Source organism: Nannocystis exedens, from assembly GCF_002343915.1.
Taxonomy (GTDB): Bacteria; Myxococcota_A; Polyangia; order Nannocystales; family Nannocystaceae; genus Nannocystis; species Nannocystis exedens.
The window spans coordinates 7,689,707-7,747,377 of record NZ_NETK01000001.1 but is presented as its reverse complement, the minus strand read 5'-3'; the positions used below and the strand labels follow the sequence as shown (position 1 = coordinate 7,747,377).

The window sequence follows — 57,671 nt, the reverse complement described above, 5'->3', positions numbered from 1 at the left end:
CTCGACGCGGACCCCGTCGACCGCCGCGCCGGTCGACGCCGCCGGCGCCCCGACCGGCGGCCCGGACCCGACCCGCGGCCCCGCGCCCAAGAAGGCCGGCTCCAAGTAGCCGCGCTCGCCGACGCGGCGCGGCCGCGTGGCATTCTTTATGAAAAGGGCAGGTTCGAAAGAACATGCCCTTTCGCGCATGTGCTGGCGGGCATGTCCAAAGGCACATGCTTTATCGGGCAGCCGTCCTCGAGCCGCGAGCGCTCGTCGAGCGCCGGCCTCGAAGGCCGCCGCCTCGCCGCGCGCAGGCTCCTGCCCCGAAGGACAGCCTCTTCCGCGCGCCGCGACGTCCGCGGTCAGGCCGCGATCTCGCCGCTGCGCACGCCGCTGACGTAGTGCGCGAGCGCGTGCAGCTCCGGGCGCATCACCTCCGTGACCGGCGACGTCGTCACGTCGGTCGCGTACCCCCAGAACTGCAGGCGGCGCCCGATCCACTCCGCGTCGGCGCCGATCGGCGGCAGCTGGACCGCGCGCAGGCGCAGGGCCGCGTGGCGCCGCAGCCACGCGCCTGTGGTCCGATCGCGGACGCCCACGCACTCGTCGGCCCGCAGGTGATACTCCGTGTGCTTGGTCGCAAACACGCGATGACGGCGGCGGTTCTTCGGGTCCATGCGCCGGAGCGTGCCAAACCCGCCCGGCGCACCGCAAAAAACCGGCGTACAGCAGCGGGCGCGGCCGACGCACCTGCTACACTCCCCGGACCGTGTCGACCTCGCCGTTCGCCAACTTGCCGCGCTTCCGGCCCGGCAGCTTCTGGCTGCTGGTGGCTGCCACGGCCGCCAGCGCGTTCGTCTCGGACCTGCCCGTCGCCCGCCTGCTCCTGCTCGGCGCTTCGTTCGTCAGCGAGCCGGCGCCCTGGCAGCCGCTCACCGCGCCGTTCTTGTTCCCGAACGGTCAGCTCGCCGGCCTCATCGGTACGGGCCTGCTGCAGTGGTTCGTCGGCAGTCGGGTCGAGGCGCGGTTCGGCACCGCGCGCTACCTCGGCCTCGTCCTCGGCGCCGCCGTCCTCGGCTACCTCGTGCTCGGCCTCGTCGGCCTGGCCGTCCCTGTCGCCCTGGCGACGCCCCACGGCGGCACCACCCCGGTCGACATCGCCGCCGTGGTCGCCTTCGGCGTGTTGTTCGCGCGCGACCCCCTGGCGTTGTTCGGCGTCCTGCCGATCACCGCGCGCAGCTTCGCCGGCGTCGCGGTCGCGCTCCTGCTCCTGGGCCCGCTGCTGCGCGAGGGCTGGCCTGCCGTCGTCCCCGGGCTCGTCGCTGCCGGCTTCGCCCTCGTCGTCGTCCGTCGCTGGCAAAAGCGGCCCGCCTCCGGCAAAGTCGGCCCGCGCAAGCGCGGCGGGGGCAAGCGCCCGCGCCACCTGCGGATCGTCGACGGCCGCGAGCAATACCTGAACTGAAGGACATGTCCTCTTCGCCCTGTCCGCGCCGCCTCCGCCCGCCCCGCCTCTCGCACCTCGCCCTCCGCGTCTGCGCGCCGCTCCTCGCCCTATCTCGCGCCTCGCTCTCCGCGACCGCGCCCCGCTCCTCCGCCCCCTCCTCCCTTTGCGCCTCGCCTCTCCGCGACCGCCCCCGCTCTTGCGCTCCCTCACCCCTTTGCGCCTCGCCTCTCCGCGACCGCGCTCCGCTCCTCCGCCCCCTTGCGCCTCGCCTCTCCGCGACCGCGCCCCGCTCCTCCGCCCACCTCCCCCCTTTGCGCCGCGCCTCTCCGCGACCGCGCCCCGCTCCTCCGCCACCGCACGCCTCGCGCCCGTCCTCCCTCGCGCTCGTCTGCGCGCCGCTCCCCTCCCTCGCCCTCCGCGACCGCGCCCCGCTCCCCTGCCTCTCGCGCAACCTCTTGCTCGACGCCTGTCCGTTCCGCCCTGTCCCGAGTGACCTGTCCCGAGTGACCGGTCCTTGCTTTCCTCCCGCGATGACGAGCCTGCCGTGACCTTTCGAAGCGACGAGCCGCGCGAAGCGGCGATGACGACCAGCGTGGCCCGACCAGCGCCGTCGCGGCCGCTGCGTCGCGTGATGCTGCGGGTCACCGACGGCCCCGACCGCGACGCCCAGGTGCAGACCGCGCGGCCGCGGCTGACGATCGGCCGCAGCGCGGTCAACGACCTCGTGCTGACCGACAGCTCGATCAGCGGCCTGCACGCCGAGCTGCAGCTCGGGACCGGCGGCCCGCACGGCGCGGTGCTGCTGCGCGACCTCGGCAGCACCAACGGCACGCACGTCGGGGGGGTGCGGATCCGCGAGGCATGGATCGAGCCGGGCGCGACGATCCAGCTCGGCAAGACGGCGATCGCCTTCCTCGCCGAGGACGAGGTCCAGGTCCCGATCTCGCGCCAGACCCACTTCGGCGCGCTGCTCGGCCAGAGCCCCGGCATGCGCGAGCTGTTCGCCGTGCTCGAGCGGATCGCCGACACCGACATGAGCGTGCTCGTCGGCGGCGAGACCGGCTCGGGCAAGGAGCTGGTCGCGCGCGCGCTGCACGACGAGTCGCCGCGGCACAAGGGCCCGTTCGTGGTCCTCGACTGCAGCGCCCTGCCGCGCGAGCTGGCCGAGGCGGCGATCCTCGGCCATCGCAAGGGCGCCTTCACCAGCGCGCTCGAGAGCCGCGCCGGGGCGTTCGAGGAGGCCCACGGCGGCACCCTCTTCCTCGACGAGATCGGCGAGCTCCCGCTCGAGCTGCAGCCCAAGCTGCTGCGCGTGCTCGACCGCCGCGAGGTCCAGCGGATCGGCGAGACCCAGGTCCGCAAGGTCGACGTCCGCGTGGTCGCGGCCACCCACCGCGACCTCAAGACGATGGTCGGCCAGGGCCTGTTCCGCGAGGACCTCTACTTCCGCCTGTCGGTCATGACCGTCGAGCTACCGCCGCTGCGCGACCGCGGCGACGACGTCCTGCTGCTCGCCGAGAAGTTCGTCAGCGACTTCACCCGCCCGCGCAGCGGCAGCGTCGTCCTCAGCCCCGCCGCCCGCCGGGCCCTCGCCGCCCACACCTGGCCCGGCAACGTCCGCGAGCTCAAGAACACCATCGAGCGCGCGGTCCACTTCGCCAGCGCCGGCGTCATCGAGCCCGGCGACCTGTTCCTCGGCCGCCCCGGCCGCCCGGTCCCCACCCCGGCGCCCGCCGCCGACCCGCCCGTCGACCCCGGCGAGGAGGCCCTGTTCGCCCAGCCGTTCAAGGAGGCCAAGCAGGCGATGCTCGACGCCTTCGAGCGCCGCTACTTCGCCCGCCTCCTCGAACAGCACGACGGCAACCTCAGCCGCGCCGCCGCGGCCGCCGGCATCACCCGCTACTACCTGCGCGAGCTGCTCAAGCGCCTCGGCCTCCACCGCGTGAAGGACGACGAGCCGTGACCCGAGAGACCTGTCTCGAAGGCCATCCCGGCCCGACCGGCGCGGCGGCGACCTGTCCTCAGGGACACATCGCCGCGCGCTCCGCCGAGCCGCGCCCCACGTCCGCCTCCGATTTGCTCGCCACGCCCGGCCCGGCGACGACCTGCCCGAAAGGACAGGCGCCAGCCGAGCCCAGCCGAGCCCAGCCGCACGCCTCCGCCCCCTCCGATCTGCTCGCCAGGCCTTCCCCGGCGACGTCCCACCCGGAAGGACAGGCGCCCGTCCAGCCGAGCGCCGCCGCCCCCTCCGACCTGCTCGCCAGGCCTTCCCCGGCGACGACCTGCCCGGAAGGACAGGCGCCCGTCCAGCCGAACACCGCCGCCCCCTCCGACCTGCTCGCCAGGCCTTCCCCGGCGACGACCTGCCCTGAAGGACAGGCGCCCGTCGAGCCCAGCCGAGCCGAGCCGAGCGCCGCCGCCCCCTCGGACCTGCTCGCCAGGCCCGTCGCGCCGTCCACCCCCGACCTGCTCGCCAGGCCCGGCCCGGCGCGCGCCGGAGCCGCCCTCGCCCATGTCTTTCGCGCCATGTCCCAACAGACCTGTCCCAGCGGGCACCCGCGCTCGCCGATCCCGGCGGTCCTGCGCACCGCGGCCCTGATCTGCTGGGCCGCGCTGTCCGGCGCCTGCGGCGACCGCAGCCGCGACCCCGTGCGGGCGGCCCAGGCGTTCACCGCCGCGGTCCAACGCGGCGACATGAACGCCGTCTACCCGCTGCTCGAGCGCGCCGCCACCGAGCGCCTCACCGCGGCCGCGGCCCAGGCCTCCGACCAGGTCGGCGGTCGCCGCCGGATCGAGCCGGCCGAGATGCTGCAGATCGTCGACGTCGACCCCAACTTCGAGCTCGCCAGCGCGGAGCTGGTCGGCGACGCCGACCCGTCCGAGGCCGAGGACGGCGAGCTCGCCCAGGTGCGCCTGCTCGGCAGCCAGCAAGAGAGCCACACGCTCACGCTCGTGCGCGAGGACGGCGCGTGGCGCGTGCGGATCCCGCTGCCCCCGCTTACCCCTACGACCACTACGCCATGAACTCGCTCGAACCACGTCCCACCGGGCGGTCGGCCCTCGTCGGCTGGCTGCTGCCGTTCCTCTGTGTCAGCGCGGCGCTGATCGCCCACTGGGCGCTCAGCGTCCCGCCCGGCCCGCTGCCGCCGCCGGTCGTCAAGGAGGCGCCGCCGAAGCCGAGCCCGACGCCCGCCGCCGGCGGCGACGAGGACGACGACAAGGACAAGGACGGCTTCGAGCCGTTCACCGCCCCGCGCGCCGCCGGCCTGCTCGTGCAGCTGCACGCGGCCTACGACGGCGTCGCGTTCAAGGCCGAGCCGACCTTCGACGCGTGGAGCGTGGCCCACCGCCCGCTCATCACCCAGATCATCACCGCCACCCGCCTGCAGGCCTTCAAGGGCATGGTGCCGTCGCCGTCGGTCTCGACGTCGAACGTCGAGTGCCACACCATCCGCTGCCGCTTCACCCTGTCGAGCAGCAAGCAGGAGGACCTGCAGCTGCTCCTCGACGCCCTCGCCGGGCTGCAGCTCGACGGCGCCCCGCTGTGGCACACGTGGAAGCCCGACGACATCGCCGAGGAGCCGGCCAAGCGCGCCAACGCCAAGCCCCGCATGCGCACGCAGGTGCTGGTGTCGTTCGCCCGCGATCTGCCCAAGGTCGACCAGATCGCTCTGAAGTCCGGCGCGCCGCTCAAGCCCGCGACGATCACCCCGGTCAAGGTCCCGGGCCCGAGCGCGAGCGCGCCGACCCCCTCGCCGTCGACGTCGTCGACCGCGAACCCGCTCGGCCCCGGCGGCGCGACCACGGGCCCGCGCCCCTCCACCGCCCACCCGACCCCCGCGCAACCGAGCAGCACCGCCCAGCCGAGCAGCTCCGTCCCCGGCAGCACGCCCGGCGCCAAGCCGCCCTCGCACTCGCCCTGAGGGGCTGCAGCGCGTCACGGCCGCGCGCGGGGCTTCGCGGACACGGCCCGGCCCGGCAGCCGCCCTGCGCGGCTGCTACGCTGCCCGTGTGCGACGCTCCTCGCTCGGCCTCCTCCTGTTCCTGGGCAGCCTGTCGGCGTGCGGCGGCGCGGGCGACGACCTCGGCGGCATGCTGGCGGTCGACAGCGACGAATATGGCGCCTGGACCATGTCCCCGACGACATGTGTCTCGGGCGAGCACCGCCAGTTCTTCGGCGTCGACCTGACCGAGCGCGGCGACGTCGGCAGCGGCGTGCGGCTCGTCGACGACCCGGTCGACGGCTACTCGCTGGCGATGAACATCCCCGACCACGACCTCGCGCTCGTCGTCACCGCCGCCAGCGAGTGCGAGGTGTTCGACGTGTTCCTCGAGCGCGGCAACGTCCGCGTCAACAACATCTGGGCCGTCCAGGGCCACGCCGTCGTCGAGTGCCGCGCCCCCGGGCTCGAGATCGTCGCCGACCTCCAGTTCTCCGGCTGCACTTGAACCCCGCGCGTCGCGGGCGCGACCGACATGGCGTTTCGATCTCGTCCGTGAGCCCTCCTCCGCAGCGCGCGCACGCCCCTGCCCCGGCGTGTCCGCGTATGGCGGCGCTGTGGCGATCGGCGGCGCCCCGTCGAGCCCCCCGCCCACTTGCCGTGCTTCCGCCCGCCGGTCGGTCCCGGGGCGACGCGCGCCCCGCGGCACGATGCTGCAGGACATGCTCTCACGGACATGCCTCTGGGAGCATGCTCCTCGGAGCATGCTCTCACGGACATGCCCCTCGAGCCCCCCTCGCCGGTCATCAGCCGCCGCTCGCGACGCGGCCGGAGGCGACGCCCGTCGCGCTCCGGCCGGTTGCTCTCGAGCACGCGGGGCTCAGCCGCTGAGCTTCTTCTTCAGCTCTTCGAGCTGGGCGTCGATCTCGGCGGCCTTGAGGTCGTCGGCGCTGAGCTCTTCCGGGGGCGGGGCCGACTTGGCGTCCGCGCGGCCGGAGCCGAGCTGGCGCGGGTCTTCGGTCTTGCCGGCGGTGAGGGCCATCTTGCGCTTGAGGGCCTCGAGCTGGTCGTCGACGTTGCCGGCCTCGAGGGCCTTGAACTGCGACTCGAGGCTGCCTTCCTCGAGCACGCCGCCGATCTCCGACGTCGCCTCGGCCTCGGCCTCGAGCTGCGTGACGCGCTCGGACATGCGGCCGAAGGTGTCGAAGGCCGACGTCGAGTTGATGCTCGACAGCGTCTCGTTGATGGTGCGCTGGGCCTCGGCCCGCTTCTGGCGCGAGACCAGCAGGTTGCGCTTGCGCTTGGCCTCCTCGATCTTGGCGTCGAGGCCGCGGAGGGCGACCTTGAGCTGCTCGACCGAGTTCTTCTGGGCCTCCCACTGGTCCTTGAGCTGGGACGCGACCTCGTCGTGGTCGCCCTTGCGCTGCAGGGCGGCGCGGGCGAGGTTCTCGTCGCCGGCCTTGAGGGCCAGCATCGCCTTCTTCTCCCACTCGGCCGCCTTGGCGGCCTCCTGCTCCCACTGCTTCTTGATCCGCTTCTCATCGGCGATGGCGATCGCCACCTGCTTCTTGGCCTCGATGAGCTGCTGCTTCATGTCGACCAACACCTGATTGAGCATCTTCTCCGGGTCTTCGGCCCGGTTGATGAGCTCGTTGATGTTGGAGCGGATGAGGGTGCCGAGGCGTGAAAAAAGTCCCATCTCAGTTGCCCTCCTGGATCTCGCTGTGGATCGGCGCCGGGCGCCACGGGCTGAGCTGTTCCAAGTGTCCGTCGAGCGCCATGGCCATGTCCTCGATCATGGCCTGGAACTCGCTGAAATCGAGGTCGGCGAGCTGATGCGCGCCCGTCAGCAAGATCTGGTCGCCGTCGAGGGCGTAGGCGCAGTGCAGCGTGGTGTCGTTGAATTCGAGCAGGCGGCGGAACAGGCCCAGGTGGTCGGGCGTGGCCGCCGTGACCGCGAAGATCGGCGACGAGTAGAGCACGATCGGCTCGTCGATGCGGACCACGATGCGGATGCCCGAGTGGCTCTCCGGCCCGACCACCCATGTGTCGTCGGAGACCTTCTCGTGGGGCAGCTCCATCCGGAGCATGTACGATTCCAGCGTTTCTGCGTGACTCATGGAGGGTTCGGTGGGCGGGTGCCGGGGCGGCGGCAGCGGCCGAGGCGGACGCATCGGGCCAGTGAGACAAGTCTGTGGCACGTCTGCGGCGCCTGAGCCCGGCAGCACGCCCGAGGTCAGCCACTATACGCGACGGTCCGTGGGGGCGGCAACCCAAACTCCGTCAGGCGCGCCGCTTTGGCCGCTTTGCCCCCTTTTGCCACCTTTGCAGCCGCGTAAGGCCGTGGTATCCGGGGACGGCCCGCACAACCGACGAACACCCCTGTCGGGGCCGCGCCAGTTTTACGGTCGCGGGGGCCTGAAACACCCCGGGCCGGGCCCCACGGAGCGCCTCCTACTCATGACAAAACCCGCTCGGCGTCCTCACCGGCCTCGCTCTTTCGCTCCCTGCTGCCGCCGAGGGCCCGGCCGATGACCGCGCGCGGAGCGGGCCCGGGCGAGGGCCGCCTGCCGCGGCACGTCGGCATCATCATGGACGGCAACGGCCGCTGGGCGCAGCAGAAGGGCCTGCCGCGCGAGGTCGGCCACGAGCACGGCGCCGACGCCGTCCGCCGGGTCGTCCGCGCCGCGCGCGAGCTCGGCGTCGAGGCGCTGACGCTGTTCGCGTTCTCGAGCCAGAACTGGGACCGGCCGCCGCAGGAGGTGTTTCACCTCATGCAGCTGCTCAACCGCTACCTGCTCGAGGAGCGGGCCGAGATCCTCGACAACCAGATCCGGCTCATCACCGTCGGCGACACCGAGCGCCTGCCGAGCTACGTCCGCGACCCGATGCGCGAGCTCATCGCCGCCTCGGCGAACAACGAGAAGATGACGCTGTGCCTCGCGCTCAGCTACGGCGGGCGCGAGATGATCACCGAGGCCGCCCGGCGCATCGCCCGCGCGGTCCAGGCCGGCGGCCTGCGCCCCGACGAGATCGACCCCAAGACGTTCGCCTCGTACCTCGACTCGAGCCGCTTCCTGCCGCCGCTCGACCTCCTGATCCGCACCAGCGGCGAGCACCGGATCTCCAACTTCTTCCTGTGGGAGGTCGCCTACGCCGAGCTGTTCTTCACCGAGGTGCTGTGGCCCGACTTCGCGCGCGAGCACCTGATGGAGGCCCTCGACGACTTCAGTCGCCGCGAGCGCCGCTTCGGGCAGCTCCCCGGCGAGGCCGACGCCGACGCGCTCGACGAGCCGCCGGCGGTCGGGATCTTCCCCTCGCAACGAGGCAAGGGCTGACGTGGCCGATCTGATCAAGCGCTTGTGGACGGCGATCGTCCTCGTCCCGATCCTCGTGATCGCCCTGTTCGTCGACCGCTCGCCGTGGAGCATCCTCGCCCTGTCGGTGCTGTTCGGCGGGCTCGCGCTCGACGAGTACCTGCGCATGGCCCTGCCGCAGCGCTCGCTGTCCGGCCCGGCCGCGACCTCGGGGCCCGAGTACGGCCTGCGCGCCTTCATGGCCGTCCTCGGCGCCGCCGTGGTGGCGCTGCCGATGGTGTTCGGCGCCGGCCGGGTGCTGCCGCCGCTGCTGATGTTCTCGGTGATCGCCGTCGCGCTGGCGCTGCTGGGGCGCAAGCACGCGCTCGAGCAGGCCGGCCGGCACATGTCGGTGTGCCTGGCGGCGCTGCTCTACGTGCCGCTGCTCGCCTCGGTGTGGCCGCAGATCAAGCACCACTTCGGCCCCGGGTGGCTGTTCGTCACCCTGGCGATCGCGTTCCTGTCCGACACCGGCGCGTACGCGTTCGGCCGCCTGTGGGGCAAGCACAAGCTCTACCCCGCGGTCAGCCCCGGCAAGACCTGGGAGGGCTCGCTCGGCGGGCTGGTCGGCGCCAACGTGGCGACGCTCGGCTTCGGCTCGGCGTTCCTGCTGCCCGAGCTCGCGGTCGGCCACGCGATCGTCCTCGGCGTCCTCGGCTCGCTGGCCGGCCAGGTCGGCGACCTGTTCGAGTCGATGCTGAAGCGCAGCCACGGCGTCAAGGACTCCGGCAACCTGCTTCCCGGCCACGGCGGCATGCTCGACCGCGTCGACGCCCTGCTGTTCGTCGGCCCGGTCGTCTACTACTTCGCCGCCAACGTGGTGTTCGCCGACGGCCTGCCCGGATGAACGAAAGGGCATGTCCTCACGGGCATGCCCTTCGGTACCTGCGCGGAGGGCCATGTCCATGCGGACATGGCCCTTCGTATTACTGGCAGCGCGGCGCGGTGAACTTGCCCTCGAGGTTGGGGTTGGTGTCGAAGAACGGGAAGTCGACGTGGCACAGGCGGCCGACGACCTCCTTGTCGTCGATCGAGATCAGCTCGAAGGTGGCGCTGAAGCTGCCGCCGCCGAACGAGCAGGCGTCGGGGTCCTCGTCGTTGCCGGTCTCCATCGCGTGGCCGGTGACGTCGGGCCCGAGCAGGTGGTAGAGGCCGGGCGTCTGGAAGGCCGGCGGGATCCGGATCGACACCTCCCAGTTGCCGCCGCACTCGAGGCCGGCGTTCGGGTCGGCGCAGGTCGCCACCTGGTTCGACAGGCGGACGTGCAGGGTGTTCGGATCGGGCGGCTCGCCGCCGCTGGTCCCGGACGACTCGCCGGTCGGATCGGGATCGGGGGGCACCTGCGCGTCGGTGTAGGCCAGCGCGGCGGCGTCGATCTCGATCGCCTCGCCCTCGCACGGGGTCGGCTCGAGCGGCGGGCCGTCGGTCGTGACGTCCGAGGCCGAGGTGACTTCGCTCGAGGTCCCGGTCGCGGTCGCGGTCGGGTCGTAGCCGCTCGTGCCCGGCTCGGTGGCGGTCTCCGTCCCGGCGCTGGTCGATCCGGACGCGCTCGTGACGGTGGCCGTGGCCGTGCCGGCGGTGGTGGTCGCCGGGTCGCCCCCGCTGGTCCCGCCGGTCGAGCTGACGCCGTCGGTGCCGTCGGAAGAGGTGCCGTCGGTGCCGGTGCTGCTGTCGATGTTGGCGGTGTCGGAGTCGTTGGGCTTCGAGTCGCACGCGAGCGCGAGCGCGACGACGAGGCTGAGGCAGGGGAAGCTGTAAGAACGCATGCCGGGGGGGTAGCACGCGCCGGCGCGGCGCGCACTGGGGAGACCACGCCTCCTCGATGTGCGCGCAGCCTCTGACAGCGACGTCGCGGAGGATCGCGGGCGCGCGTGTCCGCGGAAATTCATGGTTCGAGGCCGCTGCGCGCCGCTCCTCGCGAGCGCGCGCCCCCTCGGGTTCGGCGCGACATGACCGCGATGTCAGGGTCCGAGATCGATCCGCAGCGTGCCGCCCTGCGCGATGTCGCCGTGCAGCAGACGCGGCCGCGCCAGCGGCTCGCCCTGCCAGCTCGCTGCAGCGGCGTGGACGGCCTCGTCGGCCGTCACCGGCGCGACGATCCGCAGGTCGCCGCCGGCGAGGTGCAGCACCGTCTCGCTGAAGATCGGGCTGCCGAGCAGGTACACGTCGGTGCCGGCGATCGGGAACACGCCGATCGCCGCGAACGCGAGCCACGCGCTCATCGTCCCGCCGTCGTCGTTGCCGGGCAGGCCCGACGGAGTGTCGCCGTAGCGGTTGCGCAGCACCCATCGCGACCAGCGCGCGCTGCCGGCGTGGTCGTCGAGCGCGCTGAACACGAACGGCGCGTGGATGTCGGGCTCGTTGCCCTGCCAGTAGTACTCCTGCGGCATGAGGTCGAGGACCTCCTGCTCCGAGTCCTCGAAGAACTTCTGCAGCCGCGAGAGCGCCGCGTCGCGGCCGCCCATCGCGTCGGCCAGGCCCTCGAGGTCGTGCGGGGCGTACCACGCGTACTGCAGCGCGTTGCCCTCGGCGTAGAAGTCCTGCCACGTGAACGGGTCGTCGACCGGGACGAATTCACCGGTTTCGGAGCGCGCGACCAAAAACTGCTGCGCCGGGTCCCACACGTTGCGCCAGTAGCCGGCCCGCTCGGCGAACATCGCCGCGTCTTCGTCCTCGCCGAGAACCTCGGCCACCTTGGCCAGGGCGAAGTCGTTGTAGGCCGACTCGAGCGTCCACGACGACGAGCTGCCGCCGGCCTCGACGGGGACGTAGCCGAGCTCGATGTACTGGTCGACCGCCATGCGCCCGCCGTACGGCGAGCCCGGGGGCACCGGCGCCATCGCCGTCGCGCGCATCGCCGCGTAGGCCGAGGCGAGCCCGACCTCGTCCGGATCGAAGCCCTTGAGGATGCTGTCGGCGTACACGACCGTCGCGCTCTCGCCGTCCATGCCGTTGGTGTAGCCGGTGCCCAGCGGCCAGCGCGGCATCCACCCGCCGTCCTCGGCCATCCGCGTCAGCGAGCGCAGCATGTCGCCCTGGTACTCGGGGTAGAGCAGCGTGAGCAGCGGGTGCAGCGTGCGGAACGTGTCCCACAGCGAGAAGTCGGTGTAGTACGGCCCGTCGCTGGTGTGGACCGCGTCGTCGAGCCCGCGGTAGCTGCCGTCGACGTCGCTCGCCAGGGTCGGCATCAGCAGCGCGTGGTAGATCGCGGTGTAGAACTGCTCGAAGTCGCGGGCGCTCTCGCCTCGCACCTGCACCCGCGCGAGCTCCTGCTCCCACGCGGCCTCGGCGGCCGTCCACGCGGCCTCGAAGTCGAGCTCGGGCGCCTCGGCGGCGAGGTTCATCGCCGCGTGCGCGGCGTCGACGAACGACAGGCCGATGGCGATGACGACCGGCTCGCCCGGGTCGAAGCGCATGTAGGCGCCGACCGCCTCGCCCTCCTGCGCCGCGGCGCCGGCCATCGGCGCGCCGTCGTTCCAGCTGCCGAACTCGGCGAACGGCCGCGACGCCCGCAGCGCGTAGTAGACCTTGACCCCGCCGAAGCGCGAGGAGTACCCGCCCGAGACCTGGTGGTGGCCGCGGATCTCCGCCGCCTCGGCGTCGACCTCGACCTGGCCGCTGACGGTCTCGACGTCGGGCAGGCCGTGCGCGAGGTCGAGGATGACCACAGGGTCCTGTCCTTCGGGGAAGGTGAAGCGCTGCAGGCCGACCCGCGCCGTCGCCGTCAGCTCGGCCTGGACCCCGCTCGCGAGCGTGACCGCGTAGTAGCCGGGGCTGGCCGTCTCGGTCGCCTTGTCGAGCGCGACCCGGTAGCCGCCCGGCTCGGTCTTGTCGGGGCTCATGCCGAGCGTCGGCATCACCCGCACCGCGCCGTAGTCGACGATGCCGGTGCCGTGCATGCGCGTCTGCGAGAAGCCCTGGACCTCGGTGTCGTCGTAGTGATAGCCGGCGCAGTGCGAGAAGCCGAGCGCGAAGCCGCCGGCGAGCGTGGTGTCGGGCCCCGGCCGGGCCAGGCCGAACGGCACCTGCGGCCCCGGGAACGCGCTGCCCACCCCGTAGCCGGCCCCGCCGGTGCCGATGAACGGGTTGACGTGCTGGACCAGCGGCTCCGGCGCGAACATGCCCGGAAGTTCAGGTTCTTCGGGACCTGTCGTCGGGGACATGCTCGTCCCCTCGCCGGTGCTGCCGGTGGTCGGCTCGGTGGCGCCGCCGGTGGTCGTCCCGGCGCTGCTGCCGTCGCTGTCGGTCTCCCCCGCGGGCGGCGGTTCGGTGCAGGCTGCGAGCAGGAGCGCGGCAGGGAGCAGGCGCAGACGCGGGAGCATGATCGCATCATAGCCCCGACCGCGGGCCCCGCGCCGGCCACGAGAGATGAGTTATGCGGGCATGCCAGGGCTCGCAGCTCCCGGGCATGCCGGCGAGGATCGGGGAAGCCCGGGACCTCGCCGGCGCCCGTGACGTTCGGGGGTGCCAGCCCACCGCCGACCGCTCGCGCGCCTCACCGAGGCGGAGGCGTCACAGCTTCTCGTCGTAGCTGTGCGGGTCGTGATCGAAGGTCGACCGGCAACGGACGATCTGCGTCACCGGGATGCGCTCGCGGTCGGGGAACAGCACGAAGTCCTCGCCCGACTCGGTGACGACGTCGAGCACCTGGGCCTGAAAACTCTCGCCGCTGCGCAGCTCGACCTGTACGGGCCGCTTGAAGTGGGCCGACTCTTCGAGCACGTCGAGGAAGTCGCAACGTCCGGTCGGTTCTGTCTGCTCCATGGAATCCTCCGAGGTGCCCCAAACATGGTCGCGGCCGGCGCTCGAGGCAAGCTCGACCGCTTCCCGACAGGGCGCGCCGACCGAGGTCGCCGACGCTCGACCTGCGCGGCGACCTCGGCCGGCCAGCGGCTCACGCGTACGCGGCCATGATGAAGATCCTTTGTCGACAACCTCGGCCGCCCGGGCGGCCCACGCGTGCGCGTCGGACCGCCCGCGCTCGACCTGTCGCCCCCTCGGCCGCGCGAGCGCCTCCCGCGTACGCGTCGACACCTGTCCCGCGGGGCAGCTTGGGAGAGCGGTCCCGCGTGTCCCCCCGCCACCGCCCTGGCGAGCCCGACCGCGATCCGGCCCCGGGAGACGCTCGCTGCCGCCGGCGATCGCCTGTCCCGAGAGGCAGTCCACCCCGGCCGTCCCGCGTGTCATACTCGCCTTCCCCATGACCGAGCCCGACCGCGACCTCGCCCCGGAGACGCCCGCCGCGGCCGCGCGGCTGGTCGCCAACCACCGGCGGTTCCTCGCGTTCCTGCAGGCGCGGGTGGGCAGCAGGGCGCTGGCCGAGGACATTTTGCAGGACGCGTTCGTGCGCGGCCTCGGCAAGCTCGACGGGCTGCGCGACGAGGAGTCTGCGATCGCGTGGTTTTACCGGGTGCTGCGCAACGCGGTCATCGACCACCAGCGGCGCGACGCGGCCGCCTCTCGCCGCCTCGACGCGCTGGCGGCCGAGCTGGACCCGATCGCGCCCGCCAGCGAGACGCACGGCGCGGTGTGCCAGTGCGTCGGGCAGCTGGCCGACAACCTCAAGCCGGAGTACGCCGAGGCGCTGCGGCGCATCGAGCTCGACGGCGTGGCCGTCAAGGACTACGCCGCCGAGGCCGGGATCACGGCCGGCAACGCGGCCGTGCGGGTGTTCCGCGCCCGCGAGGCGCTGCGCAGACAAGTGATGCGCTCCTGTGGCACCTGCGCCGAGCACGGCTGCCTCGACTGCACCTGCGCCGGCCCGTGCGGCGACGCCCCGAAGCGAGCGTGAAGGCCGGCGCCGCGGGCCCGCGTTCGACCTCGAATTCCTCGTCGATCGACGCGAGCGCCGACTTCTGCCGCCAGGAGGCGTCGCCGCTTCGCCCGGTCACGGCGCGAGCTTCACGTCGGCCTCCGCCGCGAACGCTCGGCCCCAGTCGTAGAGCGACTGCAGCACCGCGCGCAGCGACTCGCCGCGCTCCGTCAGCGCGTAGTGCTCGTGGCCGCCGACCGCCGCGCGCCGGACCAGCCCGATCTCCTCGAGCTCGTGAAGCCGCTGCGTCAGCACCTTGTCGCTCAGCCCCGGGACCTGGCGCCGCAGATCGCCGTAGCGCTACGGGCCCTGCTTGAGGCGCGCCAGCAGCACCGTCTTCCACTTGCCGCCGAGCACCTCGAGGGCCAGCTCGACCGGACAACCGAAGGTTCGCGTCAAGTCCGTCACGACGCGCATCATGCCCGTCGCGGCCCGCGCACGCACCATCCGGTGCGTTGCACCGCGGCGGCGCCGGGCCGATCCTCGCGGCGCATGATCGTCGAGTACATCCGCTACCGCGTGCCCACCGACCCCGCCGCCTTCGAGGCCGCCTACGAGCGCGCCTGCGCCTCGCTGCGCGCCGCCCCCCAGTGCCTGGCCTACGAGCTGACGCGCTGCGAGGAGGCGCCCGAGCACTACGTCCTGCGCATCGAGTGGACGTCGACCGAGGCGCACCTGCAGGGCTTCCGCCGCGGCCCCGAGTTCGGCCCGTTCTTCCAGGCGATCCGCCCGTACGTCGCGCAGATCGAGGAGATGCGCCACTACGCCCCGACCGCGCTGGTCTGGCGCCGCTGAGGGCGACGGGGATGTCTTCCTGGACATGCTCCTTGGAGCATGTCCTTTTTGCCATTCCAGGGTACCTCCCCGACGGCTCGACCGCGTCGAACGCGTCGCCGCGACGGGGGACGTGCTCGTCGGACCGCCGTCGCCCCGCCCGGGCGCGGTCGCGGGGGTCGAAGGACGACAGACCGCGGCCGTGCCGGGCCGGCGGCGGCTCGAACGGACGCCAGGAACCGGCGCCCGCGGACGAGCGCAAGATCGTCCAAGTCCGCCGCGCCGTGGCCTTGCAAGCTGCCCGCGGAGCGACACGAACGAATGGCGACAATTCATCGAGAGTTTCAGGTCGACGCCGACGTCGACGCCTGCTGGTCCGCGCTGTGCGACGTCGGGGCGATCCACGAGCGGCTGGCCCGCGGCTTCGTGGTCCACACCGCGCTGGAGGGCGACCACCGCACCGTCACCTTCGCCGGCGGCACCGTCGTGCGCGAGCTGCTGATCGCCCGCGACGACGCTCGCCGCCGCCTGGCCTACGCCGTGGTCGACAGGCCCGACGTCCGCCACCACGCCTCGTTCCAGGTGTGCCCTGGCGACCTGGGCGGCAGCCGGATCGTGTGGATCACCGACGTGAGCCCCGACGCGGCCGCGCCGGCGTTCGCGGGCATGATCGACACCGGCGTGGCGGCGATCCGCCGCACCCTCGGCGCCCCGCGCGAGGCATGAGCACGCCGGGCGGCGCGTCGAGCATCGACGACCTGTCCGGCGCGCCCCGGCCCTTCACCGCGTTCTTCGGAACACCTCCTGTTCGGAGCCCTCCGGCTCCCCACGTTCCGACTGGCCGAACGACCATGTTCGTAAAAGCATGGCCTAAAGTTCAAAAAATTTCGAGCATGCCCGATCGGGCATGTCCGAAAATGCCACCGCTCAACGCGCCCGCGCCTGCTCGCGGCGGGTCGTCAGGCGCCAGCGCAGGGCCGACTCGATCAGCAGGATCAGCGCCACCAGCAGCACCAGCGGGCGCCAGCGCGGGTAGCGGGCAGCGGCCAGGACCTCGTCGCCCTCGATCCGCGGGCCGGCGACCGCGTGCGGCGTCGTGTCGCTCTCGGCCGGGTCGACCTGCACCGCGAAGCGGAGCGGCGGCTCGTCGTCGCCGCGCTCGACCGTGTAGTGGCCCGGCACCCACGTGTCCTTGAAGACAGCCTCGCCGTGGCCGTCGGGCACCGCGGCCAGGCGCTCGCCGCCCGGCGTGATCACGGTCGCCGGCCGGTCGCCGGGCAAGATCCGCGGCTCGCCGACCCGCAGCACCGCGCCGGCCGCACCTTGCTGGCTGACGTCGAGGTAGGCGACCAGGCGCTCGACGAGCGGGACGAAGCCTGGCCGAAGGGGCAGGTCGGACCAGTCGCGGTCGACCGAGGTGGTGAGCAGGGCGACGCGACCGCGGCCGTGGGTGCGGGTGATCAGGGCCGGGGCGCCGCTGGTGAAGCTGAGGGCGACGTCGACCGCGCGGGCGGCGTCGGGCTCGAGCAGGAACAGCCGGCGGGTGCGGGCGCCGAGCAGGCCGAGGTCGTCGCCGAGGCCGCGCAGGGCCGGGTGGGCCAGGTTGGCCGGCGCGAGCCCCTCGGTGCGGTTCTCGGTGCGGCCCGGCGCGGTGCCGACGACCAGGGCCTCGCGCAGGCGCAGCGGCAGCAGCTCGCCGAGGCGGTCGTTGTAGGCGGCCGCCTCGACGCGCTCGCCGACGGTCACGAGCAGGCCGAGGCCCTCCTCCACGCGGCGGGTCAGCGCCGCCGCGGCGTCGGGGGCGGGGGCGCGGACGTTGGCGAGCACCACCACGTCGACCCCGGCGAGCGGCCGAGGCTCGCGCAGACGGGCCTCGAGCTGGTCGGGCGCGAGCCCGTGGACGCGCAGGCGCCGGCCGGGCGCGGCGGCCAGCGCGGTGGCGAGGAAGAACACCTCGTCGTGGGCCCGCATCTCGCTCGGGTCGCCGTTGACGAGGACGATGTCGAGCTCGTCCTCGCCGGCCAGCCAGAAGTGGCGCACCTCGTCGCCGGGCAGCGGGTCGTCGGCGAGCTCGACCAGCGCGAGCGCGGCCGGGCTCGGCCCGTCGCCGATCAGCGTGTGCGTGAACTCGACCCGCGCCTCACCGCCGCGCGGCACCATGACGTCGGCCCGCGCGACCTCCTCGCCGCCGAGCTGCATGGCCACGGCGACGCGGCGCAGGTTGTCGGCCTCGACGGGTCCCGGCGCGTGCCGGCGGACCACGCCCCACACCCGCACCGCCCGCGGGTCGAGGTCGCGCGCCGGCTCCCAGCCGACGGAATCGAGGGACATGTGCTCGGGGACAGGCGGCAGCGCGTCGAAACTGCCGAGCGCAGGCACCGGCAGGACCGGCACGTCGGGCCCCGCCGTCTCGGGCAGGCTGCCGAGGCCGCGCGCGGTCGGATCGCCGATCGCGTAGACCGCCCGCCGCCGGCCGCCGCCGTCGGCGCGCAGCAGCGCCGCCGCGACCGGCAGCCCGCTGTCGAGCGGCCACGCCCCGGCCCGCGGCACGCCGCCGGCCAGCCACTCGCCGATCGCCTCGCGCGCCAGCCCGAGGTCGGCCGACAGCTCGAGCCGCGGCCCCGACGGATCGCTGGTGACGAGCCCGACCCGGCTGCCCGGCGGCAAGGCGTCGACCACCGCCGCGGCGGCGTCGGCGGCCCCGTCGAGGGCGCGGACGCGGTCTGTCTTCAAGGACATGCTCAAAGAGCCATCCACGAGCAGGATCGCGTCGTGCGGCTCGCCGAGGACCGCCACCCGCGCGCGCCCCGAGCTGACCGGGCGCGCCAGCGCCAGCGCCAGCAGGGCCAGCGCGGCCAGGCGCAGCCCGAGCAGCAGGCGGTCGCGCAGGTGCCGACGCATGGTCACGACCTCGTCGCCCGGGCGGACGAAGCGGAGCGCGGCGAAGGCGATCTTGCGCGGCTCCTCGCGCCCGCGCAGGTGGGCGACCAGCGGCGCGGCCAGGCCGAGCAGGCCGAGCAGCAGGAGCGGCGCCAGCAGGCTCATGGCCGGGCCTCCTCCGGCGCGGGCTCGCCCTGCAGCGCGCGCAGCAGCCCGAGGAAGGCGGCGGTCACGGGGGTGTCGGTGACGACGCGGTGGCTGACCAGCCCGCGCGCCAGGCAGCCGCCCTCGAACCCCGCCAGGTAGGCGCGGACCCGCTGCAGGTAGGCCGCGCGCAGGCTGGCGCCGAGGCCCTCGACCTCCGGGCGGACGCCGCGGACGTCCTCGAGCCGCAGCAGGTCGCGCCCGGACCACGGGAACTCGAGCTCGTCGCGGTGCAGCACCTGCAGCAGCACGACCGCGTGGCCGCGCCCGGCCAGGGCCGCCAGCTCGTCGAGCAGGCCGGCCTCGGCCGCCGGCAAGCCTGCCTCTTCGGGCATGTCCCCGGCGACCTGTCCTTCGGCGCAGGGATCGAGGAAGTCGGACACCAGCACGACCAGGCTGCGCCGCGGCAGCTGCGGCCCGACGGCGGCGACCAGGCGCGGCCACGGGCAGATCCCCGCGGGCGGGCGCGCCAGCGCCTCGGCCAGCGCCAGCAGCCGCCGCGCCCCGCCCTGCGGCCGCGCCTGCTGCAGCTCGATCCCCCCGGCCCCGCCGCTCGCCAGCCCGAGCCGGTCGCCCTGGCGCGCGGCCAGGCTGGCCAGACCGGCCACCAGCGCCGCCGCGTAGGTCGACTTGCGCTCCATGCCTGTCCCGTAGGACATGCCCCCGGAGCCATCCAGCAAGAACACCGCCGACAGCACGTCCTCGGCGTCGTGCTGGCGCAGCACGTAGCGGTCGTCGCGGGCCGCGGCGCGCCAGTCGAGCCGGCGCAGGTCGTCGCCGGGGACGTAGGGGCGGTGCCCGCGGAACACGTCGCCCGCGCCCGCCCGGGCCGCCAGGTGCCGCCCCGGCCGCCCGCCCCACACCGCCTGGCCGACCCGCAGCACCCGCCCGCGCAGCAGCTCGCGCAGCTCGGGCGGCAGCACGGCGGCGAGGGCGGTGTCCGGGTCGGCGGAGGACATGGCGAGACCGTCAGGCGGGCTGGAGCGCGGCGCGGTGAAGAGCTGCCCCGAAGGACAGGTCGAGGCGGCGGCGCCGGCCGGCGGTCGCAGCGACGAAGCGGCGCCGAGCGCCGCCCGGATCGCGGGCCGCGTCCGAGCCTGGCCTCGAGGACATGGCGTTTGGAACATGTGCCCGTGTTCGCCCACCTGCTCGCAACGCCCGCTCGCCCCGGGCCGGGCCCCGCGAGCGGGCAAGATTTGTCTCTGGCCGCGAGGACATGGCGAAACGTTCAGGCGCGCACCGCGGCCAGCACCTGGGCGACGAGCTCGTCCGCCCCCACCCCGCGGCTCTCGGCGATGAAGCTGCGGACCAGCCGGTGGGCCAGCACCGGCGCGGCCAGGGCCCGCACGTCGTCGGTGGTCACGGCGGGGCGGCCGTCGAGGGCGGCCCGCGCCTGCGCGGCGGCGACCAGCTGCTGGCCGGCGCGCGGCCCGGCGCCCCACTGGATCAGCTCGCGCAGCCCCTTGGGGCAGGTGGACTCGCTCGGCCGGGTCGCGCGCAGCAGGGCGACCGCGTGGGCGACGACCGAGGCGGGCACGGGGATCCGCCGCACCAGCGCCTGATGAGCGGTGAGCTCGGCGGGCGTCAGCAGCGGCTGCAGCTCGCGCGCCTGTTCGGCCCCCAGCGCGACGATGTGCCGCTCGTCCTCCTCGCTCGGGTAGCCGACCACGATCTGCAGCATGAAGCGGTCGAGCTGGGCCTCGGGCAGCGGGTACGTGCCCTCCTGCTCGATCGGGTTCTGGGTGGCGAACACGTGGAACGGCAGCGGCAGCGGGTGCGTGCGCCCGCCCGCGCTGACCCGCGCCTCCTGCATCGCCTGCAGCAGCGCCGCCTGGGTCTTCGGCGGGGTGCGGTTGATCTCGTCGGCCAGCAAGAGGTTGCAGAACACCGGCCCGGGCACGAACCGGAAGTTGCGGCGCCCGCTGACCGGGTCCTCCTCGAGCACGTCGCTGCCGGTGATGTCGGCCGGCATCAGGTCGGGCGTGAACTGCACGCGCGAGAACTGCAGCTCGAGCGCCTGCGCCAGGCTGCTGACGAGCAGCGTCTTGGCCAGGCCGGGCACGCCGACGAACAGCCCGTGCCCGCCGGCGAACAGGCACACCAGCAGGTGATCGATCACCCCTTGCTGACCGACGATCCGCCGGTGAAGCTGCTCGACCAGGCGCTCCCGGCTGCGGGCGAGCGTCTGCAACGCTTCGCGGTCGTCGGGAACGGCGGTCGGTGAGGCGGTCGCGGGCACGGGGCGCGGAGTATAGCGCGTCAACGCGGGGCCACCGGCCGCTTCGTCGCGCGCCGGGCCGCGAACAGCTCGCGCGCGCTGTCGACGGTGGCCGCCCGCTGCACCCACCGCAACAGCTGGGCCCGCTGCCTGCAGTCGGTGATCGTGCGCCGCTGCGTCGCGGTCAGGCGATCGATCGCGCGTCGAGGATGGCGAGCAGCGCCTCGTGCAGCCCGGCCAGTTCGCCGTCGGTCTTCGCCTGTCGCGCCTCGCGGCGGGCCCGATGCAGCGGGGCCATGAGCTGGCCGAAGATCGAGCGCCGGTAGAGGTACAAGTAAGGACGGAGCATTTCTGCGTCGCTCAAGGGCTGCATGGCGTCGACTCCGAGTTCGGCGCGCGCGGCGGCGCCGAGAAAAAAGCGGACGAGATCAGTGTAAAGAGGGGGATGCGCGCTGTCGAGCATCGTCACGCCAGCGAGCGCGGCGCGGCCGATGGCGGCGGCTCGCGGGCCGCGGCCGTGAGCCAGCACCGACAGGACCGCGAGCTCCGGCCGGCGCCGGGCCTCATGGACGCGGGTGATTTGCGGGATCTGTTCCGGCCCGAGGACGTCGGGCACCAGCACCAGCAGCCGTCGCCCATGTCGATCGGTCGACTGCACCAGCGGGCCACCGCCGGCCGGGTCGTCAGCACCAGGAGACGCACCGGGCACTGCAGCCGCCGGCGCAGCGACGCCAGGTAGACCGGCCAGACCCAGCGCTTGGCGGGATCGCGTCGCAGCTGGGCCTCGACCACGATCGCCAGCGCGGGTCGACCGCCCTCGCCGGTCAGCGCCAGCACCAGGTCGGCGCGCACCTCGGCCGGATCGATCTCGGCGAACTCGCCCTCGACGACCTGCGCCGCGGTGAATCGCGGCAACGGCGCCGCACAACCCTCACGCAGCAGCGTGGCGACGAGAGGCGGCGCGCGACGCAGCAGCTCGAGCAGGACGGTGTGCGGGAGCGAGGGCATCTCGACCCTGACAGGTCGGTCGGCGCGACGTCGGCTTTGCACGCGGCAGCGGTGAGTCAGCGCACTTTCCTCACCTGCGCCAGCGGACATGGCCCCAAAGACAGCCGTGAGCCTGTCGGCTCGGCGACGACTTCGGCTAAAACCCGTGGACGGGGCGACCGCGAACTTCCCGCCCCGACGAGGAGTGGCGATGGCGAGCTTCAACGAGATCTTGAGCCAGGTGAAGCGCCAGGTCCGCGAGGTGTCGGTCGAGGACACCCGGGCCCGGGTGCACGGGGCGGGCGGCGAGCCGCCGCCGGTGCTCGTCGACATCCGCGAGCGCGACGAGTACGAGCAGGGCTTCATCGGCAAGGCCGAGTGGATCCCGCGCGGCTTCCTCGAGCTGAAGATCGAGGACCTGGTGCCCGAGCGCAACCGCGAGGTCATCCTCTACTGCGCCGGCGGCACGCGCTCGGCGCTGGCGGCTCGCTCGCTGCAGGAGCTCGGCTACGAGCGGGTCTCGTCGATGGCCGGGGGCTTCCGCGCGTGGAAGCAGGCCGGCTACGCGTTCGAGCGCCCGCGCAACCTCTCGGCCGAGCAGATCAAGCGCTACAGCCGGCACATCATGCTGCCGGAGGTGGGCGAGCTCGGGCAGGGCAAGCTGCTCGACGCCAAGGTGCTGTGCCTCGGCGCCGGCGGGCTCGGCTCGCCGTCCAGCCTCTACCTCGCCGCCGCCGGCGTCGGCACCATCGGCATGGTCGACGACGACCTCGTCGACGAGAGCAACCTGCAGCGGCAGATCCTCCACAACATGGAGCGCCTCGGCTTGCCCAAGGTCGAGAGCGCCCGCAAGACGCTGCAGGCCCTGAACCCCGACGTCAAGGTCGTCGCCCACCAGACCCGCCTCACCTCCGAGAACGTGCTCGACATCATCGGCGGCTACGACGTCATCGTCGACGGCGCCGACAACTTCCCCACCCGCTACCTGCTGAACGACGCCGCGCTCAAGCTCGGCAAGCCGGTCGTGCACGCCTCGATCTTCCGCTTCGAGGGCCAGCTCACGACCTTCCTGCCGCACGAGGGCCCGTGCTACCGCTGCCTCTACCCCGACCCGCCCCCGCCCGGCATGGCCCCGTCGTGCCAGGAGGCCGGCGTGCTCGGCGTGCTGCCCGGCATCATCGGCACCCTGCAGGCCAACGAGGCGCTCAAGATCATCCTCGGCGTCGGCCAGACCCTGTCCGGCCGCCTGCTGGTGTTCGACGCCCTCGGCACCAAGTGGCGCACCCTCAAGCTGCGCAAGGATCCGGAGTGCCGGGTCTGCTCGAAGAAGCCCGAGGAGATCGAGCTGATCGACTACGAGGCGTTCTGCTCGATCGCCGGCTGAGCTCGCGCTCGCTCCTGGGGGCATGTCTGCTCGGACATGCCCCTTCGTACATGTACACTTGCACATGCTCTTTCGGGCATGTCTTCACGGGCGCCGCACGGCCCGCACTTGCCCTCGGTCCCGGCGTCGTTGCTCGGCACGCCGCGGTCGCGTGAGGGGCCGTCGGCGGCAGCTTCGCGGTCGAGCCGTCGAGGCCGCGCGACGGCAGCTTCCAGCGCAGCGAGCCGCAGCTGCCCATGTTCCTACATTTTGCTGCCGGCCGTCTGCCGGCGACCCTCTCGACGCGCCTGGAACGGGCACGCATCGACCGGCCAGCGCAGCTCGAGCGAGCCGAGCACCGGACGACACATCGCCTGCATGTCCGGGTCGGACATGCGCTCCTTCGACATCGCGCGCCTGGAGTTGACGACGACCTGACCGGGAACCAGCGTCTTCATCTTCTCCGACGCCCAGACCGGGTCGGGGCCGAGCAACTCGTCCATGATGACCTGCTCGGCGAACGTCTGGCAGGCGCACACTTCCCCCGGATCGTGCCCGGCCGGCAGCCGGGCCCGTGACATGTCCAGCGTCCACGTCCCCACCGTCGGCCGCGGCGCCTCGAGCAGCAGCCGGGCTTTCGGGTGATCCTGGTAGAGCAGGCGGTTGCGCACGTCGTCGGCGGAGCCGACGTAGACGTGGATCGGGTCCTCGCAGGGCGTGTTGAGCCAGTAGACCCCGTACGTCTGCGGCAGGGTGTTCTGCAGCGCCGAGCGCATCGGGTCCTCGATCCGCGGGCGCACCCGGAGGTGCGCCGGCGCGGGCTGCCGCGGCTGAAACGGCGGCAGCGGCGTCTGCTCCTTCGCGGTCGGCTGGCCCTGCGGCGGATAGGCCAGCGTCGGCCCGACCAGCTTCATCTTCTCGCACACCGCCGCCAGCGCGTTCATCTGCGCGTCCGGCAGCGCCCGCGCCTTGTTGTGCGACTGCTTCGCCTTCGGCGGCGTGCCGTCCGGCCGCAGCGGGCCGTCGATGTGCTCGTAGACCCGCTGCTCCCAGTACGTCACGCAGTCGCACACGCGGTGGACCGGCTGGCCGTCGGGGTCGAGCCGCCAGTACACCACGTGCACGTCGTCGTAGCCGAGCAGCTTCGCCGCGGTCTTGTGATGGCTGTCGAGCACCCGGTTGCGGATGTCGACGGCCGAGCCGGTGTAGTGCTCGCCCGCGTGGGGGTTCTTGCGCTCGCCGGAGCCCGGGCCGACGCGGATGTGATAGACGCCGACGCCCGCCGGCAGACTCGCCTGCAGCGCCGCCCGCACCTCCGCCGGCGTCGGCGTCAACGCCCGCGGCGCCGCCCGGACCGCGCCCTCGCCGACGATCGACGCCGCCACCACCGCCGCCAGCACCCACCCGCCGCGCGCTCGCCCCATGCCGTCCCTCCCGAGACGAAGCTAGCAAGCTCTGCAGCTCTCGCGCGCCGCCTCGCGGCGGTCCTCGGCCCGCTCGCGTCGCCCGACGATCGCGCGCGAAGGCCCCGAGCCCTGTGTGCCCCCGGCGCCGGCCCGCATCCGCGCACGCGCCCGCCCGCGCCCGCACGCGCGCGTTCCCGAGAGATGTCCCGAAGGACATGCTCCCGGGCCGACTGTCCTGAAGGACACGTCGCTCGCGCGGCGCGCTCGCCGAGCACCGAGATGTCCCGAAGGACACGCGAGGATCGGACTCCCGCGGGCGCGAACGCCCGCGAGCGCCGCGCGAGGCCTCACGCCAAGGGCGCACGCCATGGGCCCGAGCCCGTGAGCGCCGGCGCCAGGGGACCTTCGCCATGATGTCCCGAGAGACATCCACGCCCTCGCCGCCGCGCCGGGCCCCGACTCAGGATGTCCCGAGAGACATCCACCCCCTCGCCGCCGCGCCGGCCCCGACTCAGGGTGTCCCGAGCGACATCCACGCCCTCGCCGCCGCGCCGGCCCCGACTCAGGATGTCCCGAGCGACACCCGAGCTCTCGGCTCCTAGCGCTCCTCTTTGATCCGCCGCGCCAGCTCCTCGTGCTCCGCGTACGGCGGCCCGACCACCTCGGGCTCGGGCGCGCGCAGGGCCTCGGGCGCGGCGAACAGGTCGGCGACCAGGCCGGGCGCCTCTTTCGGCTTCGGCGGGCCGAGCACCCGGTCGCGGTGGCGCGGCGCGTACTGCTGCTTGAGCGCGACCACCCGCCGCAGGGCCGTCTCGACCAGGGCGTCGGGCAGGTGCTCGAGCAGGCGCAGCGACTCGTCGCGGAGATCGGCCTTGCTGCACACCAGCAGCGCGTCGAGCCCGGCCTCGAGGCTCCAGCGGACCCGCTGCTCGGGCGTGAAGTGGTCGACGACCGCCTTCATCTCGAGGTCGTCGCTGAAGACCACCCCGTCGTAGGCCAGCTCGCCGCGCAGCAGCTGCATCACCGGCGGCGACAGGGTGGCCGGGCGCTTGCGGTCGAGCGCCTCGAACAGCACGTGGGCCGACATCACGCTGGCGACCCCGGCCCGCGCCGCGGCGGCGAACGGCACCAGCTCGACCTCCCGCAGGCGGTCGAGATCGTGCGGCAGGCGGGGCAGCTCGAAGTGGCTGTCGGAGCGGGTGTCGCCGTGCCCCGGGAAGTGCTTGGCGCACGCGGCCACCCCGGCGGCCTGCATCGCCTCGATGAAGGCGGCGGCGTGGCGGGCGACCCGGCCCGGCTCGGCCGCGAAGCTGCGGTCGCCGATCACCGGGTTGGCCGGGTTGGTGTCGACGTCGACCACCGGCGCGAAGTCGAGGCCGATCCCCAGGTCGGACAGCTCACGCGCCAGCGCCTCGGCCACCGCGGCGGTGGTCGTCGGTTCGTCGCGGCGGCCGAGCGCCCGCATCGGCGGCCAGACCGTCCAGGGCGCCTTGAGGCGCTGAACGCGCCCTCCCTCCTGATCGATCGCCACCAGCAGCGGCACGTCCGGCGGCGCCGATTCGTGGAGCGCATGCACCAGCCGGCGCAGCTGCGCCGGCCCTTCGATGTTGCGAGCGAAGAGGATCACGCCGCCGATCCGGCCTTGACCGAGCAGGCGGGCGAGGTCCGGGGGGACCGTGGTCCCCTCGAAGCCGACGAACAAGAGCTGACCGGGCTGCCACCACGACGCCATCGCCGCGAGGGTACGAGGCCGGGGCGCGCGCCGCAAATTGGCCGCCGGCCCCGAAAGAGCCGCACGACGATCGACGAAACTCCAGCCGCGAGTGACTTGTTCCCGAGATTCGCGCGATCCGACCGAGAGCACTGGTTGACGCACCACCGCGTGGTTGTTAGCGTCCGGCGCCTCGCCGATGCCGACCTCTCCGCCCCCGCGGCCACACCGCCTCTTCTGGCTGATCCCGGCCTTCGGCCTCGTCAACCTGTTCGCCGGCTCTTCCACTGCTCACGCGCAGGCGCCCATGGGCGGCGGCATGGGCATGGGAGGCATGGGCGGCATGGGCCCGATGGGCGGCGGCGGCATGCCGGGCCAGGGCGGCCAGGGCGAGAAGAAGAAGGAAGGCCCGGCCGAGGCGGCGCCGAAGGACAAGAAGGCGCTGCAGCCGATCGAGCCGGTGCCGGCGCAGCCCCGCGGCCTGCGGCAGCTGCAGCTGTTCGAGCTGCACGGCTACATGCGCATGCGCGCCGACTACTTCCACCGCCTCGACCTCGGCAGCGGCAAGAGCAACCAGTCGACGATCGGCACCAACTACGCCGACAACTCGCAGCTCGAGAACCCCTACTTCGTCCCGCCCTCGGTCGCGGCCGAGACGGTCGGCGGCTTCGGCGAGGGCTCGTCCGCCAGCGACGTCAACTGCGTCGGCACCCTGACCGGCCTCGGCATCAACGCCAGCAAGGCCAGCCGCCGCTGCGGCCGCCGCAACGGGTTCGCCAGCGCCAACATGCGCTTCCGCATCGAGCCGACGCTGCACGTCACCGACACCGTCAAGGTCCACGCCCAGCTCGACGCGCTCGACAACCTCGTCCTCGGCAGCACGCCCGACTCGCTGCTGGCCGACAACCCCAACGCGCCGATCGACCTGTTCACCCGCACCCAGCTGCCGCCGTCCGACATGCGCAACAGCGGCCGCGACAGCATCGTCGTCAAGCGCGCCTACGGCCACATCCGCTTCGGCTGGGGCCTCGACATCAAGTTCGGCCGCATGCCGCACCACTGGGGCATGGGCATCGTCGCCAACGACGGCAACGGCTACTACCGCGGCGAGGCGGCGGACATCGTCCGCATGCTCGACATGGACTACGGCGACTCGGTCGACTCGCTGCGCCTCGGGTTCGACTTCGGCAAGGACCGCCGCAGCACCCACACGCTCGAGTTCTCGTGGGACTGGGCCGCCAGCGGCCCGACCACCGCGCAGATCTTCGGCCCCTGGTACGGCCCGTACCAGCAGGACTACACCACCGGCCAGACCTTCAGCGTCGAGAAGTTCGACAACGTCTATCAGTGGCGCCTGTCGATCCTCCGCCGCGACGACCCGGCGATGCTGCAGCGCAAGCTGTCGCTCGGGCGCCCGGTCATCAACTACGGCGCGATCGTGTGGGCCCGCTACCAGGCGATCGACCGCGTCACCGGCACCCCCGGCATCGGCGTCGACCCGCACCTCAACAACGAGTACGGCGCCGACATCGGCAGCTCCGGCAACCAGTACTACGACCAGCTGCAGGACTACGCCAACATCCTGATCCGCCGGCGCGCGCTGGTGTTCACGCCCGACGTGTGGTTCCGCGTCAACTGGAAGACCCTGCGCGTCGAGCTCGAAGGCGCCGCCGTGCTCGGCCGCTTCCAGGAGATCAACGACAGCGGCGCGTTCGACGCCTCGCAGGGCAACGACCGCGACGACGTCTATACGATCAAGGACACCGACATGGGCCGCCGCTGGCTGACCCAGTTCGGCTACGCGCTCGAGTTCAAGTACGGCCTGTTCAAGGACAAGTTCCACCTCGGCCTCGACCACGGCTTCGCCTCGGGCGACAACGACCCGCGCTTCCGCTACAACACGCCGTGGAACTCGAACCTCGACGACCGCACCTGGTCGAAGTTCCGCTTCAACCCGGCCTACTTCTCCGACCTGCTGCTGTTCCGCGAGCTGCTCGGCACCGCCTCCAACGCCGCTTACTTCAAGCCGTGGCTGGCGTTCTACTTCTTCGACAACAACTTCTCCGGCCGCCTCGACATCGAGTACGCCGTCGCCCCCCAGCGCACCAACACGTGGGGCAACAAGGCCAACTACGGCCTCGAGATCGACGCCGCCTTCCGCTACCACGACCGGCAAGAGCCGATCTTCTTCCAGATCCAGTACGGCGTGATGTTCCCGTTCGGCGCCTTCAACCGCGGCGTCGAGTACAGCCCCGACGGCACCGTCGCCGGCCTGCCCAACAACGGCGACCCCAAGGCCGCCCAGACCGTGCAGGCCCAGCTCGGCATCCGCTTCTAGCCGCGGCGCGGCGGTCGCCCGCACGGCCCGCGCGAGCGCTCGCCCTCCCGCGCGCGGCGGCGTTCGCCGGCCGCCGCGCGGACCGCCTTGCTCCGAACTCGCGGGCGACGTAGACCTGGACCTGACCCTGGCGCCGCGGCCGTCCCGCAGCGCCGTTCGGGCCCCTCTGCAGCCGCATGTCCCCGGCGACATGTCCCTCGTGCCATGTCCCGCGCGCCATGCCTTTCTGAACAGGTCTTATGAGCAAGGTCAAAAAGCCCCAGCAGCGGTGGGTGTGTCAGGCGTGCGGCGCGGTCACGACCGGGTGGTTCGGCAAGTGTCCGACCTGCGACGCCTGGAACACGATCGAGGAGGAGGTCGCCGCCCCGCCGCCGGGCGAGCGGCCGGCCGGGCCGGGCAAGGTCGTGGCCTCGACCGAGGCGCAGACGATCGTCGACCGCCAGCCGCGGCGCCCGTGCGGCATGGGAGAGGTCGATCGCGTGCTCGGCGGCGGCCTCGTCCCGGGCAGCGTGGTGCTGCTCGGCGGGCCGCCGGGGATCGGCAAGTCGACCCTGCTGCTGCAGGCTTCGGTCGGCCTGGCGCGGCGCAACGGCGTCGTGCTGTACGCCAGCGGCGAGGAGTCGGTGGCCCAGGTCGCGGCCCGCTGCGGCCGCCTCGGCGCCAGCCACCCCGGCCTCTTGCTGATGGCCGAGACCCGCATCGAGGAGGTCCTGAGCGCCGCCCAGGAGCGCGCCAAGACCCTCGCCGCGCTGATCGTCGACTCGGTCCAGACCGTCCACAGCGGGGCCCAGGACGGCCTGCCCGGCAACATCAGCCAGATCCGCGCCGTCACCTCCGCGCTCGTCGGCTTCGCCAAGACCCACGGCGTGCCGGTCGTCGTCGTCGGCCACGTCACCAAGGACGGCCAGCTCGCCGGCCCGCGCCTGCTCGAGCACCTGGTCGACGCCGTGCTCTCGTTCGAGGGCGACGAGGAGCGGGCGATCCGCATGCTGCGGGCCACCAAGAACCGCTACGGCAGCACCCAGGAGCTCGGCGTGTTCGAGATGCGCGGCGACGGCCTGCGGGAGATCGCAAACCCCTCCGAGGCCTTCATCACCGAGCGCGACGACCCGGCGATCGGCTCGTGCGTGACCGCCAGCCTCGAGGGCTCACGCCCGCTGCTGCTCGAGGTCCAGGCGCTGCTGGCCGCCGCGTTCGGCAACCCGCGCCGCACCTGCGTCGGCGTCGACCCGGTCCGCCTCGCCATGCTCCTCGCCGTGCTCGACCGCCACGCCGGCGTGTTCGCCCTCGACCAGGACGTGTTCGTCAACGCCGTCGGCGGCATGCGCCTCGGCGAGCCCGCCAGCGACCTCGCCGTCCTGCTCGCGGTCGCCTCCTCGCACCGCCGCCAGCCGCTCCCGCCCGGCCTGTGCGTGTTCGGCGAGGTCGGCCTCACCGGCGAGCTGCGCCCCGCCCCCCGCTCCGACGCCCGCCTGTCCGAGGCCGCCCGCCTGGGCATGAAGCGGGTGCTCCTTCCGACAGGTCCCAAGCAACATGCCCTTTCGGCCAGGAAGCTCAAGGACCAGCTCGGCGTCGACGTCCGCCTGGCCCGCACCGTCGGCGAGGCGCTCGAGCTGGCGTTCGGCTGACCCGCGCTCGCGCCCGGGTCGTCCACGACCGGGGCGTGCAGCCCGCGTGGCTCGCCCTCCGAAGTCCGGACGGGCCGCGCCGGGCGATGCAACCCGGCGCGCGCGACCGTCGAGCCGGGGCCGACCCCGCGCCTACGGCTTGCAGACCCGGGCGCGCAGCCGCGGGTCGGCGTCCGACAGCCCCTCGCGCGCCTCGATCGAGACGCCCGGCCACGGCACCAGCGCCGGGAGCGGCTCGCCCTTGTACGTGGTCGAGTTCGGCACGATCACCAGGCCGCCGCCGGTGAGCTGCGGCACCCAGTCGGTGGGCGCCCCGAGCGGCTCGAGGTCGATGGGCGCCAGCCCCGTGTTGCCGTCCGAGACCGCGGCGACGACGCCGAGCGGCTCCGCGTCATTTTGGATCGGCTGCGGCGCCATGCCCCACGAGGCGGGGCACTCGCCACCGACCGTCGCCCCGCACTCGCGGCACGCGAACGAGGCCCGGCCGTTGACGCAAGCGGTCGCGCCGCCGTCGTCGCCCTCGATCCATCCGAGGTCGGGGTGGAGCGCGTGGACGGCGAACGTCAAGTCTTTGTAGACGCTCGGGTCGTACATCGCCCAGACCACGAGTTCGATCGACTTGATCAGCTCGGTCGCGACCGGCCCGTGCATCTGGGACACCAGCTGTCCGTTCTTCGTCGGGAACCGCAGCGCCATCATGCTGGTCCCGGAGACCGCCGTCCCGCTCATACCGTCGTCCTTGAACACCGCGACCACCGGCGCCTTGCCGAAGCTGACGTGCTGGCACGCCAGCTTCTCGTACTCCACCGGCAGGGGCGACAGCTGGCAGCCCTCGGCCACGCCGTCGAGCGCGTCGCTGAAGAACGTGTCGGCCTCGACGACGATGTCGACCAAGCAGCAGCCCTCCATGTCGAGGTCGGCGGCCTCGCACAGGAACGAGTCGCCGGTGGTCTCGGTCGTCGGGAGCGGCTCGTCCGTCGTCAGGGCGTCCGACGTGCCGGTGATCGAGCCTGAGGAGGTCGTGGTCACCGGGGGGTCGGTCGTCGTCGTCGTCGGCGGTTCGATCGTCGTCGGCTCCGCCGTGACCGCGGAGGTCTGGCTGACGGAACCGCTGTCGGTCACGACGTCCCAGGTGTCGAGGAACAGCGGGTTCGGCTTCGAGCAGCCGCCTGCGAGCGCCCCGCCCAGGAGGATCGCCGTGAACGACTTCCGGTTCATCGAACACCCACCCTAACACAAGTGAGCCGTGTTCGCCGCCGCGGCGGTGCCGGCGGCGGCAGAGCGCGTTTTGACCCCCGAACCGCCTCGCAATTTGCGCCGGCCTCGACTACATCGCCTGGCATGTCCGCCGCTCCCGAGCTCTACGACATCTACGCGCGCTCCAACGAGGCCGTCACCCAGGAGTTCGACGTCCGCCTCCCGCTGTGCGAAGGCGCCGTCCCCGAGCAGCTGCGCGGCGTCCTGTTCCGCAACGGCCCCGGCCGGCTCGAGCTCTACGGCCACCGCTACGGCCATTTGTTCGACGGCGACGGGCACATCAACCGCTTCGCCTTCGACGACCGTGGGGTCACCTACCGCAACCGCTACGTCCGCACTCGCGAGTTTCTCGCCGAGGAGTCGGCCCGGCGGATCCTGTTTCGCAACTTCGGCACCAACATCCCCGGCGGCCTGCTGAAGAACCTCCTGCGCACCCGGTTCAAGAACGTCGCCAACACCAGCGTCGTCCACCACGGCGGCAAGTTGCTCGCGCTGTGGGAGGCCGGCTGGCCGCACCGGCTCGACCCCGGCAACCTCGACACCCTCGCCCGCGACGACCTCGGCGGCGCCCTGCACAACCCCGGCAGCGTCGTCGAGCGCCTGGTCGCGCCCGAGCTGCCGTTCAGCGCTCACCCCAAGGTCTGCCCCGTCACCGGCGAGCTCTTCAATTTCGGCCTGGCGGCCACCGGCACCCGCTCGCGCCTGTGCCTCTACCGCGTCGACGCCGGCGGACGGGCCGCTCCGCCCGAGTTCATCGATCTGCCGGGGGGCTACTTCATCCACGACTTCGTGCTGACCGCCCGCCACCGCGTCTTCTTCCTCACGCCGACCGCCTTCGACCTGCGCAAGATGTTGCTCGGTTTGGCGCCGCCCGTGCAAACGATGCGGGCCCTGCCGGGGCCGACGCAGATCCTCGTGGTCGACCGTGACAGCACGGCGCACCGGCGCACCGAGACCGGCGCCTGCTTCATCTTCCACTTCCCCAACGGCTTCGAGGACGAGCAGGGGGTGATCTTCGCCGACGGCTACCGGATGCACCGGTTCCCCGACCTGAACCCGCGCCCCGACCGGCCCGAGGAGCACGTCAAGCCGTACCTCACCCGCTACCGCATCGACCCGGGCGGCGGCGTCAGCGAGCAGCCGCTGACCGACCACACCGGCGAGCTCGGCACGATCCGCCAGGACAAGATCAGCCGGCGTCACCGCTACGCCTGGTCGATCGGCTCCGCCCCTGGGCGCAAGACCCCGTTCTCGACCGGCATCCTCAAGGTCGACTGCGACGGCGCGACCACGCTGTTCCGCGACTTCGGCCCCGCCCTCACCGGCGAGCCGGTGTTCGTCCCCCGCCCCGGCGGCACCGACGAGGACGACGGCTGGCTGCTGTCGATGCACTACGTCGACGCCGAGCGCGCCAACCACCTGCTCGTCCTCGACGCCCGCGACCTCGGCACCCTCGCCCGCCTGCGCCTGCCCCACGCCACCCCGCTCGGCTTCCACGGCACCTTCGTGGCCGAGGACGCGGCCTGACCTTCGGAGCATGCTTTGGAGAGCATGCTCTTCAAGACATGCCCCAGGGAGCATGTTCCGGCGAGCAGGTCCGCTCGATGCGAGGAGCTGACCGCGACAGCCCGGCTCGCGCGCGAGCCGGGCCGCGCGCGACAGGGGCCGCGCGTCATGAGCGAACCCCACGGGCTCCGCGCCTGACCCGCGACGGACAGCCTCGCTGTTCCAGCACCGCGTGATGCACCCGGCCTGCGAGGTCACCCGCGGCGAGAAGTTCGTGCTCCGCACCGACGTGCTGCACCACGCTGCGCGCCCCCTGATTGGACCGCGACAGCCCGCCTCGCAGGCGAGACGGGCTGCGGTCTTGTTCCCTCAAACCAGCTCGGCGAGCTTACTTCGCGGCCTTGACCGGCGCGCCCTTGCCCTTGGTCGGCTCGGGCTCCGGCTCGGGCGCCTTGCGCGGGCCGCCGCGGCCCTTGCCCTCGTCGGGGTCGCTGGCGGCGGGGACCATCTTGATCGGCCCGCCCTTCGACGGCGGCGGCACGTCGACGTCGCCGGGCGGCTGGGCGACGGGCACGGAGGCCTGGTGGGCCGGCGTGATCCCGTGCTTGGCGAGGATCTCGGCCTCGATCTTGTTGAAGATGTCGGCGTTGTCCTTGAGAAACTTCTTGGCGTTCTCGCGGCCCTGGCCGATGCGTTCGCCGCGGTAGCTGAGCCACGCGCCGGCCTTCTCGATCACCTTGGCCTCGACGCCCATGTCGATCACCGCGCCCTCGCGGCTGACGCCCTCGCCGTAGGTGATGTCGAACTCGACCTCGCGGAACGGCGGCGCCAGCTTGTTCTTGACCACCTTGACGCGCGTGCGGTTGCCGACCACCTGCTCGCCTTCCTTGATCGCGCCGATCCGGCGGATGTCGAGGCGGATCGACGAGTAGAACTTGAGCGCGTTGCCGCCGGTGGTGGTCTCCGGGCTGCCGAACATCACGCCGATCTTCATGCGCAGCTGGTTGATGAAGATGACCATCGTGCGGCTGCGGGCCACGCTGCCGGTCAGCTTGCGCAGCGCCTGGCTCATCAGGCGCGCCTGCAGGCCGACGTGGCTGTCGCCCATCTCGCCCTCGAGCTCGGCCTTCGGCGTCAGCGCCGCCACCGAGTCGACGACGATGACGTCGATCGCGCCCGAGCGGACCAGGGTCTCGCAGATCTCGAGCGCCTGCTCGCCGAAGTCGGGCTGGGAGACCAGCAGGTCCTCGGTGCGCACGCCGATCTTGCGGGCGTAGCTGACGTCGAGCGCGTGCTCGGCGTCGATGAAGGCGCACACGCCTCCGCGGCGCTGCGCCTCGGCCACCACGTGCAGCGTCAGGGTCGTCTTGCCCGACGACTCGGGCCCGTAGATCTCGATGATGCGGCCGCGCGGGAGCCCGCCGATCCCGAGCGCGATGTCCAGCGGAACCGCCCCGGTCGAGATCACGCCGACCTCGCCCGACGGCATCTTTCCGTCCTTGAGCCGCATGATCGAGCCCTTGCCGAACTGCTTCTCGATGGTCTGCAGGGCCAGCTCGATCGCGGAGTCGCGCTGGCTGGGAGCGGGGGTGGTCGGGGGAGTTGTGGCCATGAGCGTTTTGAATCCTCAGTGCGCGGTCTAGCGCCCGCGCGTGATCTATAGGAGAACAAGTGTTCCGTATCAAGCGCTTTCGGCCCTTGACGTCCCCCAGATCGCCCGTCTGAGCGCCTTTTCGTCGACTTTGCCGCGCCGCCGGCCCCGCCCCGGCCGGCGATCCCCCGCTCACAGCGGGCCCACGGGGACCCGTCCGGCCAGCATGTCCTGCTCCTGCTCGGCCGAGAACGGCGACGCCAGCAGGCTCGCGTCGCGCTGGCGCGAGCGGAAGTACTCGAAGATGTAGCGCATGCGGTCGCCCAGGCGCGACCAGTCGTCGGCCCCCGAGCCCTGGACCTCCGGCCCGCCGAGCTGCAGCCAGTCCTCGACCCGGTCGGCCAGCCCGAGCCCGCGCTCGCGCGCCTCGTAGGCCCCCAGTTCCTCCGCCAGCTGGAGCAGCCGCGGGTGCTCCAGCCGCGCCAGCTCGTCGGGCCACAGCGGCTGTCCCGGCGGCGCCGGCAGGTCGAAGCCCAGGCGCAGCACCTGCCCCGGCAGCGCCATCGTCATCATCAACTCCGTCGCCGCGCGCCGCACCATCGCCGCCAGCGCCGCGCCGATCGGTCCGTCCTCGGCGCCGGGCAGCTCCGTCAGCGGGGCCGCCAGCGCCCCGGCGATGTACGGCTGCAGCCGCGTCTGCTCGTGCAGCCCGCACAGCCCGTTGGCCAGCAGCACCAGCTCGGCGCGGACCGCGGGCCTGCGCTCGTGCAGCGCGCTGTAGTAGTAGGCCAGCGCCTCGCGGATCATCGTCTGCCCGCCCTGCTGCCGCCGCTCCAACGTCCCGTCGGCGGCGATCGTCACCACGTCGGGCAGGCTCGGCCCCTCGCTGAATTGCGCGACGACGTCGGCGAGCCGCTCCTCGGTGCGCCCCGCGGGCTCGGCGAAGGCGGCCGAGAACGCCGCGAACGCCTCCCCCAGCTCGGCGAACACGATCGTGTTGCCGCCCATCACGTGGCGGGCGATCTGCGCCAGCGCCCGCCGGATCGGCGCGCGCAGGGCCACGCTCCCCAGCGCCGCGGGCATCCGCGCGGCGAGCAGCGCCGACACCCCCGCCCCGAGCTCCTCCTCGCGGATGAACTGCCCGGCCTGCTTCGACGCCCACACGGCGAAGATCGGCCACGCGAAGTCCCCCTCGCCCAGCACCTGCGCCATCGCCAGCGTCAGCCGGTGGTACCCGCGCGTGATCAGGAGGTTGCGCAGGACCGGCTGGTCCGCCATCGCCACGATCTCGCGCACCCGCTCCGGCGTGATCCCGTCCACCATCGCCCCATCTTGCAACTGATCAGCCCGGTCGCGATCGCCCGCCCCGCGGGCGCCCGCCGCCGGCCCGCCCGGGCTATCTTGACCGCCGTGCCGACCCGCCCGCGCCCCCCTCGCCCCGCCCCCGCGGCCTGCGCGTCGCGGAAGCGCCCGCGTCCGCGCGCGGACCTGCGCGAGCGCGCGAGCCGGACCTCGCCCCCTCCCGCGCGCGCCGAGCCTGCGCCGCCCTCACGCTCCTGCTCCTGTTCGCCGGCGCCTGCCGCCCGCGCGCCGACGAGCCCCCCGCCGAGGACCGCGTCACGCTCACGATCGTCGGCACCAGCGACCTCCACGGCCACCTGCGGGCCCTGCCGCTGCTGGCCGCCCACCTGAGCGCGCTGCGGCGCGAGCGGGCGGAGGACGGCGGCGGCGTGGTCCTGGTCGACGCCGGCGACATGTTCCAGGGCACCCTCGAGTCGAACCTCGTCGAGGGCGCCAGCGTCGTCGACGCCTACGCCGCGCTCGGCTACGACGCCGTGGCCGTCGGCAACCACGAGTTCGACTTCGGCCCGGTCGGACCGCGCGCCACCGCGAAGGTCCCGTTCGGCGAGGGCGAGGCCGACCCGCGCGGGGCCCTGGTCGCCCGGATCCGCCAGGCCCCCTTCCCCTTCCTGACCGCCAACCTGCGCCGCAAGGGCGGCGAGCCGCCCGGGTTCGGCGCGCCCTCGACCCTGATCGAGCGCGCCGGGGTCAAGGTCGGCATCGTCGGCGTCACCACCGAGGGCACCCCGCACACCACGATCGCCGCCAACATCGTCGACCTCGAGGTCGCCCCGCTGGCGGCCTCGATCGCCGCCGAGGCCGCGGCCCTGCGCGCGCGCGGGGCCGCGGTCGTCGTCGTCGCCGCCCACGCCGGCGGCCGCTGCACCGGCTTCGCCGACCCCGACGACCTCGCCAGCTGCGAGCCCGACCACGAGATCATGGCCGTCGCCCGCGCCCTCCCGCCCGGCGCCGTCGACGTCATCGTCGCCGGCCACACCCACCAGGCCATGGCCCACCGCGTCGCCGGCGTCGCCGTCGTCCAGTCGTACGCGCTCGGGGCCGCCTACGGCCGCGTCGACCTCGTCGTCGATCGTACTTCCGGACATGTCCTTTCAAACATGGTTCATGCGCCACGTCGGTTGTGCTCCCGACCCGACGCCGACCCCGACGACCCGCTGCCCGCCTGCGACCCGCGGGACGGCGAGGGCCGCCCGCTGGCGCCCGACCCGGCCGTGGCCGCCGTGATCGCCCCGGCCCTGGCCGCCGCCGACGTCGTGCGCGAGCGCCCGCTCGGCCCGGCGGTCGCCGCCCCGTTCGTCGCCCGCCGCAGGGGCGAGAACCCGCTCGGCAACCTGCTGGTCGACCTCATGCTGCGCGCCCGGCCCGACGCCGACGCCGCGATCATCAACGGCGGCGGCGTGCGGGCCGACCTGCCGGCCGGGCCGCTGCGCTACGGCGCGCTCTACGAGGCGTTCCCGTTCGACAACCGGTTCGCCCGCGTCAAGCTGCGGGCCGGCGACTTCGCGGCGATGATCGCCGGCAGCCTCGGCGGCGGCGCCTTCTTCTCGCTCGGCGGGCTGCAGGCGGTCGCCGCCTGCGACGGCCCCGACCTCCGCGTCACCCTGCAGCGCGCCGGCGTCCCGCTCGACGCGTCGCAGGAGATCGTCGTCCTGGCCAGCGACTTCCTCGCCACCGGCGGCGACCGGGCCTTCGCCGGCCTGCAGGAGCGCGGCCTGGCCACCGTCACCCTCGAAGACGACCCGCCCTTGCGCGAGGCTCTGGCCCTCGAGCTCGAGAAGCTCGGCCCCGTGTCGCTCGCGCCGCTCGCGTACTACGACCCCGAGCGCCCGCGGATCCGCGCCCCCGCCGAGCCCCCGGTCCGCTGTCCCTGACATGTTTCATGGGGCATGACCCGAGCGACATGTCCAGGACGATATGCGCATGGGGCATGTCTTCGCAGCACGCCGACGAGGCCAACAGGCCCAGAGAGCACGCGCTCGCGCCAGCGCGCCCTCGTCGCCCGCTTCAAGCCCGAGGCCGCGGGGCTGATGCGCCAGGCCGCCCACCCGCGGCCGCCGCGACGGCGCGGCCCATCCGGTCGCTGTCGCCGTGGGGCCCGAGCGACGGCTCCCGGAGGGCCATGTCCATGTCGACATGTCCTCAAAAACATATCCTGTCGGACATGCTGCGAAGACCACCCATGGCCGCCGCCGGCGGGCCCCGCTCCGGCGCCCGCCGCGAGCACGCTTCCCCTGCGGCTGTCGCGGTCGCAGCGGCGCCGCCGACCCGGTGCCGCTCGAGTCCAGCGTTCGCCTCTTTCGGGCCCGTCCCGCCCCCGCGAGATCTTCCTGGCGTGAAGCCCGATCCGCGGCGCCGCGAATTATTCGGCGCCTCTCAGTAGAACTCTAGCCGTCGAGCTCCTCGACCTGGGCGAGGCCGCGGGCCACCAGGCGGTCCCACACCAGCTTGAGGGCCACGATCCCCGCCGTGTGCTGGATGAGCGCCCGGTCGCCCCACAATTGCACTCGCTTGTGCGTACACGTCTCGGCGTCGGCGACCGCGAAGTCGACGGTGCCGACCGGCTTCTCGGGCGTGCCGCCGCCAGGTCCGGCGATGCCGGTGATCGCCACGGCCAGGTCGGCGCCGAGCGCCCGCCGCGCGCCCTCGGCCATCTCGCGCGCCACCGGCTCGGACACCGCCCCATGGCCGGCCAGACTGTCTTCGCTGACCCCCAGGATCCCCGTCTTCACGCTGTTGGCGTAGGCCACCACCCCGCCGGCGAACACGTCGGAGGCGCCGGCGACGGCGGTGAGGCGGGCCGCCACCTGTCCTCCGGTACAGGACTCGGCGGTGGCCAGGGTGAGGCCCGCGCGGCGGCAGGCGGCCAGCACCCGCACCTCGAGCTCGGCCTCGCCGATGCCGTAGAGCGAGCTGCGGAGCGCCGCCTGGAACGGGGCGTCGAAGCTGCGCAGCTCCTCCTCGGTGGCCCGCGCCCCGCCTTCGCCGGCCAGGGCCTCGAGGATCAGCAGCACCTGCGGCGTCGCGGCCCGGTAGTGGAGGTAGACGGCCGCGAGCCCCGGCGAGCGGGCCCGCGCCGCGGCCAGGATCGGCTCGACCTCGACGGCCACCGCCGACTCGCCGCGGCCGATCAGGCGATAGACGCGCCGCGGGATGTCGGGCAGCGCGAACCGCCGGCGCAGCCGCGGCTCGACCTGCTCGGCCATCATCTTCTTCATCTCGCGCGGCACGCCCGGCATGCAGGCGACGTAGGTGCCGCGCGGGAGGGAGGCGGCGAAGCCGGGGGCGGTGCCGACCGGGTTCGGCAAGACGTCGCAGCCCGCCGGCAGGTCGGCCTGTTTGCGGTTGATGTCGGGCATCGGCCGGCCGAAGCTGGCGAACATGGCCGCGATCGCGGCCTCGGAGGCGGCGTCGCGGACCAGCGGGACGCCGGCGGCGAGCGCGACGGCCTCGGCGGTGAGGTCGTCCGACGTGGGGCCGAGGCCGCCGGAGACGAGGCAGAGATCGACCGCGACGTCGCCGACGGCGGCCACGATCTCGGGGATCCGGTCGCGGACCGAAAGCGCCCGGACGACCTCGAAGCCGAGGCGTCGACAGCGTTCGCCGAGATAGGCCAGGTTGGTGTTGACCGTGTCTCCAGACAGCAATTCGTCGCCGATGGTGAGGATCTGGGCCGTGGGCATCGCCCGGGCACCCTAGCACCCCTCGGCACGCGACGGCCCGGCGGCGGACGGCTCGCCTACGCGGGCCGGAGCGCCCTCCGCGCGCCCGGTCGGCCGGTCTTTCCGCTCTTGCGTGGGTCCGCTAGGATAAACGCCACCGTGCGACTTCGTTACGCAGCCAAGACCGATGTGGGCATGAAGCGCGCCCACAACGAGGATTACTTCTCGCTGATCGAAGACGAGAAGGTGTTCTTGGTCGCCGACGGCATGGGCGGGCACGCCTGCGGCGAGGTCGCGAGCAAGCTGTCCGGCGACGTGATCAGCGAGTTCTACATGCACTCGAAGGACATGGACGCGACGTGGCCGTACCGCTACGACCCGAACCTGTCCTACCCGGAGAACCGCATGGTCGCCGCGATAAGGCTGGCCAACGCGCGCATCTACGACGCCGCGCAGAAGAACCCGAACCTGCGCGGCATGGGCACCACGATCGTCGGCTGTATGTTCGTCGGCGATCACGTCTACATCTCCCACGTCGGCGACTCGCGCTGCTACCGGATCAACTCCGAGATCAAGCAGCTGACGCGCGACCACTCGCTGCTCGAGGACTACAAGGACGCGCGGCCCGACATGAGCGAGGAAGAGGCGCGCAACTTCCCGCACAAGAACGTCATCACCCGCGCGCTCGGCATGCGCGACACGGTCCAGGTCGACATCACCAAGCACCAGGTGAACGACGGCGACCAGTTCGTCCTCTGCTCCGACGGCCTGTCGGGCATGGTCGACGACAAGACGATCTACAAGATCGTGCGCGAGGCCAGCACCCTCGAGAACGCGGTCGCCGAGCTCATCGAGCAGGCCAACCGCGCCGGCGGCACCGACAACATCACCGCCATGCTGATCCAGTGCAACCTCTAGCGTAGTCGGCAGCGCCAGGCCCTGCGACTCTCTCGCCCTCTTCCCGTGACCGCCGACTCCCCCGCCAACCGCCGCGCCGAGCCCCGGCACCCGGTCCACTTCGAGGTCGACTGCACCTCGGGGGACACCTTTCTCTTCGCCCACATCACCGACATCTCGTCGATGGGCATCTTCATCTCGACCGACAAGCCGCTGCCGGTCGGCACGGTGCTGCAGCTCGGCTTCACCCCGCGCCCCGAGGCGGGCGGCGAGGCCGTGCCGCAGCGGATGGAGCTGACCGGCGAGGTCGTGTGGAACACGACCGGCCAGGTCGCCCCCGACAAGCCCGGCATGGGCGTGCGCTTCCACCACGCCGCCCCGAAGACGCGCAGCCGCTTGCTCGAGCTGGTGCGCGCGATCGCGTATCTCGACGTCACGACCGACATCAAGTCCTAGTTCGTTTGCTCTCCGCTCGGGCGTCGCTGTCGCCCGGCCGGCCCGTATGTCCCTTCGGACACCCAACGACCGTCCCGGCGGCGAGGCCGGGGACGACGAGCCGGCCGTCGAGCCGCGACGGATCGGTCGCTTCGCGCTGCTCCGCCGCCTCGGCGCCGGGGCGATGGGGGTGGTGTACGCGGCCTACGATCCGCAGCTCGACCGCAAGGTCGCGGTCAAGCTGCTGAAGCGCGGCGACGGCGAGCCGAACCCGCGCTGGCAGGATCGGCTCTTACGCGAGGCCCAGGCGCTGGCCAAGCTGTCGCACCCGAACGTGGTCCAGATCCACGAGGTCGGCTTCCACGGCGACGAGGTGTTCGTCGCCATGGAGTTCGTCACCGGCATGACCCTTCGGACATGGCTCTCGGAGCAGCGTCGGAGCTGGCGCGAGGTCGCGGCGGTGTTCGCCCAGGCGGCGCGCGGGCTGGCGGCGGCGCACGCGGCCGGGCTGGTCCACCGCGACGTCAAGCCCGACAACATCCTCGTCGGCAGCGACGGCCGGGTCCGCGTGGTCGACTTCGGGCTGGTCCGCTTCGGCGACGAGGACGACGACGAGCACACCGACGAGGTCCCGCTGGCGCGGGCGCAGGCGACCCGCACGGCCTCGGGCATCCTGCTCGGCACGCCGGCGTACATGTCGCCGGAGCAGTTCCGCGGCCGCCCGGCCGACGCGCTGTCGGACCAGTTCAGCCTGTGCGTCGCGCTCTACGAGGCGCTGCACGGCGAGCGGCCGTTCGCCGGCGAGACCGCCGACGAGGTCGCGCAGGCGGTGGTGCGCGGCCAGCTGGCGCCGCGGCTCGAGCGGCCGGTGCCGGCGTGGCTGCAGCGGCTGGTGCTGCGCGGCCTCGCCCACGACCCCGGCGCGCGCTGGCCGGGGCTCGACGTCCTGGCCGCCGAGCTGGCCCGCGACCACGGCCGCCGCCGCCGGATCGCCGCCGTCACCGCCGCGGCCGCGACCGCGCTCGCGGCCGCGGTCGTGGCTGTCTTTTGGGTCAGCTCGTGGCGCGACCGCGAGGCCCGCCTGCAATCCGAGGCGCTCGCGGCCGGCCGCCTGCGCGCGGCCGAGGAGAGCATCGACGAGTTCCTCGGCGCCGGCCGCCAGGCCGACGCCGCCGCCGTGCTCGACGCCTTCGTCGCCGTGCCCGAGCACCGCACCACCCGCGCCCTCGCCGACGCCCTGCGCGGCTGGGGCGACCGCATGCGCGCCCGCAACGACATCCCGGCCGCCCGCACCGCCTACGCCCGCGCCTACGCGGCCGCGCTCGACCCCACCGCCGAGCGGTCGATCCTCGGCGACTTCGTGCGCCTGTTCCACGAGCAATGGTCGTGGGGTCAGCTCGGCACCCTGTGCGAGCTGCTCGCCGGCCAGGCGCCCGCGAGCCCGTGGGCGGGCCGCTGCGCCGAGGCGGCGTTCGCCCGCCGCGACTTCCTCGCCGTCACGAACGCCCGCGCCGCCGACGACCCGACCCTCGCCGACCTCGCGCCGCTGGCCGCGGCCTGGGCCGAGGCCACGCCGCTCGGCCACGACGTCCTCGGCGCCGGCACCCTGACGGCCCCGGGCGAGGCGCCGCGCGAGCTCTACCTCCACGTCGACAGCCCCGTCCCCGGCCGCCTCGACGTCGTCCGCCCGACCCCCAAGCTGCCGGTCGTCCGCAGCTACGCGCTGCCGAGCCGGTTCGCCCCGCGCCTGCGCCCCCTGTCTCTCGGGCCAGGCAAGCCGCCGCTCCTGATCACCTGGAGCGCCGCCCACCGCCGCGTCTCGCTGTCGGCCGCCGGGCCCGAGCGCCTGGCCGAGCTGGTCAGCGTCATCGCCGACGAGCCGCTCGGGGCCGACGCCGCCGACCTCGACGGCGACGGCGAGCGCGAGGTCTACGTCGGCACCGGCCCCTACGGCCGCGTGCTCCTGTCCTTTCGGCCACTGTCCGATGGGACATGGCGCATCGACCATCCTCACCCCGAGACCGACGCCACCAACTCCGACGTCTCCGCGGTGCTCGCCGCCGACCTCGACGGCGACGGCGCCGAGGAGCTGGCGATCGCCGCCGGCCCGTGGCGCGCCTTCGACGTCCGCGTGCTGAAGCCCGGCAAGGGCCGCGCGCTCGAGCTGGTGGCCCGCCGCAAGCTCGGCGCCGTGGTCGGCCTCGCCACCCTGCGCGCCGCCGACGGCGAGCTCCTCCTCGTCGCCGCCAAGACCGACGGCTACCCGAGCAAGGTCGCCTTCTCCGCCGACGCCCCCTCCGGGCCGCCCGCCGGCGTCTACCTGCTGCGCCTCGCGGGCCGCGAGCTCGAGACCGTCCGCTTTCTGCCCGCGCCGCGCCGCGCCGGGGCGGCCGCGCCGGTCGACCTGCACCGGCTCGACGTCGGCGACCTCGACGGCGACGGCCTCGACGACATCATCCTCGGCGTCCACGACCCCGAGCTGCAGCCGGGCTTCACCGTGATCCACCGCCAGCGCCGCGAGGGCGACTTCGGCGCGGCGATCCTGGCCGGGTTCCGCCCGGTCGCGCTGGTCGAGGTCGACGGCGATCCGGCAGCCGAGCTGGTCGCGCGCACGACGGTCGCGACCGCGAGCCAGGAGACCTGGCTGCTCGGCGCGGGCGCCGAGCCGACGCCGATGCTGGAGGTCGCCCGCGCCCCCGAGGCGGCCCGGCCGCCCGCGCTCGCCGACCCGCTGCTCGCGCGCGCGTGGCAGCGCGCCGAGCAGCTGGCCGCGCTCGACCTGTCCTCCGAGGCAGCTCGCGCCCTCGACGACCTCGCCGGCCTCTTGCCCGACGAGCCGCGCGCCGTCGCCCGCCTGCGGGCCGCCGAGCTGCACGAGGCCGCCGGCGACCACCTCGCCGCCGCCGAGCGGTTCGAGCAGCTCGGCCAGCAGACCGGCGCCCTCCTGGGGGCCGCCCGCGCCTACGAGCAGGCCGGCCGGTTCGCCGACGCCTTGCGGGTCGCGCGGATCCTCGCCGAACGCGACGACCTGCCGCGCGCCGAGGCGGCGCACGTGCGCGACCGCGTGGCCCAGCTCGCCGCGATCGTCGAGGACGTCGACGTCGTCGCCCTGCGCTTCGACCAGCCGCTGCCGTCGCCGTGGCAGATCGACGACCCGACCGCCGCCCACCAGGACCTCGTCGGCCAGCACCTCCAGATCGACGCCTTCGCCGGCCACGGCCCGATCGCCCGCCTCCCGTTCGAGTGGTCGACCGGCCCGCTCGGCCTGCAGGTCGACCTGGTGCTCGAGCGCGGCGAGTGGGGCTCGGGCCTGGTCGTCGGCGTGCGCCCGGTCGGCAGCCCGAACCTGCTGTCGGCGGTCCGCATCGACGTCATCGGCGGCGGCGGCGTGTTCCGGCGCCGGCACTCGTGCCAGCTCGGCGGCGACGAGGAGCACATCCTGACCCAAGAGCCAGGCGAAGATCCGGCCCGCCCCGGCCACCTCCACCTCGCCTTCGAGCTGCTGCCCGAGCTCGGGCAGGCCGCCTGCAGCGCGGTCGTCGACGGCGCCCGCCACGAAGTTCGCACCCCGCTGGCCGCCGCCCAACTGCCGCCTCCGGGCCGCTACGAGCTCGTCGTCATGCCGAGCAGCTTCGGCAGCGCGACCGCCCTGTGGAGCTCGGCCAAGCTGCGCGCGCTGACCCTCCGCGGCGCCCGCTTCGGCGCCGCCCCGGCCGACGAGTCGGCGGTCGCCTACGCCGCGCGGCTGCTGGTCCAGGGCGAGGCCGAGGCGGCGTTGGCCGAGCTCGGGCGCGTCCGGGACGACGAGCCGCAGCCGGCGATCTGGCGCGCCCTGGCGCTGTCGGAGCTCGGCCGCTGGCACGAGGCGGCCGCCGCCCTGCGCCCCGCCCTGCTCGACGCTCCCTCGGCCCGCGCCGCCCTGCTCGGCCTGATGCGCGCGCGCCGGCAGACGACCGCGCCGCTGGTGCGCGCCGCCTTCGGCCCCGGCTACTTCCGCCTGTTCTGGGACGCGATGGCCGACGTCGTCCGCCACCACGGCGACCCGCTGATCGAGCGGGCGCTGACCACCGCGTTGTCGGACCTCGGCGAATTCCGCCCGCCCGCCGGCGACGTGGAGGGCCAGCTTTTGAAGGTTACGCTGCTGTTCGAGCGCGGCCGGGCCTGGAGCGCGCTGCGCCAGGAGCAGCGCGCCCGCGTCGACCTGGCCGCCGCCGCCGCGCTGGCCGAGCTGCTGCCGCCCGCCCGCCGCGCCGACCTCGACATCGACTACGAGCGCGCCGCCCTCGAGGCCGCCTCCGGCCGCCGCGACGCCGCCCGGGAATTCGCCGCCCGCGCCCTCCTCCGCGCCCCCAGCCGCGAGCTGATGGCCGACCGCATGCGCTTCGACCCCCGCTTCGCCGCCCTCGCCGACGACCCCGCCTGGCTCGACCTGCTCGGCGGCTGAAAAATTTCCAGTATGGAGCATGTCCGGGAGGACATGCTCTTCAATACATTCTCCAAAAGGCATGTTCGATCTGCCATGCCCGAACAGTCATCCGCCCGGCGCGATGACCTCGCCTCCCGATCGCCGCGCGCACCCGGCGTGTGCGACGCGCGACGGGCCGGTCGAGCGACGTGGAGCTCAGAGCGTGCGGGCCCGCTGGTGCTCGCGCACGTGCGTGCGCGGCGGGGGCAGAGTGCCGGTGTTGCCGGTCGCGACGAAGCCGTTGCGCGCGTAGAGGGCGACGGCGGGGCCGTTGGCGTCGCCGACGTCGAGCACGAGCCGGCGCAGCCCCTCGCCGCGGGCCCAGTCGACGATGGCGGCGATGAGCGCGTCGCCGACGCCGTGCCCGCGGGCCGCCGGCGCCACCCACATGGACAGGAGCTCGCCGGTGCCGGGCTCGCTGGGGTGACGCGCCGCGCGGGCCATCCCGACGTCGCGGCCCTCTTCGACCGCGAAGAAGGTCGCGAGGTCGACGAGCTGCCGCCGCCAGTCGTCGGCAGGGCGGGTTGCCGCGTCCTCGAGCGTGCCGCCGAAGGCGTCGGGTGCGTCGCGCAGGGCCTCCAGCCGCAGCGTTCGCAGGCGGTCGCCGTCTTGCGGGCCGAGGCGGACGATCGGCATGACGCTCAAGATACCCCGGGCGGGCTCGCAGCGAGCTCCGGAGAGCCGGGCCCGACCGCGATCCCAGCCCCGCGTCGGGGTGGCCTGCCGCGAGCTCCGGAAGATCGGGTCGCGCCTGCGAGGCCAGCGGCCGCGAAGAGCCGGCGCCGAGGCCCAGAGCGCCGCGTACGACCGCGAAGGGCGGCCCCGCAGCGAGCTCCAGATCGCCGGTGACGACGCGAAGGGACTGCAGCTCCAGAGCGCCGGTTACGACCGCGAACGGCCGGCCTGCAGCGCCAGAGCGCCGGTTACGACCGCGAACTGCCGGCCTGCAGCGCCAGAGCGCCGATTTGCCTGCGACGCCCGCGACCGTGCCAGGCCGCCCGCATCGTCTTCCCGCGTGTCGGGGTTACGACCGCGACAGCGACGGCGCTCGGCGTTGGACCGCGGATCCTGGGGCCTGGACGTCGGCCCGCGGCTTCGGCGCGTCGCGGTTTTCGATCGCGCTCGTGGATGGTTCGTTGCAGCGCCCCCGCGCCTCGGCCTATCTTGAAATCATGCGTGTTCGTCCTCTTGGCTTCGTCCCGCTCGGCTCCGCCCTCGTCTTGATGTCCTCCGCATGTGGCGATGATGACCCCCAGGCCACCGGTGTCACGAACACCTCGCCGATGACATCGATCACCTCCGTCACGGCCACCGAGGCGCAGACGTCGACGACGGGGCCCGACCCGGGCACGACCGCGCCGACGACCACCGGCGGCACCGAGACCACCGGCGAGCCGTCGACCGACCCGACGACCACGCCGACGACGACGACGAGCGGCTGCGTTCCCGACTGTCCCGAAGGCCAGTACTGCGCCGGCGACAGCTGCCAGCCCGGGTGCGACGGCGACGAGGATTGCACCGCGCCGGCGACCTGCGACCTCGCCGACCACACGTGCAAGGGTTGCAGCGCCGATGCCGCCTGTCCTCTGGGACAGGTCTGCAAGGACGGCGCGTGCGTGCCCGGCTGCAACGACATGCAGCCGTGTGAAAGCGGCCTGGCCTGCTGCGCCGAGGCCTGCGTCGACCCGTTGAACGACCCGGCCCACTGCGGCGGCTGCGAACCGTGCCCGGCGCTGCCGAACGCCGAGGCGAGCTGCGCGATGGGCCAGTGCGGCCTCGGGGCCTGCGCGGCCGGCTTCGCCGACTGCGACAACAACCCCAACAACGGCTGCGAGACCCAGGGCGAGTGCCAGTGCTCGCCGGGCGCCACCGAGGCCTGCTACTCGGGCCCCGGCGGCACCCAGGACGTCGGGATCTGCAAGGGCGGCATGCACACCTGCAACCCCGAGGGCACCGGCTGGGGCCCGTGCGACGGCGAGGTCTTGCCGGGCGCGACCGACATCTGCAGCAACGGCCTCGACGACGACTGCGACGGCCAGGTCGACGAGGACGCCGACAACGACGGCGACGGCTGGACCGTGTGCGGCGGCGACTGCTGCGACGAGATCGGCCCGACCTGCCTCAACCCCGACCTGGTCAACCCGGGCGCGTTCGAGGTCCTCGGCAACACCGTCGACGACGACTGCGACGGCATGCAGGACAACGCGCTCCCCGCGTGCGACGGCGGTCTCCCCAGCAACTCGAGCGACGCGCTGCAGTACGCCCGCGCGATCGACCTGTGCCAGTTCACCACCGAGAACCCGCCGATCAAGGACAAGAAGTGGGGCGTGATCTCGGGCGGGTTCAGCCGCTCGAACGGCGCCGGCTCCCCGGCCAACGCCGCCAAGTCGATCCGCCCCGGCTTCGGCACCGTGATCGTGCCGCAGAAGAACGCCAGCCTGGCGGTGCTCTCGACCGGCAACGCCGCCGACGCCAACGACGCGATGCCGGCCTACTCGGCGTTCCAGGGCGGCACGCAGCTCGGCACCTCGGCCGCGGTGCCGGCCGACTGGCTGGCCGCCAACGGCAACAACTTCCCCAACGCGCCCGGCTGCCCGGCGCCGCAGGGCGGGGCGACCGGCCAGGACACGATCCAGCTCAAGCTGCGGATCCGCGTGCCGACCAACGCGCTGTCGTTCAGCGCCTACGTGTACTTCTTCTCGAGCGAGTACCCCGAGTGGGTGTGCAGCCCGTACAACGACTTCTTCCTGACGCTGGTCGACGGCCAGGGCGCGGGCAACCCCGCCGACAAGAACGTCGCCATCTACAAGAACCAGAACGACCAGCTGTTCCCGCTCGGCGTCAACATCCTCAAGGGCGCGCCCGGCCTGTTCACGCAGTGCAAGAACGGCCAGATCAGCTGCGGCTACCCGCCGGCCGGCACGTACAACAGCTGCACGGGCAACGCCGAGCTCGCGGGCACGGGCTTCCACCTGACCAACCCGGCGCCGCAATTCGGCAACGACCCCGGCTACTGCGGCAGCAACAATCAGGTCGGCGGCGGCACCGGCTGGCTCAAGATGTCGGGCAACGTCAAGCCCGGCGAGACGATGGAGATCCGGTTCGTCCTGTGGGACACCGGCGACCCGTGGTACGACTCGCTGGTGCTGCTCGACAACTTCGAGTGGTCGCTGCAAGCCTCGCAGCCCGGCGTGAAGCCCGGCTGAGGCTGTGAATCATGGGACATGTCCGAACGGGCATGTCCGGCGGCGCTCGCCGGCGACGCCGGGAGCGCCCGGCGACACGGGCGAGCGCGGCGCGTGTTCTATAGGAGAACAAGAGTTCCGTACCAGGCGCTCGTGCATCCACCGCTTCGCGCGCGGCTCCGGCTCACCCGAGCCTCGCGCCACCATGGCCGTTTCGGCGCGAAGGCGCGGGACAGGGCGCACCTGCCGTGCGGCGCGGACGCGGGGTCCTTCGGGCCGGCGAAGCGCGTCCGTCTCGCCTCACTTCGGCGCGACGACCTCGCCGCCGACGATCGTCGCGCGCACCGCGGCCGTGCGCAGCTCGAGCGGCGGCATCTTCGTGATGTCGCCGGTGAAGCACGTCAGGTCGGCCAGCATCCCCGGCGCCAGCGTGCCCGCCCAGCGCTCGCGCCGGCTCGCGTACGCGGCCCCGCGGGTGAACGCCGCCAGCGCCTCGTCCAGCGTCAGCCGCTGGTCGGGCAGCCAGCCGCCGGGCGGGTTGCCCTGCGCGTCCTGGCGGGTGATCGCGGAATAGAGGCCGAACGTCGGCTCGACCTCCTCGACGGGGAAGTCGGAGCCGAACGCCAGCGGCACCTTCGCCTCGAGGAAGCGGCGCCACGCGTACGCCCCCGCGAGGCGCTGGGCGCCGATCCGCTGCTCGGCCCACGGCATGTCGCTGGTCGCGTGGGTCGGCTGCATGCTGGCGATCGCCCCCAGCTCGGCGAAGCGCGGGACGTCGGCGAGGTCGACGATCTGCGCGTGCTCGACCCGCAGCCGGTGGTCGGCCGGCGGCTGCGACCCCGCCAGCGCCTCGAGCACGGCGCGGATGCCCCCGTCGCCGATCGCGTGGGCCGCCACCTGATACTGGTGCGCCAGCGCCTGCGTCACCACCGTGGCCAGCTCGCCCGGCGCGTGCTGGAACATCCCCGTGTGGCCCGGCCGGTCGCTGTAGGGCTGCAGCAGCGCCGCCCCGCGGCTCCCGAGCGCGCCGTCGACGTAGATCTTGACCCCCTGCAGCGCGTAGCGGTCGTCCATGGCTGGCCGATCGGCCAGGTCCGGGAGGCCATCTCCCAGGCGGAACCACCTCTCGTCGGCGTAGCCGACCATGCGCAGCTTGAGCAGCCCCTCGGCCGCCAGCTCGCGCAGCAACCGGTCGACGTGACGGGCCACGCCCATCTCGTGCACGCCCACCAGCCCGCGGGCCAGCGCGTGGTCCTGGGCCAGCAGCAGCCGCCGCCGCAGCTCCGGCCCGGGCGGCGGCTGCACCGGCATCAGGTCCATCGCCGCGTCGACCAGCACCCCCGTCGGCTCGCGCCCCGAAGGCCCCTCGCGCAGCAAGACCTCCCCGCCGGTCGGCACCTCCGTCGCCGCCGTGATCGCGGCCGCTCGCAGCGCCGCCGCGTTGGCCCAGCCGGCGTGGCCGTCGACCCGGCGCAGCCACACCGGGCGCTCGGGGAACGCGGCCGTCAGCGGGTCGTGGGTCGGCATCGCCGCGCCCGGCCACAGGTTTTGGTCCCAGCCGCGGCCGGTGATCCAGCCGTCCGGCGGGGCGCCCCGGCGCACGCGGTCGACCACCTCCTCGATCGATCGCGCCCCGCGGAGGTCGACCTCGACCAGGGCCGAGCCGAGCCCGACCAGGTGGGCGTGCGCGTCGGTGAGGCCCGGCACCGCGCTGCCGCCGGCGAGGTCGACGATCTGTCCGCGAGCACAGTCGCGGGCCAGCGACTCGGCCGCGGCCCCGCGGGCGATCACCCGCCCGTCGACGGCCGCGAGCGCGCGGGTGGTCGGCTCGGCGGGGTCACCGGTCCAGATCGTCCCGCCCCTGACGACGAGCAAGCCTTTTCCCTGTTCCGGGGGACAGGTCGCGGCGGACCTCCGCCCGCCTGCTCGGCACGCGATCAGCGCCGATGCGCCGACGAGCCAGCTCCGGCGGCTCAAATCGCGGGTGCGCACGTCGCCCTCCGTCGCTGTAGTCCAGTTCGGTTGCGCTGCATGGGAGGCGCAGCATAACCACCGCGGCCGCGCCGAACCACCGGCGCAAGGAGACCGCGATGACCTCCCTGAAAGACACCCTGGAAAACAGCATGCAGGAGCTGCGGACGCTCCGCGACGAGATCCGCGTCCGGCTCAACCTCGCCGGCAAGGAGGCCCGCGACCGCTGGGAGCAGCAGCTCGAGCCCCGCCTCGAGAAGCTCGAGCAGCAGATCCGCACCGCCACCGACGCCACCATCGAGTCGATCCGCGACGCCATCGAGCGCGCCCGCACCTCCTTCCACGAGTACCGGGCCCAGCTCACCCAGGGCAGCGCCGGCGGCGTCACCGGCAGCGAGGGCGGCGAGGAGCCGCGCGAGCAGAGCCGCGCCCAGAGCGGCGACGAGCCCGACTTCTCCCGCGTCGACCCCGAGAAGCGCTGACCGGGCGCGCCGCTCGCCGCGCCCGGGGACATGCCCGCGAGGACATGATCCCATGGAAATGGCGCGAGGGACATGTCCCTCGCGCCATTTCACTCGCGCCGGCTCACAGGTGCGGCTCGCCGTGCAGGTCGTCGAGGCCGAACAGCGCCTCCTCGAGGCCGAGGTCGAGCGCCTCCCACTGGCGGCCGAAGTCGTGCGAGTGGAGGACCACGCCGTGGTCGCCGACCGCCTGGCCGTGACCGTCGAGCGACAGGTGCAGCGCCCGCAGCGCGAGGCCGGGCTCGAGCAGCTCCTCCGCGGACGCGCCGAGCGCGTCGTCGAGGCGGAGCACCACGCCCGCGGCGCCGACGGCCACCACGAGGTCGGCGGTGCGGGAGATCCGGACCGCGTGCAAATCGCGGCGGGTCGGCGTCGTCACGCTCGTCCACGCGGCGCCGCCGTCGTCGGAGCGGAGCACCAGGCCGCCGGCGCCGACGGCGACCAGGCTCGCGCCGTCGGGCGTGACCGCGATCCCCGACAGCGGCCCCTCGGAGGTGGTGAACACCGGCCGCAGCGCCTCCCCGTCGAGCTGCCAGATCTCCCCGCTCGCCGTCGTCAACCACGCCGAGGTCCCCTTCGCCGTCGTCGTCACCGACGTGAAGTCGCCCTCGGCGTCGGGTACCGGCGTGAACGTGTGGCCGTCGTCGTCCGAGCGCAGCACGATGCCGTCGCCGGCGATGTACGCCGGGCTCGTGCCCGACAGGATCACCGAGCGCAGCCGCGCGCGCGTGCCGACGTCGATCCGCTTCCAGCTCTCGCCGCTGTCGTCGGTGCGCAGCACCACCCCGTCGTCGCCGACGGCCACCCCGGTCGCCTCGCCCTTGCACGCGATCGCCAGCAGGTCGCCCTCGATCTCGAGCGGGTAGTACCAGACGTCGCCCTCGGGGTTGAGGCGGACCATCGTCGCGTCCTCGCCGACCGCCCACGCGCCGGAGCCGTCGGAGGTCGACGAGGTGTTCTTGTTCTCCTCCTTGGTACAGCCGACCATCGGCGCCATCAGGACGAGCAGGAGCGGGGTGAGCGGGCGGAGCTTCATGCTCGCGACGCTAGCCGCCGGCCGATCGCCTCACAAGAGAAATGCGCGGTTTCGCCAGGCCCCACAGGTGTCCCGTTCGGACCCCAGGCCCCTCGAACCATGTTCATTCGCTCCGAAGGGTCGACCGCCGTCGCGCAGGAGACATCGCATGGCCCTTCGGACCTGTTCGTAAAGTCATGTTGAATCGGCAGCCCACCCGGCGCTCCACCAGCGGCCTCTGCCGCGAGCAGCCGCCGCTCGCGCCTCGCCCTGCAGGTGCTGACGAGCCGGGCGAACCGCGAGCGCATCGCCGGCGTGGACGCGACGCCGCGCCGCGGACGTCACCAGGCGCGCTCGACATGCACTGCTCGGACGCGGCGCTGGACCTCGTCGCTCTGCCGCGGACATCGCGAGTCACGGACGCACGAGGCCGGGCCCTATCGCCGCTCGTCATGCACGGCTCGGACGCCGCCCCCGGCCGCAACGCTCACGGCGCGCCCCCGGTCACTGACACACCGGGCCGGGCCCGTCGGCGATCGTGATGCACTTCTTGCCGTCGGCGCACTTGCCGTTGGGACAGGGGATCCCACAAGTCTGGAACTTGGGGCCGCGCGGGCCGGCGATGCCGTAGTACTCGATGCAGGTCTCGCCGGCGGCGCAGGTGCCGTCGCCGCAGCGCGGGCCGGCCTGTTCGGCCGCCTCCCCCTTGCGGGTGGCGGCGGCCAGGGTGAGGCTGCCGTCGGAGTACCACACGCACTCGCCGGACACGCAGCCGCAGCTCGCGGCCGTGGGGATCTGCACCTCCGGGACGTCGCAGGTGCCCGGCGGCTGGTCCCCGCTCGCGCACACCTCGCCCGAGCAGCCGCCCTTGCTGCACGCGGCGTCGTCGCTGCAGGCGTTCTCCAGAGCTGTTCCTTCGAACCTGGCGTAAAGGGCATGGTCCTTCGGCACCAGGGGGACCCGCGAGGGCTCGCCCCCGCCGACCTCGCCGGCCGGCAGCGCCGATTCCGAGCCCTTGCAGGCGGGGGCGGCCGCGACAGCGGCCAGGACGACGACGACGAGTGCGCGGAGCATCGGCGAGGAGCTTAGCACTCTCCCCCGACGGGGATCACAGCGGCTCGCAGAAGCGGGCCAGGATCGTCTTCACGCCGACGACGGGGAAGTTGATGGCGAGCTTGAGGTTGCTGCCGCTGCCGTCCCAGCCGACCAGCGTGCCCTCGCCGTACTGGCGGTGGCGCACGGCCATGCCCTTGTACAGCGTCGGCGCGTCGCCGTGGACGGCGGCGGGCCCGCGACGGGCCGGCGCGGCCGCGGCCCCCTCGTCGTAGACGATGTCGCTGTTCCACGACGACTCGCGGGCGGGCGCCGGCGCTCGCGGCGGGGCGCTCGGCAGCGACAGCCCCTGCGGCATGACGGCCGCCTCGCGCCGGATGACCCCGGGCACCCGCCCCCGCACCGAGTCGGGCGGCAGGTCGCGCACGAATCGCGACGGCGTGCCGATGAACTCCTGGTTGTAGAGCCGTCGCCGCTTGGCCCACGTGATCACCAGCTGCCGCTTGGCCCGCGTCACCGCCACGTAGGCCAGCCGCCGCTCCTCCTCGATCTGCGCCCGCTCCTCGGGTCGCAGCCGCCTGCCCTCCTCGCGCGCCGCGTCCTCGCCCGCGATCACGCGCGAGTGCGGGAACACCTTCTCCTCCATGCCGGTGAGGATGACCTTCTCGAACTCGAGCCCCTTGGCGCTGTGGATCGTCATCAGCCGGACCGCCCGGACCTCGCCGTGGCCGCCGCCGTCGGCGTCGCTGACCAGGCTGACCTGCTCGAGGTAGTCGGCCAGCGTCTGGTCGGGGTTCTCCTGCGCGAACTCGGTGAGCGCGCCGACGAACTCGTCGAGGTTCTCGACCCGCGCCTCCGACTCCTCGCTGCCCTCGTGGACCAGAGCGTCGCGGTAACCTGTCCTTTCGAGCACCTCGGCCGCGAGCTGGCCGAGCGGCACGTTCGCGTGCAGCCGCGCGGTGAGCTCGTCGATCATGGCGACGAACCCGTGCAGGCGCTTGGCCGCCGCGCCGCTGACCCCGGCCTCTTCGGGGTTGCGCGCCACCGTCAGCAGCGGGACGTTGCGGTTGGCCGCCAGCGCGGTGAGGCGGCCGACGGTGGTGTCGCCGATCCCCCGGGCCGGCTCGTTGACGATGCGGGTGAAGTCGAGGTCGCTGGCCGGGTTCTGCAGCAGGCGCAGGTAGGCCAGCGTGTCCTTGATCTCCTTGCGCTCGAAGAACCCGAGGCCGCCGAAGATCGCGTAGCGCATGCCGTGGTCGGTGAGCTGCTGCTCGATCACGCGGGACTGCGCGTGCGTGCGGTAGAAGACCGCGATCTCCTCCGGCGGGATGTCCTCGTTGAGCGCGTCGAGGATCTCGTTGACGACGAAGCGGGCCTCCTCGCGCTCGTCCTCGCAGGCGCGCAGGGTCACGAGCGCGCCGTCGCCGAGCTCGCTCCACAGCGTCTTGCCGAGCCGGCCCTCGTTGCGGCGGATGATCGCGTCGGCGCAGCGGAGGATGTGGCCGGTGCTGCGGTAGTTCTGCTCGAGGCGGATCAGCTCGCAGCCGGGCTGGCGGTCGGGGAAGCCGAGGATCTGCGACACGTCGGCGCCGCGCCAGCCGTAGATCGCCTGGTCGTCGTCGCCGACCACGCACAGCTGCGCCCTGCCCGACAGCAGCTCGACGAGCCGCGCCTGCACCGGGTTGGTGTCCTGATACTCGTCGACGACGACGTGGAGGAACCGGCGCTTGAGCCCGATCACCGGGTCGACGTCGACCAGCTGCGCGCCCGGCCGCGGCTGCTCCGTACCTGCTTTCTCGAGCAGCTTGACCGCGAGCACCAGCAGGTCGCCGAAGTCGGCCGCATCGGCGGCCCGCAGCAGCTCCTGGTAGCGGCGCCCGAGCAGCGCCGTCAGCCGGGTCATGAAGCCCTCGAGCCCGAGCTGCTCGACCTGGTCGATGGTGAGCCCGCGGTTCTTGAGCTGGTCGAGGTGGCCGAGGATCGCCCGCGGCTTGACCTGGTCCTCGTCGCGGTTCAGCTCCTTGAACACGCGCTTCATCAGGCGAATCTGGTCGTCGGTGTCGTAGATGGCGAAGTTGCGCGACAGCCCGACCGACTCGCCGTGGCGGCGGAGGATCCGCGCCGAGATCGAGTGGAACGTGCCGACCCACAGCTGCGACACGTCGACCTTGCCTTCGCACATCTTCTCGATGCGCGCGCGCATCTCGGCGGCGGCCTTGTTGGTGAAGGTGACGGCGAGGATCCGCCACGGCGGCACGCCCTCGTCCATGAGCGCGGCGACGCGGTGGGTGATCACGCGGGTCTTGCCGGTGCCCGCGCCGGCGAGCACGAGGAGCGGCGAGCCGCGGTGCTCGACCGCCGCCTGCTGGGCCGGGTTCAGCTGCACAGTGCCGGGCCTATACCACGGCTTCGCGGACCGGCGCGAACGCGAACTCCACGCCGCGCGCGTCGAGCTCGACCCGCAGCTCGCGCCGCCGGCTGTCGCCGACCTCGCCCGGCTCCTCGACGATCCGCGCCGGGCGCACTTGCTGCAGCACCACGGTGAACCCGACCGCGGGCGCGCCGAGCGTCAAGGTCGCGGCCCGGCCGTTGCTCCGCCCGGCCTCGACCGCCTCGAGCCAGCGCGTGAACCCGAGCGCCTTGTTCTCCGCCAGCACCAGCGCGAGGCGCCCGACCGCCGGCGGCGCGACCCGACGGACGGTGTGCATGCCGTCGTCGCCGGGAGGCCGCTCGATGCGCTGGCGGATCGTCAGGCCCTCGATCCGCCGCACCTGGCTGCACGCCTCCTCGAGGCCGTCGATGTGCAGCTCCGGGTCCGTGGCCGGCAGCGGCCGCCGGGCCTCGATCACCTCGCCGCCGAGCTGCCCCCCGGCGTAGCTGCGGCGCGAGCTGTGCGGGCTGAACTTGAGGCCGAGCTTCAGGCTGTCCCGAAAGCCATATTCGTACGAGGCCAGCGCGAGCTCGGTGATCACGCCGCCGGCGAAGCTGAGGCGGCTCATCTCGGCGTTGCCGTCGTCGGCGAGGATGACCTCGCCGCGGACCGGCGTGGGTCGGTTCGACATCGACGCCGCGACCCACGCGTAGAAGTCGTGCGGCATGCCCGGCCAGCAGCGCAGGGTCAGCTCCTCGTAGCGGTCGGGCCGGCCGGTGCCGCCGAGCTCACCGGCGGCGAACGCCCCCGAGACGTCGGTGAGCCACCCGCAGGGCTTGCCGTCCAGCTCGAGCGCGTACTTGTTGGACGTCGGCCCCCGCTTGCTCGGCGCCGTCTTCACCGATCACCGTCCCCCGGGGGCGACCTTAGCACGGGGACGACGCAACCCGTCGAGCCCGAAAACGCGGGCGGGCCGCGCAGCGGAGCGCCGGCCGGGCGCGGCTTCGGGCCCCGGACCCCGCTCACGAGCCGCCGATCCACGAGAACGAGCTGCTGGCGCTGGCCGAGTAGGAGGTGCCGACGGTCGCTACCTGGGAGCCGGTGGCGGTCTGCGACCCGCTTCCGCTCGAATTTGCCAGGGTCGCGTGAGCGGGGATCCGCACGGTGAAGGTCGAGCCCATCCCCGGAGTGCTCTCGACCGTGATGTCGCCGCCCATCATCCGCACCAGACGTCGGCTGATCGCCAGGCCGAGCCCGGTGCCCTCGTACTTGCGCGACGACTCGAGGTCGCCGCGCGAGAACGGCTGGAACAGCTCGCGCACGATCTCCGGCGACATGCCGATGCCCGAGTCGCTGATCTTGAACACCACCCACTCGTCGATCGCGTCGCCCTGGCGGCCCGGCTCGCGCGCGACCGCGAGCTTGACCACCCCGGCCTCGGTGAACTTGCACGCGTTGTGCAGCAAGTTGACCAGCGCCTGGCGCAGGCGGGTCTTGTCGACGGTGACCGCCCCGAGCCCCGCGGGCGGGCGGACCATCTCGAGCCGGTTGCGCCGCGCCTCCGCTTGCGGGCGGATCATGCCGGCGACGTCGTCGATGAGGTCGTCGAGCGCGAACGTCTCCCAGAACATGTCGATGCGCCCGGCCTCGATCTTCGACAGGTCGAGCACGTCGTTGATGATGTTGAGGAGGTACTTGCCGGCGCCGCGGATCTTCTCGAGGTCGACGCTGGCCGCGCGCACGCCCTCGTCCTCGAGCTCGTCGCGCAGCAGCTCGGCGTAGCCGATGATCGCGTTGAGCGGCGTGCGCAGCTCGTGGCTCATGTTGGCGAGGAAGAAGCTCTTGGCCTGGTTGGCGCGGATCGCCTCGTCGCGCGCGCGGTTCAGCTGGTCGTTGACGCGCTGCAGCTCGGTGTTCGAGTGGATGAGCCGGCCCTCGGCGCGGTGGCTGGCGAGGAAGAACAGCAGCGTCGGCCCGAGCGTCAGCGTGAAGGTCGTCAGGATCATCAGCAGGTAGACCCAGTGCTGGGCCGCCGCGGTGACCGACGAGCGCGGCGCGAGCGAGTAGTCGGACAGCTCGCCGACGAAGAAGCTGACGACCACCACGACCATGCAGAACACGATCTGGGTCCGCTCGCGCGCCTCGAAGCACACCAGCGGGAAGCTGATGATCGGGAACATGATGAACTGCAGGCCCGACGGCTCGCCCAGCATCGAGGCGAAGAACACGATCGCCGTGCAGCAGCACACGCACAGGCCGATGCGCGAGACGTTGAACCACCCGAACTTGTTGGCGGCCATGCAGGCGAAGTACGCCAGCCAGAACGGGATGACCGTCAG

At 73.2% G+C, this 57,671-nt stretch carries 46 protein-coding genes (2 of these 46 running past the window's edge); 21 read left to right on the top strand and 25 right to left on the bottom strand.

Annotated features, from left to right (window positions below; genetic code table 11):
• On the top strand, positions 1–109 hold the 3' portion of the coding sequence (locus NAEX_RS30445) for a hypothetical protein (protein ID WP_096330992.1). The gene continues 869 nt to the left of window position 1, outside the view; 109 of the gene's 978 nt are visible here — the last part of the coding sequence; its start codon lies beyond the left edge, outside the window; its stop codon occupies positions 107–109.
• A gap of 235 nt (positions 110–344) precedes the next feature.
• Here NAEX_RS30445 and NAEX_RS30440 read toward each other — a convergent pair whose 3' ends face one another.
• Positions 345–659 carry a hypothetical protein gene (locus NAEX_RS30440; protein ID WP_096330991.1) on the bottom strand — a complete coding sequence of 105 codons (315 nt, stop codon included), beginning with the start codon at positions 657–659 and terminating at the stop codon, positions 345–347.
• 92 nt (positions 660–751) lie between these two features.
• Between NAEX_RS30440 and NAEX_RS30435 the strand changes: the two genes are divergently transcribed.
• The 5 genes from NAEX_RS30435 (at position 752) to NAEX_RS30410 (ending at position 5,875) form a co-directional block, all read left to right on the top strand.
• Complete coding sequence (locus NAEX_RS30435; protein ID WP_096330990.1) at positions 752–1,444, top strand: rhomboid family intramembrane serine protease; 693 nt, start codon at positions 752–754, stop codon at positions 1,442–1,444.
• A 526-nt stretch (positions 1,445–1,970) separates the two neighbouring features.
• On the top strand, positions 1,971–3,389 hold the full coding sequence (locus NAEX_RS30430) for a sigma 54-interacting transcriptional regulator (protein WP_096330989.1): 1,419 nt from the start codon (positions 1,971–1,973) through the stop codon (positions 3,387–3,389).
• Complete coding sequence (locus NAEX_RS48505) at positions 3,386–4,450, top strand: hypothetical protein (RefSeq protein WP_143141086.1); 1,065 nt, start codon at positions 3,386–3,388, stop codon at positions 4,448–4,450. The genes NAEX_RS30430 and NAEX_RS48505 overlap by 4 nt, the downstream gene beginning before the upstream one ends.
• Positions 4,447–5,349, top strand: a complete 903-nt coding sequence (locus NAEX_RS50905) for a hypothetical protein (protein ID WP_096330986.1) — start codon at positions 4,447–4,449, stop codon at positions 5,347–5,349. Before NAEX_RS48505 ends, NAEX_RS50905 begins: the two co-directional genes overlap by 4 nt.
• 88 nt (positions 5,350–5,437) lie before the next feature.
• A complete protein-coding gene (locus tag NAEX_RS30410; RefSeq protein WP_096330985.1) occupies positions 5,438–5,875 on the top strand; it encodes a hypothetical protein in 438 nt (145 codons plus the stop codon).
• Positions 5,876–6,247: 372 nt separating this feature from the next.
• On the opposite strand, the gene NAEX_RS30405 is transcribed toward NAEX_RS30410, so the two are convergent.
• On the bottom strand, positions 6,248–7,066 hold the full coding sequence (locus tag NAEX_RS30405; RefSeq protein ID WP_096330984.1) for a PspA/IM30 family protein: 819 nt from the start codon (positions 7,064–7,066) through the stop codon (positions 6,248–6,250).
• Between the two features lies 1 nt (position 7,067).
• The gene (locus NAEX_RS30400) at positions 7,068–7,487 is read right to left on the bottom strand and encodes a YbjN domain-containing protein (protein ID WP_170136118.1); all 420 of its coding nucleotides are present in this window, start codon (positions 7,485–7,487) and stop codon (positions 7,068–7,070) included.
• Between the two features lie 411 nt (positions 7,488–7,898).
• Here NAEX_RS30400 and uppS point away from each other — a divergent pair, with 411 nt between their 5' ends.
• Together uppS and NAEX_RS30390 are read left to right on the top strand one after the other, a co-directional pair.
• Positions 7,899–8,705: a polyprenyl diphosphate synthase gene (gene uppS, locus NAEX_RS30395; RefSeq protein WP_096330982.1), complete on the top strand. Its 807-nt coding sequence runs from the start codon at positions 7,899–7,901 to the stop codon at positions 8,703–8,705.
• 1 nt (position 8,706) lies between these two features.
• Positions 8,707–9,570 carry a phosphatidate cytidylyltransferase gene (locus NAEX_RS30390; RefSeq protein ID WP_096330981.1) on the top strand — a complete coding sequence of 288 codons (864 nt, stop codon included), beginning with the start codon at positions 8,707–8,709 and terminating at the stop codon, positions 9,568–9,570.
• A 79-nt stretch (positions 9,571–9,649) separates the two neighbouring features.
• Here NAEX_RS30390 and NAEX_RS30385 read toward each other — a convergent pair whose 3' ends face one another.
• From NAEX_RS30385 to NAEX_RS30375, 3 genes are all read right to left on the bottom strand, one after another.
• Entirely contained in the window at positions 9,650–10,489 is an 840-nt protein-coding gene (locus tag NAEX_RS30385; protein WP_096330980.1) for a hypothetical protein, read from the bottom strand.
• A gap of 195 nt (positions 10,490–10,684) precedes the next feature.
• Positions 10,685–13,045, bottom strand: a complete 2,361-nt coding sequence (locus tag NAEX_RS30380) for a GH92 family glycosyl hydrolase (RefSeq protein ID WP_096330979.1) — start codon at positions 13,043–13,045, stop codon at positions 10,685–10,687.
• 190 nt (positions 13,046–13,235) lie between these two features.
• Positions 13,236–13,487, bottom strand: a complete 252-nt coding sequence (locus NAEX_RS30375; protein WP_096330978.1) for a hypothetical protein — start codon at positions 13,485–13,487, stop codon at positions 13,236–13,238.
• 436 nt (positions 13,488–13,923) lie between these two features.
• Here NAEX_RS30375 and NAEX_RS30370 point away from each other — a divergent pair, with 436 nt between their 5' ends.
• Entirely contained in the window at positions 13,924–14,514 is a 591-nt protein-coding gene (locus NAEX_RS30370) for an RNA polymerase sigma factor (RefSeq protein ID WP_096330977.1), read from the top strand.
• Positions 14,515–14,610: 96 nt separating this feature from the next.
• Here NAEX_RS30370 and NAEX_RS52345 read toward each other — a convergent pair whose 3' ends face one another.
• Complete coding sequence (locus NAEX_RS52345) at positions 14,611–14,823, bottom strand: winged helix-turn-helix transcriptional regulator (RefSeq protein ID WP_211302608.1); 213 nt, start codon at positions 14,821–14,823, stop codon at positions 14,611–14,613.
• 204 nt (positions 14,824–15,027) lie between these two features.
• On the opposite strand from NAEX_RS52345, the gene NAEX_RS30360 reads away from it, so the two are divergent.
• Together NAEX_RS30360 and NAEX_RS30355 are read left to right on the top strand one after the other, a co-directional pair.
• Positions 15,028–15,330, top strand: a complete 303-nt coding sequence (locus tag NAEX_RS30360; protein ID WP_096330976.1) for a putative quinol monooxygenase — start codon at positions 15,028–15,030, stop codon at positions 15,328–15,330.
• 300 nt (positions 15,331–15,630) lie between these two features.
• Positions 15,631–16,035 (top strand): SRPBCC family protein, encoded by a 405-nt coding sequence (locus NAEX_RS30355; RefSeq protein ID WP_096330975.1) that lies wholly within the window; start codon positions 15,631–15,633, stop codon positions 16,033–16,035.
• A 201-nt stretch (positions 16,036–16,236) separates the two neighbouring features.
• On the opposite strand, the gene NAEX_RS30350 is transcribed toward NAEX_RS30355, so the two are convergent.
• From NAEX_RS30350 to NAEX_RS30330, 5 genes are all read right to left on the bottom strand, one after another.
• Complete coding sequence (locus NAEX_RS30350; protein WP_096330974.1) at positions 16,237–18,354, bottom strand: BatA domain-containing protein; 2,118 nt, start codon at positions 18,352–18,354, stop codon at positions 16,237–16,239.
• Positions 18,351–19,352, bottom strand: a complete 1,002-nt coding sequence (locus NAEX_RS30345; protein WP_170136117.1) for a DUF58 domain-containing protein — start codon at positions 19,350–19,352, stop codon at positions 18,351–18,353. The genes NAEX_RS30350 and NAEX_RS30345 overlap by 4 nt, the downstream gene beginning before the upstream one ends.
• A gap of 269 nt (positions 19,353–19,621) precedes the next feature.
• Entirely contained in the window at positions 19,622–20,656 is a 1,035-nt protein-coding gene (locus NAEX_RS30340; protein WP_096330972.1) for an AAA family ATPase, read from the bottom strand.
• Between the two features lie 139 nt (positions 20,657–20,795).
• Complete coding sequence (locus NAEX_RS30335; RefSeq protein ID WP_143141088.1) at positions 20,796–21,080, bottom strand: hypothetical protein; 285 nt, start codon at positions 21,078–21,080, stop codon at positions 20,796–20,798.
• Positions 21,077–21,619, bottom strand: coding sequence for a hypothetical protein (locus tag NAEX_RS30330; RefSeq protein ID WP_096330970.1), 543 nt, complete (start codon positions 21,617–21,619; stop codon positions 21,077–21,079). The genes NAEX_RS30335 and NAEX_RS30330 overlap by 4 nt, the downstream gene beginning before the upstream one ends.
• A gap of 190 nt (positions 21,620–21,809) precedes the next feature.
• Between NAEX_RS30330 and moeB the strand changes: the two genes are divergently transcribed.
• Positions 21,810–22,982: a molybdopterin-synthase adenylyltransferase MoeB gene (moeB, locus tag NAEX_RS30325; RefSeq protein ID WP_096330969.1), complete on the top strand. Its 1,173-nt coding sequence runs from the start codon at positions 21,810–21,812 to the stop codon at positions 22,980–22,982.
• A 242-nt stretch (positions 22,983–23,224) separates the two neighbouring features.
• Here the strand turns inward: moeB and NAEX_RS30320 are convergent, their stop codons facing one another.
• On the bottom strand, positions 23,225–24,385 hold the full coding sequence (locus NAEX_RS30320) for a hypothetical protein (RefSeq protein WP_096330968.1): 1,161 nt from the start codon (positions 24,383–24,385) through the stop codon (positions 23,225–23,227).
• Between the two features lie 580 nt (positions 24,386–24,965).
• Positions 24,966–26,099, bottom strand: coding sequence for a beta-N-acetylhexosaminidase (gene nagZ / locus NAEX_RS30315; RefSeq protein ID WP_096330967.1), 1,134 nt, complete (start codon positions 26,097–26,099; stop codon positions 24,966–24,968).
• Positions 26,100–26,277: 178 nt separating this feature from the next.
• Here nagZ and NAEX_RS30310 point away from each other — a divergent pair, with 178 nt between their 5' ends.
• Both NAEX_RS30310 and radA read left to right on the top strand, forming a co-directional pair.
• Positions 26,278–28,416, top strand: a complete 2,139-nt coding sequence (locus NAEX_RS30310) for a TIGR04551 family protein (protein WP_096330966.1) — start codon at positions 26,278–26,280, stop codon at positions 28,414–28,416.
• 239 nt (positions 28,417–28,655) lie between these two features.
• Positions 28,656–30,044, top strand: a complete 1,389-nt coding sequence (gene radA / locus NAEX_RS30305) for a DNA repair protein RadA (protein ID WP_096330965.1) — start codon at positions 28,656–28,658, stop codon at positions 30,042–30,044.
• A gap of 132 nt (positions 30,045–30,176) precedes the next feature.
• Here the strand turns inward: radA and NAEX_RS30300 are convergent, their stop codons facing one another.
• The gene (locus NAEX_RS30300) at positions 30,177–31,262 is read right to left on the bottom strand and encodes a hypothetical protein (RefSeq protein ID WP_096330964.1); all 1,086 of its coding nucleotides are present in this window, start codon (positions 31,260–31,262) and stop codon (positions 30,177–30,179) included.
• A gap of 123 nt (positions 31,263–31,385) precedes the next feature.
• Between NAEX_RS30300 and NAEX_RS30295 the strand changes: the two genes are divergently transcribed.
• Positions 31,386–32,828, top strand: coding sequence for a carotenoid oxygenase family protein (locus NAEX_RS30295; protein WP_096330963.1), 1,443 nt, complete (start codon positions 31,386–31,388; stop codon positions 32,826–32,828).
• A 367-nt stretch (positions 32,829–33,195) separates the two neighbouring features.
• On the opposite strand, the gene recA is transcribed toward NAEX_RS30295, so the two are convergent.
• Positions 33,196–34,419, bottom strand: a complete 1,224-nt coding sequence (gene recA, locus NAEX_RS30290; RefSeq protein ID WP_096330962.1) for a recombinase RecA — start codon at positions 34,417–34,419, stop codon at positions 33,196–33,198.
• Positions 34,420–34,590: 171 nt separating this feature from the next.
• Positions 34,591–35,721 (bottom strand): hypothetical protein, encoded by a 1,131-nt coding sequence (locus NAEX_RS30285; RefSeq protein WP_096330961.1) that lies wholly within the window; start codon positions 35,719–35,721, stop codon positions 34,591–34,593.
• A gap of 128 nt (positions 35,722–35,849) precedes the next feature.
• Here NAEX_RS30285 and NAEX_RS30280 point away from each other — a divergent pair, with 128 nt between their 5' ends.
• Positions 35,850–37,631 (top strand): bifunctional metallophosphatase/5'-nucleotidase, encoded by a 1,782-nt coding sequence (locus tag NAEX_RS30280; protein WP_338042620.1) that lies wholly within the window; start codon positions 35,850–35,852, stop codon positions 37,629–37,631.
• Between the two features lie 513 nt (positions 37,632–38,144).
• Here NAEX_RS30280 and NAEX_RS30275 read toward each other — a convergent pair.
• Positions 38,145–39,440 (bottom strand): CinA family nicotinamide mononucleotide deamidase-related protein, encoded by a 1,296-nt coding sequence (locus NAEX_RS30275; protein ID WP_096330959.1) that lies wholly within the window; start codon positions 39,438–39,440, stop codon positions 38,145–38,147.
• 138 nt (positions 39,441–39,578) lie between these two features.
• On the opposite strand from NAEX_RS30275, the gene NAEX_RS30270 reads away from it, so the two are divergent.
• From NAEX_RS30270 to NAEX_RS30260, 3 genes are read left to right on the top strand one after another with little or no spacing between them, the layout of a single operon-like run.
• The gene (locus NAEX_RS30270) at positions 39,579–40,337 is read left to right on the top strand and encodes a Stp1/IreP family PP2C-type Ser/Thr phosphatase (protein ID WP_096330958.1); all 759 of its coding nucleotides are present in this window, start codon (positions 39,579–39,581) and stop codon (positions 40,335–40,337) included.
• A gap of 45 nt (positions 40,338–40,382) precedes the next feature.
• The gene (locus NAEX_RS30265; RefSeq protein WP_170136116.1) at positions 40,383–40,772 is read left to right on the top strand and encodes a PilZ domain-containing protein; all 390 of its coding nucleotides are present in this window, start codon (positions 40,383–40,385) and stop codon (positions 40,770–40,772) included.
• 46 nt (positions 40,773–40,818) lie between these two features.
• Complete coding sequence (locus NAEX_RS30260; protein ID WP_096330956.1) at positions 40,819–45,195, top strand: protein kinase domain-containing protein; 4,377 nt, start codon at positions 40,819–40,821, stop codon at positions 45,193–45,195.
• A gap of 177 nt (positions 45,196–45,372) precedes the next feature.
• On the opposite strand, the gene NAEX_RS30255 is transcribed toward NAEX_RS30260, so the two are convergent.
• Positions 45,373–45,852, bottom strand: coding sequence for a GNAT family N-acetyltransferase (locus NAEX_RS30255; RefSeq protein WP_096330955.1), 480 nt, complete (start codon positions 45,850–45,852; stop codon positions 45,373–45,375).
• Between the two features lie 647 nt (positions 45,853–46,499).
• Between NAEX_RS30255 and NAEX_RS30250 the strand changes: the two genes are divergently transcribed.
• A complete protein-coding gene (locus NAEX_RS30250) occupies positions 46,500–48,422 on the top strand; it encodes a choice-of-anchor L domain-containing protein (RefSeq protein ID WP_096330954.1) in 1,923 nt (640 codons plus the stop codon).
• Between the two features lie 279 nt (positions 48,423–48,701).
• Here the strand turns inward: NAEX_RS30250 and NAEX_RS30245 are convergent, their stop codons facing one another.
• Positions 48,702–50,276, bottom strand: a complete 1,575-nt coding sequence (locus NAEX_RS30245; RefSeq protein ID WP_170136115.1) for an amidohydrolase — start codon at positions 50,274–50,276, stop codon at positions 48,702–48,704.
• 215 nt (positions 50,277–50,491) lie between these two features.
• Between NAEX_RS30245 and NAEX_RS30240 the strand changes: the two genes are divergently transcribed.
• The gene (locus NAEX_RS30240; RefSeq protein ID WP_096330952.1) at positions 50,492–50,854 is read left to right on the top strand and encodes a hypothetical protein; all 363 of its coding nucleotides are present in this window, start codon (positions 50,492–50,494) and stop codon (positions 50,852–50,854) included.
• A 103-nt stretch (positions 50,855–50,957) separates the two neighbouring features.
• On the opposite strand, the gene NAEX_RS30235 is transcribed toward NAEX_RS30240, so the two are convergent.
• The 5 genes from NAEX_RS30235 to NAEX_RS30215 all read right to left on the bottom strand — a co-directional run.
• Positions 50,958–51,929 (bottom strand): WD40/YVTN/BNR-like repeat-containing protein, encoded by a 972-nt coding sequence (locus tag NAEX_RS30235; RefSeq protein ID WP_096330951.1) that lies wholly within the window; start codon positions 51,927–51,929, stop codon positions 50,958–50,960.
• 483 nt (positions 51,930–52,412) lie between these two features.
• Positions 52,413–52,982, bottom strand: coding sequence for a hypothetical protein (locus tag NAEX_RS30230; protein WP_096330950.1), 570 nt, complete (start codon positions 52,980–52,982; stop codon positions 52,413–52,415).
• Positions 52,983–53,016: 34 nt separating this feature from the next.
• Positions 53,017–55,347: an ATP-dependent helicase gene (locus NAEX_RS30225; protein ID WP_096330949.1), complete on the bottom strand. Its 2,331-nt coding sequence runs from the start codon at positions 55,345–55,347 to the stop codon at positions 53,017–53,019.
• 10 nt (positions 55,348–55,357) lie between these two features.
• The gene (locus tag NAEX_RS30220; protein ID WP_096330948.1) at positions 55,358–56,233 is read right to left on the bottom strand and encodes a hypothetical protein; all 876 of its coding nucleotides are present in this window, start codon (positions 56,231–56,233) and stop codon (positions 55,358–55,360) included.
• A gap of 121 nt (positions 56,234–56,354) precedes the next feature.
• On the bottom strand, positions 56,355–57,671 hold the 3' portion of the coding sequence (locus tag NAEX_RS30215) for a sensor histidine kinase (protein ID WP_245913972.1). Its footprint extends 90 nt past the window's final position; 1,317 of the gene's 1,407 nt are visible here — the last part of the coding sequence; the start codon falls outside the window, past its right edge; it ends in the stop codon at positions 56,355–56,357.

Bases quoted from the DNA above. Each gene is read 5' to 3' on its own strand.
- uppS (WP_096330982.1), top strand. From the start codon at position 7,899: ATGACCGCGCGCGGAGCGGGCCCGGGCGAGGGCCGCCTGCCGCGGCAC.
- recA (WP_096330962.1), bottom strand. From the start codon at position 34,419: ATGGCCACAACTCCCCCGACCACCCCCGCTCCCAGCCAGCGCGACTCC.
- NAEX_RS30295 (WP_096330963.1), top strand. From the start codon at position 31,386: ATGTCCGCCGCTCCCGAGCTCTACGACATCTACGCGCGCTCCAACGAG.
- NAEX_RS30255 (WP_096330955.1), bottom strand. From the start codon at position 45,852: ATGCCGATCGTCCGCCTCGGCCCGCAAGACGGCGACCGCCTGCGAACG.
- NAEX_RS30275 (WP_096330959.1), bottom strand. From the start codon at position 39,440: ATGCCCACGGCCCAGATCCTCACCATCGGCGACGAATTGCTGTCTGGA.
- NAEX_RS30400 (WP_170136118.1), bottom strand. From the start codon at position 7,487: ATGAGTCACGCAGAAACGCTGGAATCGTACATGCTCCGGATGGAGCTG.
- NAEX_RS30330 (WP_096330970.1), bottom strand. From the start codon at position 21,619: ATGCCCTCGCTCCCGCACACCGTCCTGCTCGAGCTGCTGCGTCGCGCG.
- NAEX_RS30350 (WP_096330974.1), bottom strand. From the start codon at position 18,354: ATGAGCCTGCTGGCGCCGCTCCTGCTGCTCGGCCTGCTCGGCCTGGCC.
- nagZ (WP_096330967.1), bottom strand. From the start codon at position 26,099: ATGGCGTCGTGGTGGCAGCCCGGTCAGCTCTTGTTCGTCGGCTTCGAG.
- NAEX_RS30355 (WP_096330975.1), top strand. From the start codon at position 15,631: ATGGCGACAATTCATCGAGAGTTTCAGGTCGACGCCGACGTCGACGCC.
- NAEX_RS30375 (WP_096330978.1), bottom strand. From the start codon at position 13,487: ATGGAGCAGACAGAACCGACCGGACGTTGCGACTTCCTCGACGTGCTC.
- NAEX_RS30240 (WP_096330952.1), top strand. From the start codon at position 50,492: ATGACCTCCCTGAAAGACACCCTGGAAAACAGCATGCAGGAGCTGCGG.
- NAEX_RS30285 (WP_096330961.1), bottom strand. From the start codon at position 35,721: ATGGTGGACGGGATCACGCCGGAGCGGGTGCGCGAGATCGTGGCGATG.
- NAEX_RS30345 (WP_170136117.1), bottom strand. From the start codon at position 19,352: ATGTCCTCCGCCGACCCGGACACCGCCCTCGCCGCCGTGCTGCCGCCC.
- NAEX_RS50905 (WP_096330986.1), top strand. From the start codon at position 4,447: ATGAACTCGCTCGAACCACGTCCCACCGGGCGGTCGGCCCTCGTCGGC.
- NAEX_RS30300 (WP_096330964.1), bottom strand. From the start codon at position 31,262: ATGAACCGGAAGTCGTTCACGGCGATCCTCCTGGGCGGGGCGCTCGCA.
- NAEX_RS30320 (WP_096330968.1), bottom strand. From the start codon at position 24,385: ATGGGGCGAGCGCGCGGCGGGTGGGTGCTGGCGGCGGTGGTGGCGGCG.
- NAEX_RS30380 (WP_096330979.1), bottom strand. From the start codon at position 13,045: ATGCTCCCGCGTCTGCGCCTGCTCCCTGCCGCGCTCCTGCTCGCAGCC.
- NAEX_RS30235 (WP_096330951.1), bottom strand. From the start codon at position 51,929: ATGAAGCTCCGCCCGCTCACCCCGCTCCTGCTCGTCCTGATGGCGCCG.
- NAEX_RS30260 (WP_096330956.1), top strand. From the start codon at position 40,819: ATGTCCCTTCGGACACCCAACGACCGTCCCGGCGGCGAGGCCGGGGAC.
- NAEX_RS30440 (WP_096330991.1), bottom strand. From the start codon at position 659: ATGGACCCGAAGAACCGCCGCCGTCATCGCGTGTTTGCGACCAAGCAC.
- NAEX_RS30405 (WP_096330984.1), bottom strand. From the start codon at position 7,066: ATGGGACTTTTTTCACGCCTCGGCACCCTCATCCGCTCCAACATCAAC.
- NAEX_RS30250 (WP_096330954.1), top strand. From the start codon at position 46,500: ATGACATCGATCACCTCCGTCACGGCCACCGAGGCGCAGACGTCGACG.
- NAEX_RS30385 (WP_096330980.1), bottom strand. From the start codon at position 10,489: ATGCGTTCTTACAGCTTCCCCTGCCTCAGCCTCGTCGTCGCGCTCGCG.
- moeB (WP_096330969.1), top strand. From the start codon at position 21,810: ATGGCGAGCTTCAACGAGATCTTGAGCCAGGTGAAGCGCCAGGTCCGC.
- NAEX_RS30370 (WP_096330977.1), top strand. From the start codon at position 13,924: ATGACCGAGCCCGACCGCGACCTCGCCCCGGAGACGCCCGCCGCGGCC.
- NAEX_RS30360 (WP_096330976.1), top strand. From the start codon at position 15,028: ATGATCGTCGAGTACATCCGCTACCGCGTGCCCACCGACCCCGCCGCC.
- NAEX_RS30230 (WP_096330950.1), bottom strand. From the start codon at position 52,982: ATGCTCCGCGCACTCGTCGTCGTCGTCCTGGCCGCTGTCGCGGCCGCC.
- NAEX_RS30310 (WP_096330966.1), top strand. From the start codon at position 26,278: ATGCCGACCTCTCCGCCCCCGCGGCCACACCGCCTCTTCTGGCTGATC.
- radA (WP_096330965.1), top strand. From the start codon at position 28,656: ATGAGCAAGGTCAAAAAGCCCCAGCAGCGGTGGGTGTGTCAGGCGTGC.